The organism is Parapedobacter defluvii (genome assembly GCF_014642075.1).
In the GTDB taxonomy this organism is placed as follows: domain Bacteria; phylum Bacteroidota; class Bacteroidia; order Sphingobacteriales; family Sphingobacteriaceae; genus Parapedobacter; species Parapedobacter defluvii.
In genome coordinates this window covers 57672-105421 of sequence record NZ_BMIK01000018.1, presented here as the reverse complement: position 1 = coordinate 105421, position 47750 = coordinate 57672, and the positions used below count along the sequence as shown (strand labels likewise).

Genomic DNA, 47750 nt, shown 5'->3' with positions numbered 1-47750 from the left:
GATTTGCAGTAAGCACAAGGGGTGTTTCCCAGCCCCGCGGGGCTGGGAAACACCCCTTGACACAGTTCATTTTACAGACCCTTAGAAGGTATAAGCAATCTTGCGGTTTGTGTTCTATGGGTTTTCGTTCGTTGTTTCAAATCACTATTTGAAAGGTATATACAACTCATCGGTTCGGCTTTCTTCACAAAAAGGCGGGTATCACAGACCTCGATGACGGTATATGCAACGAGTATGCATCGTTTTCATACATCAATAAGCTTTCGTTCTTCATCCAGGGTGTAAAACACCAGATAAGGAAATTTTTTCATTAGCCGAGCTCTGAAATTCAAATAAAATACCTGAAAGTATCGTACTTTCACAATCTCAGAAATGGCTCGCCGATAATCTTTGAGAAAATCTAATGCAACTTTTTTTGAGACATGTTCACTGTAATACTCAACCGCCTGTTCAACCTGTTTGCCGGCTTCAGGAGTGATGAGGACACTATAGCCCATATTTCCCTTTTAGGCTTTCGTATAAATCCATTGCTGGGAGGCAATCCTCAATAGGAACATCGTTTTGTCGTAAAAGAAAGTTCTTTTGTTCTTCGGTTAGTTGAAATTCACGCTCTTTAGCTTCATAGGTGGCACCTATAAGTTCCAGCACCTCAAGAAAAAAAGAGGTTTTATCTTCGGGAACCGATAGGTTGAACGTTGTCATAATTCAAAGATAATAAAATTCGCTCAGATTTGGCAAGTATCCAATGTACTCTTTGAAATCTTAGAGGCTGTATACAGCCGCAGGGTGAGGTCAGGTTGGCATCACTGAATACTTTTTATACAACAGAGCCTCGATTGGAAAAATCAAGGGTTTGTTCTGTGCTTTAAGATGCTACAATGCGGTCGGTTCTGAAAAAACTTTTTCGCTGTTACAGACCTATACAACCGATGGATGCTTTTTCTAAATCTTCATCAGAGTGTTACAAACTCCAATTTGAAAGGTGTATGCAACCTCTGAACCCAAGAAACTCGAAAGTAAACGGGTGTTAAAAACCCCAATTTGAAAGGTATATACAACATTTATTCAATTATCAAATCTACAGAATATGGTGTTACAAACTCCAATTTGAAAGGTATTTTGAAAAGAGATATTCATCGGTATCTTTGTTTTAAACGTGACTCGCATGACACAGGTGACCCTACATATTGACAGCAAAAAAAAGTGGGCAGCCATAAAGACCATTTTGGAAGCTATGGATATTGCTTACGATGCACAGGAGCCTGTGAAGGAAGTCAGTGAAAAAGAACAGATGTTGCTACAGCGGGCGGAAGCAGACGTTGCTGAGGGGCGACTGCACAAGTTTAAATCCCATCGTGAAATATTAGGTAGTTAGTACCGGTTCTTGATTAAGAAAACCGAATATACCGAAACCTACAAAGAAACCTTATCAGCCGTAGTTTCGATAATCGAACGCGATTGGGGCGACCGATATGTGGATCGATTTCTGAATCAACTTGACGATGTGGTTGAAAAAATCCAGACTTACCCTTATCTGTTTCAGGCTATACCTATAAACTCGAGATACAAAAGGTGCGTTATTTCCAAATAAACGTCCTTAGTTTACGATGTTACCGACTCGAAAATTATACTCCTGTATTTATTTGATAGTCGCCAAGAACCATTATGGGATTAGGTGTCGTTAAGCTTTCGTATTCGAAATTTTAGAGGCTGCTTGTACAGCCGTAGGGTGAGGTCACGTTGACACTCACTGAATACTTTTTTATTTGCACCAAGAGTCTTGACTGCGAAAACAATAAGGTACATGTAATGTAAATTGGTTTTCTTCCTTGGATAAAATATCGTTGCCGATTCCAATTTGAAAGGTATATACAACTGTTCTAGGTGCTACCTTCGGTAGTAGCTGGGTGTTAGTAACCCCAATTTGAAGGGAGTGGAATATCGGGGTTACAGCAACACATTTTGTAAGCTGGCCCTTCGGAATTAACCAACTAGCTTACGGGCGCATCTCAATGATGCTGTCCACAACGAACACACTGAAGCCACGCCAGGGAATCGCATGTTTGTATTCCCGGTAATGCAGGTCAAATGTCTTGCCGCTATTGAGCATCAACACATTGGCGATACTGTCATTTTCTACGGAGAATTCGAATTCATTGGATTGGATAGTACCGATAGAAGCTGATCTTAGCCCCACCTGTATCAGTTTTCCTTCATAAGTCTTGAAGATGTTGCCTTTTTTGACCACATAATTCAGCTGGCCGGATTTGACCCCTTCGCCGAATACATAGTAGTAATTCCACCAAATCATCCCTGCGGCGATAACAAGCAGGGCGATTCCGGCGATCGTAAGGTAATTTCGAAAGGACTTCCATCTTGGGGCGATTTGTTCACGTGCCATGGTGTTCGAATGATTATGATGAACCTGATAGGCAAATGTAGGGAAAAATGTACCAGTTTGTTTATCTTTGGGTGTGGACCGGAAACTTTTCAAAAGCCGTAAAGATTTGCTGTTGGGGATCGTGATTTGGGTGCCACTGCTCGCATTGCTGGTTACGGTTGTCACAGAGTTATTCAACACGAATCAGGCTTGGAATGGTCGGGTTTTTGGCTTGTTGGTGATGTCGGTGACCATTGGTTTTATCGGTTGGATGTGGTTTGGTACACATTATACGATTGATCATTCTTTTGTTTACTACCGGAGTGGTCCTTTTCGTGGAAAGATCGCCGTGTCGTCTATCCGGGAGGTGGTCATCGGTGAAACGATGTGGTCGGGGTTTAGACCCGCAACCGCCCGCAGAGGATTGATTTTGAAATATAATCGGTATGATGAGATTTATTTCTCGCCGGATAGCAACGTTGCGTTCGTCGGAGCCTTGCAAAAAGTGAATCCGGAAATACGGATTACCGAAGTAAAATAATAAGCCGTTACCCTTATAAATTGAACGTCAGCTTCAATACCGCCATCCGGCCGCGCAGGTCATACACACTATATCCCGCTTGATTGGCCGAAAGGCTGTAGGTTTCGTATTCCGTAATGTTTGCCAGATTCGTCAGATCGAGTTCAATATCCGCATTCCACTTATCCAATTTATACCGCACATTGGCATCGACAAAAAAGTAGCGGATGTCTGCTAGCTGTGCCTGGCTGGTGTGTTGATGGCGGCCGCTGAGCCGCAGGAATGTGTGGGCAAAGGGTGAATACAGAAGACTCATGGATTGGTCATATCGCCGGATCTGCCTATCAGGTATGTTGCCAACCCCACCGTCGGCCAGCTTGCTGGTTGTCCAAGTGCCTGTGGCTTTGTAATTCAGGCTGATGCGATCCCACAACCGGGCCTCGAAATCGGGCGTGATGCTGAACGATACATTGTCATACGGCAGGAGTTTGCCATTCACAAGTTGGTTGAAGCGCGTGGTGCCCCATGTCGTTTTTAAACCAGCCGTTGCGCCCAAGGCAAACAGGTATTTGCTGATGCCTGCGCTGGCATTGAAACTGCTTACCTCGTTTTCGAAAGGAAGCAGCACGATGCTCGAAAGATCATCGGTGAGCACGCGGGAGGCAATCGTATTGGCGTTGGCATGGGTATAGCTGATGCCTGCATTGACGAATAACATGGAAATATTGCGCTGCAGGTTGTAGTTCAACGATAGGTTGTGTGACCGTTGTTCCGGCAAAACCGTGCCGTTTGTTTGCAAGCTACGGTAGTTGGTAAGGATGGCACCTTGGTAAAGGTCGCTTATATCGCCCAAATGGTTGTTGAAGCTGTAGTTGAAAGATAGGTAATCCTCCGGGGTAGTCAGGTATTTTGCGCGGAACATAGGTGTGAACAACAACCATTTGTTAGTTTCGTCAAGCTGGAAACCGGGATCTTCGTAGGTGATGTGCTGCCATGTGAACGGAAGTGAAAGCAGGGTTTCCCAGTTGCCTTCCTGAAGTTCATAGGTAGCAGTAAACTGGGCATGGTGCCGCTGCCAATCCAGGTAGTTGTCTGTACTGCCTGAATAAGCAAGCTGTTCGCCCGAAGGTTGTGTCAGGCGAAGCTGCGAGCGAAGTTGTTGCCACTCATTGAGCATGCTGAGTCGATACCCTTGCATGATCCGCCCGTTGGGAATCCGGTAGCCGACGGCCAGCGTGTTGAACCACGATGGAATGGCAGTATACTGATATATTCCCTCGTAAGGCTGTCCGTCATTGAGGGCATCGGCGTTGATGCCCGGCAGGATGTCCAGTGTTTGCGGACGGTTGAAATGGCCCACGTACCAATTGGTGCTTAGGATGTTTCCATTGCGAAGGGACGGTACGTACTCCAGCTGGTTGGAAAAGTCGCGCACGCGACTGCTGAGCTGCTGATCCATATCACGGGCGTTGCTGGTCAGTGCGGCATTGCCTGTTTCGCCCGAGTAACCGATTTTAAGCGCATTGTTGAGGTAATAGGTACCTTTATTGACCTGTGCGTTGAGCGACACATCGATCAGGAATGGACTCCGGTCAATTTGTTGGATCTCGCTGTACCGAATCGTATCGCCAGTGAGATAGCTATCATTGGCGCTGTAATAATTCAGGTTGTTGTTGTCCAGCAACAGTCCGACGTTGGCTTTCAGTTGCAGCCCATTATCCAGGTTTACGAGGTTGTTGGCGTTCAACGAACCTGAACGGTTCTGATAATACCGGCTAGTAGGCAGCGGGGGGGTGCCTACGGTACCGGACGAGAGCAATTCAGCCGGTTTCGCATATCCCATATCGGCCAACCGACCGGTGCGGTTGAAAGCGGTAAAATCGGGCGCGAGGTCGGTGCCAACGTTGTTGGCTTTGCCAACATTCAGCATTTTATAGGCTTTGTTGAATAAAATCGTGTTCAGTTCGCCGTCATACTGTCCGGGAAGTCCCCCGCCGAGTTTCGCCTGGCCCGTAAGGGCCAACCTAGCCTCATCCTTGATGGTAAGGTTGAGCGCGACGTTTTCACTGAGGGTTTTCCCCTGGAGGACTTTTAGTGGCTGGTGGTTTTGCATAATCTCCACATCCTTAACCATGGCATGGGGAATGGTTTTCGTGCCAATGGCATATTTGTCGTCCAGTAAGTCATCTCCGTCTACATAAAAGTTGGAGATCGCTTTGCCATTGTATTTGATCTGGCCGTTTTCTTCGACTTCTACACCGGGCATCCGTTTCAGCACGTCGCCGATGGTACGATCTTCGGGTTTGGTGAACGAAGAGACATCATAACTTAACGTGTCGCCCCGCGAACTGACCTTTGGACGGCTCTTGACCACTACTTCGGCAAGGTCGATGGCCTCCGCTTCCATGGGTATTTCATAGCGTTCCCGGTCGGCGATCAGCGGTATGGATACCTTCTTATAACCCAGGTGGTTAATTTCTACGCGGAGCCCGGTGGCATCCGTCGTGTCAGGCCATGTCAGCAAAAACGAGCCTTGGCTGTCGCTAGCGTTAAACGCCAGCACCCGCTGCTGTTGGTTTTTGATCATTACGCTGGCATGGGCCACCGGTTTGCCGTCTGCGGTTTTTAATGTGCCCCGGATCTCGCGGTTCTGTGCTAAAACGGCAACGGACGAAAATGACAGGAATAGGAGTAAGAATACGTTCCTGATGTTACTGGATTTCATCGTGTTCCGCGATCGTTGTCCACCAGTTCCAGTGGGTTGTTCGGTTTTTTGATTTTTCCTTCCCGCATAGCCATTTCGCGCATCGCAGTGAATTCTTCGGGCGACAGTTCCCGCCCGCTTTGGTCTTTCAGGACGATCTTTCGCTGTACATTTGCACCTGCCGGTGCATTGTGGCCACGCAGTGCATTTCCCATCGGGTTCTTATCAAATGCAGCTTTCGCTTTCGCGTATTCTTTGGCCGTAGCGGGTATTGCGTCTTGTGGAAGCGCAAGAACGGTAGCCGTTGGGGGTTCCTTGTCGAAACCGGCATAATGGAACGCTACTTCTTTTTTACCGTCTTCCGCTTCGAGGATGAGTCCCGGTAATCCATGTAGTTTCCACGGACCGTAGGGAAACGGCAGTTCAGTGGTGAACCAAGCGATATAATCGCGGCCACCGAAGCTACCGGTTGCCTGTTGACACTGGTAACCACCGATCTCCTTAACTTCTGTGCCGATTTGCCAGTCGATCTGCGGGTATGTCTGTTCAATGATATACGTGGTCATACCCAACCTGTTTACCGTAGCAAGCCTGTTTTCTTTGGGAAATAGGTAAAGAATTTCATGGGAAATGTTGGGCGCATTGACGAAAAGCCGGGGTTGATTGCGGCCGTTCGGGGCGCCTGCTTTTTTAGCATCGCCCGGTTGCTTTTCCGCCATGTCCTTTTTCATTTTCGCCAAGGTAGTGGCAAGTGAGAAGCTGTTGTACAGGGTGATGTCTTTGCCGATATAGAGCATCATATCCTCCCGGTGGGGATTGTCGCGGAAATTGGTATCGTCAATATGTACGAACTGGTACTTGACGTGGGCCAGGGCGACATCGCTCTCCTGCGCTGTCGAGGAGAACGAATGGCAGAAGATCGAGCTTCCTGCCAGGATCGCAGCCACTGAAATTTTTCTTATAGCCATAATGTTAACTTTTTAATGGAACTTTCGAAGACAAAAGTAGGCGGGCCGGAGAGCTAAACGTCGTTTTTAGTGTTAAGCAATGTTAAGGAAGGGATCGAGTGTTAAATACTGTTAACGTTTGTTAAGCGGTGTTATATTTGGGAATCTGCTAGGTGCAAAACCTGTCAGGTTTTATAGCTTTGTATAATGATAGCTCGACGTATTCGGCTTATTGCAATCATGGTATCCTGTTCATTGGCGGGTATCCTGCTATTGCAAGGGTATTGGCTGTATAATTCCTACCGGCTTTCCACGCAGCAGTTCGAAAAAGAAGTGCTCGACGTGTTGAAGCGGCTTGAACATGGTCACGCGTTAGCAGAGATCGAAAGCATGGGATTTTTTGTCGACAGCACGGGTAAGAACGATACCGCAAGGCTGGCGAGGATGGTGGACTTTCTGTTGACAGGGCCACACTTGCCGCCAATCAAACCAACTCACGAGCTTCCCAAAGACCGACGAATCATTACCGAATCGAAAATGATGGTTGCCATGCTGGCGGATTCTTTGAATATCACCCAGCACGGTAAAGCGGATAGCTTGATGAAAATCAGAAAGCGGGTAGGCGATACGAAGTTTATGGATGTGGGAGCCGGCAAACAGGTGTTTACGGTTAATACCAACTATGATTATACGGAAAGTGAGTTTGCGGAATTCAGCACCCCCCTTGTGCAAGAGATCGATTCGTTGCTGCAAGAGGCAGGAATCGGTTCTACCTATGCTTTTAAGCTGAGCAACTTCAACGGCGGTGGCGATACTTATGTCTCTGACCGAAAGGTTTTTAACGGGCAATTACGGAAAGCCGATAGAAACGCAAAGATCGGCGTGGCGAAACCCTATCGATTAACCCTGGCCATCGCAAATGATATGGGCTATATCCTGAAAAACATGCTTTGGGTGCTTATGGCTTCATTGGCAATCGTTGGAATTACCGCTTGGGCTTACGTAGTCATGTTGCGTACCATTTTTCAGCAGAAAAGGCTATCCGATATCAAAACGGATTTTATCAACAACATGACACATGAATTCAAAACACCCATCGCCACGGTGTCATTGGCTGTGGAGGCGCTTCAGCATTTCGACGTGATGAAAAAGCCGGAACAGACAAGGGAATACCTCGACATTTGCCGAAATGAATTGAACCGTATCTCAGTGATGGTGGAAAAAGTATTGAAGATGGCTGCATTTGAGCGGCTTGATATTAAATTGTCATTACAGAAGACAGACATCGGTAAAATGGTAGCAGATGTGGTGGAAAACATGCGGCCACAATGGGAAAAAAGGGAGGCCAAAGTAAACATTAACACCGAGGGTGGTGTGGAGGCTAACGTAGACCGCACCCACATGGCCAACGTAGTGTATAACTTGATTGATAACAGCTTGAAATATACCGATAAAATACCGGAAATCGAAATTTTCTGTGGAATTACGGATAGCCGTCAGGTACGATTGACGGTCAGGGATAACGGAGTAGGTATCCCATCCACCTACCTGGCACGGATATTTGAGAATTTTTTTCGCGTGCCTACGGGCAATATTCATAATGCCAAGGGTTTTGGTTTGGGCTTGGGGTATGTGGCAACCATCGTCAAAAAGCATCGCGGCAATATAGATGTAAAAAGCACCGTTGGGACGGGAAGCACATTTACCATTGTTTTGCCAACGGATGGGTTTTTACAGGGAACCAATTGATTAATCATGCAGCAGGTGGGGAAGCTTAAAGTATTATTGGCAGAAGATGAGCCCTTTTTGGGAAAGATCGTAAAAGAAAGTCTCGAATCGCGTAATTTTGACGTACTGTGGGTGCAGGATGGGCTTAAGGCCTATTCGGCGTTCCGGACTTTTGATCCGGCAATCTGCATTTTGGATGTCATGATGCCCGTCAAGGATGGGTATGCACTTACAGAAGATATCCGCAAGCTCAATGATCGCGTTCCCATTATTTTTCTTACTGCCAAATCGCTGACCGAAGACGTGGTGAAAGGTTTTGAACTTGGTGGCAATGACTACCTGAAAAAGCCATTTAGCATGGAGGAGTTGATTGCGCGGATGAACGCATTACTGAATCGAACCGCAAAATCGAAGGCCTCCACCAAGGAGCAATTTGTGATCGGCAACTATCTATTCAATAACGCCTTGCAGGAACTTGCTCTTGGGGACGACGTGGTTAAGCTTTCCTTCCGGGAATCGGCTTTGCTCAAAATGCTGATGGAGCACAAAAACCAGGTGCTCGACCGGAAGACGGCGTTGGATTTCCTTTGGGGGGGCGATAGTTTCTTTAATGCCCGGAGCATGGATGTGTTCATTACCAAACTCCGCAAGCATCTAAAAAAGGACGATGCTATTGAAATTGTGAATATCCGGGGGATTGGTTATAAATTGATCGTGGACGAAGGGTTTGAGGAATAAAAAAAGGTACCTAGTGAGGTACCCTTTTTTTAAAAATTTTTCAATTTGGCTTTTTAAGCACTAATCGTAATGATTATTGAGCCAACGAATCCAATGAATCGATTGCACGGGAACCGATGGAATCGATCGAATCCGTAACTGAGTCAACTTGTGATTCGATTTCGTTTGTCAAAGAATCAGCAGTTTCTTCGCTTTGAGAAGCAGTGTTGTTACAAGCTGCAATCGCTACCGAAAGAACTAAGCCTAAAAAACCGAATTTAAATACGTTTTTCATCGTTAATTTCCTTTTTTGGTTAAAACAAATTTGTTTATTTTACTCATTAATACGCGGGCTTTGGAAAGGTAACCCAAAAAAATAAAAAAAGTTAAAATTTTGATTCATGACAGGTTCGCAAATCAATTCATATAAGTTCGATATCCAACGGTACGTTATTTCATCAAGCTTGCAAGAAACCAAGGAATGCCGTATCTTGTGAACCATGGCAGACCTCGAATTCAATCAAAATGAGGACCTAAACAAGCGGGCCGTTTCCGAATTAAGGAAGCAGTTGAAGAAGGTTTATAGCGGAGGTGGGGGAGAAGCTGCGGAAAAGCAACATGCCAAAGGCAAACTGTTAGCCCGTGAGCGAATTGCTTATTTGTTGGATGAAAATAGGCCTTGGTTGGAGATTGGTGCCTTGGCGGCCGAAGGTATGTATGCTGAATACGGTGGATGCCCATCGGCGGGCGTGATTACGGGTATTGGATATGTGGCGGGTAGACAGTGTGTAGTAGTAGCGAATGACGCGACGGTGAAAGCGGGAGCCTGGTTTCCGATGACGGCAAAAAAAAGCCTTCGCGCTCAGGAAATCGCCATGGAAAACCGATTGCCGATTATTTATTTAGTGGATTCAGCAGGCGTGTTTCTGCCTATGCAGGATGAAATTTTCCCAGACAAAGAGCATTTCGGACGTGTCTTTCGCAACAATGCACGGATGAGCAGTGAAGGTATTGTGCAGATAGCCGCCATTATGGGAGCATGCGTAGCAGGGGGAGCTTATCTGCCCATCATGAGTGATGAAGCCATGATTGTGGAAGGTACCGGATCGGTCTTTCTGGCAGGTTCATACCTGGTTAAATCGGCCATCGGCGAAACCGTAGATAACGAGACACTCGGAGGAGCTGGCACCCATTGCGAAATTTCGGGTGTTACTGACTATAAGCAGCCGGATGATAAAACATGTCTGGACTCCATCCGGAATATTATGGGGATGTTGGGAAAACCTAAAGACGCGGGTTTTGACCGTATAAAGCCGGCAGCACCCAAGTTGGACGAGCGGCAAATCTATGGGATTTTGCCATCGTCAAGAGAGAAACCGTATGACATGAAGGAAATTATCCACCGGTTGCTGGATGATTCGGAATTTGAGGAATATAAAGCCCTGTACGGACAGAGTATTGTCTGTGGCTTAGGGCGGGTGGATGGTTGGGCGGTAGGAATTGTAGCCAACCAACGTAACCTAGTGAAGAATGGGAAAGGGGAGATGCAACTTGGCGGAGTAATCTATTCGGACGCAGCGGATAAAGCGGCAAGGTTTATCATGAACTGCAACCAAAAGAAAATCCCGCTGGTGTTTCTGCACGACGTGACAGGCTTTATGGTAGGCAGCCGTGCCGAACAGGGGGGCATCATTAAAGACGGGGCAAAGATGGTGAATGCGGTGGCTAACTCTATAGTACCCAAAATCACCGTGATAATAGGTAATTCTTATGGAGCGGGTAACTACGCGATGTGTGGTAAGGCGTATGACCCCAGACTGATCTTCGCATGGCCTTCTGCCAAGATTGCCGTAATGGGGGGTGCGCAGGCTGCGAAAACACTGATGCAAATCCAAACGGCGTCGCTGCGGGCAAAAGGCCAAGAAGTTAGCGGTAAAGAGGAGGAACTGCTTAAAGAGATCGCAACACGTTACAACGAGCAGACTACTCCCTACTATGCAGCAGCTAGGCTTTGGGTGGATGGCATCATTGACCCACTGGAAACACGGAAAGTGATTTCCATGGGTATAGAAGCCGCTAATCAATCGCCCATTGAAAAACCGTTCAATGTAGGAATAATACAGACGTAGTTTGGTTAGGTAGTTCAAAGACCGGAATATATGTGGCCACGCAGCACGTAAATACCTCAGCGATCTTTGCGAAAAATAAAAAACAGAAATCGAAAAGAACATGTTTTCAAAAATCAAAAAAGCGTATCAATTGTTCAAAACAATTGATTTCGAACAGCTGGACAAATTGTCGCGAAAAGTAGACCTGCCCAAGGTGATGGAATCGTTTTCGAAACTGGATGAAAAACAGCTCAATGGACTGATGAAGATGCTGGATGGAGGTAAACCCAAAAGAGAACTTCCACCGATCAATGGAGATTTTTATGAGCTGCATCTCCGGCTGAGCGAAGAAGACCGGGCGCTTCAATTGAAGGTGCGAGATTTCATGGAGCGTGAAATAAGACCCTTGGTTAACCATTATTGGCTCCGGGATGAGTTCCCGTTTGAAATCATCCCGATGCTTGCAAAGCTGGATATCTGTGGACTGACCTATAATGGATACGGTTGTGCAGGTAGGTCATCCCTCATGGAAGGAATTATTGCGATGGAAATTGCACGGATCGACGCGTCAGTAGCTACATTCTTTGGCGTACAAAGCGGATTGGCTATGGGCTCAATTTACCTCTGTGGGTCGGATGCGCAGAAACAGGAGTGGTTGCCCGCAATGCAACAGATGAAGCTGATCGGCGCTTTTGGCCTTACCGAGCCTGAAGTTGGCTCGGGAGCAGCCGGAGGATTGACCGTAACGGCGAAAAGGACGGAAACCGGCTGGGTATTGAATGGACAAAAAAAATGGATCGGTAACGCACCTTTTGCTGACGTAACGGTAATCTGGGCCAAGGATTTGACGGATGGAGAGGTAAAGGGATTTCTGGTGCGGAAAGGTACACCAGGTTTTGAAGTGGAAAAGATCAAAGGTAAAATGGCTCTGCGCATTGTCCAGAACGGGCTCATTACGTTGACGGACTGCGTTGTGGGAGAAAGTGACCGCTTGCAAAACGCCAATTCATTCAAAGATACGGCCAAGGTCTTGCAATTAACCCGGGCAGGAGTGGCATGGATGGCTGTGGGTTGTGCGCGGGGCGCATATGAGAATGCACTGGACTATACACGAAAACGTAAGCAATTCGGCAAACCGATTTCGTCTTTTCAGCTGATTCAAAACCATCTCGTTGAAATGCTCTCTAACCTTACGGCCATGCAGACGCTGGTATATCGGCTTTCAGAGCTGCAGGATGCGGGCATGCTGCGTGACGAACATGCTTCATTGGCCAAGGTGTTTTGTACCCTCCGTACGCGCGATATCGTAAGCCGGGCGCGGGAAGTAATGGGAGGCAACGGCATCCTCCTTGAATACGATGTAGCTCGTTTCCTGGCCGATGCCGAAGCCATTTATTCTTACGAAGGGACTAAAGAGATCAATTCGCTGATTGTCGGCCGGTCAATTACCGGATTCAGCGCGTTTGTATAACTTATTTTTTCCCTTTTCCCTGTGCTTGTTGCTGGCGCATGTATTCTTCCATGCGTTGTTGGAATTTTGATTTTTTCTTCTCTGATCCGGGCTTTTTCTTGTTTGCCTCGATGATAGCCAAGATCTTGTCGTCGTTGATCATATTGCGGATAACCACCTGCTGGCCGAATGTAATGACAGTGGAGAGGAAATAATAATAGTTTAGCCCCGCTGGAAAGCTGTTCAGCACGAAAAGAAATATAAGCGGCATAAAATAACCGATATACTTCATCTGCGCGTTTGCAGCCCCTGAAATACTGTTGTTATACCAGGTGGACAACAGGGTTGCTACCGTCATGAGAATACACATTAAACTGATGTGATCCATGCCAATAAGCGGCAGGGGAGAGAACGTAATGGGCGAGTCGTATGTCGAAAGGTCTTTTACCCAAAGGAAACTTTCTCCGCGTAATTCAAAAAGATTCGGGAAAAAGAAAAAGAAAGCAATGGTAAAAGGCATTTGAAGAAGAAGGGGAATACATCCACCCAACGGGTTCACACCCGCTTGTTTGTATAGTTTAAGATATTCCTGCTGTAGCAACGTCGGATTGTCCTGTCCCACTTTTTCTTTGATCTGATCCATCTCCGGTTTGAGTACCCGCATTTTGGCCATGGATACATAGGAGCGATAGGTAAGCGGAGACAATACCAATTTCAGCATAACGGTCAGGATCAGGATAACCAATCCATAGCTCCAATTGAAGCTGTCTAAAAAGTTGAATACCGGAATAGTGATGAAGCGGTTGATCCATTTCATGGGACCCCAGCCCATGTCGATCTGTTTCTCTAAACCGTATCCGTGTGCTTTGAGCACCTTGTATTGATTGGGGCCAAAGAAAAAATGCATAGGGTAGGTGTTGATATCCTGCCGATTGAAATCAAGGTGCAGATTTGCCGAAAACAGCTTGACAATGCGATCGTCGGTGCTGGTATATACGTCAATCTTGCCTCCGTTGAAACCCTGGTCTGATATCAATACATTGGAGAAGAAATGCTGTTTGAAAGATATCCATTCTATTTTGTCCTTCACTTCTTCCTCGTCATCCTTCGCAGTGTTCAAATGGTCTACCTCTCCATCGGTGAGTGCATAATACAGGGTCGAACGTTGGCGTTCGCTTTTCATATCCTTTTCTTTTTGGAAAAGAGAGGCCTCCCAATTGAGCACCAGTTGGTTTTCTGTGGGGGCCACCACATCCTGCATACCTTTAGTAACGATGGTGAAGCCAAGGTTGTGATCTCCTCCTTTTATAGAGTAAATGTAATCAATGTACTTATCAGGCGCATAAGTTAACCGGAATGTAACGGAAGCCGAATCTTGACCTGCCACCTGCACATCATAGCCTTCCGTAGAAAAAAACAGATCGTTGGTGATGATGTTTTTTCCTGCGGCCGAGAAAAACAACCCAAATTTGTTGTGATCACCTTCGAAAAGCATCAGCGGCTGGCCATCGTACGTTTTCTGATCCTTGAGTTCAACGGACTTCACGCGTCCGCCTTTCGTGCTGATGCTGGCGCGGATATGCTCGTTTTCAAGGGTAAGTATCTTTTCTTCGCCAACGGTAGCCCGGCCGAACGGACTGCTTAATAGTGCGGAGTCAAGCACCGGGGTAACTTCCGTGACGGTGTCGGTTTTTAGGGTTTCAACGCCTGCCCTTGCCTTGGCAAGCGAATCCTGCAATTGACGCTCGCGTTTAATTTCTTCGTCTGAGGGCTTCATTAAATAAAAGGAGCCCGCAATGATGACGAATATTAAAACGAGGCCGGTGATTGAGTTTCTATCCATTTCTTAATTTGCGCTATTTCTGCTTTGCTGCTTTGCTATAGGCCAAAGAAGCGGCTACAAAGCTAACAAAAAGTGGGTGAGGATTTGCAACTGTTGACTTTAATTCGGGGTGGAATTGTCCAGCGATGAAAAAAGGGTGATTTTTGAGCTCAACGATTTCCACCAGATTATTGTCTGGATTAATGCCCGAGGCAATCATGCCGGCGGCCTCATATTGTGCCATGTAATCGTTATTGAACTCATATCGATGACGGTGGCGTTCTGATATTTTTTGTTTTCCGTAGATGGAGGCCGCTTTTGTGCCTTTTTTGATTTCACAGTCATATGCACCCAACCGCATGGTTCCGCCCATGTTTTTTACTTTTTTCTGTTCCTCCATAAGATGGATGACTGGATGCTTCGTTTTTGTGTCCATCTCGTAACTGTTTGCATCTTTCAATTTCAATACATTCCGTCCGAACTCGATAACAGCACACTGCATGCCCAGGCAAATACCAAAAAACGGAATGTTATTTTCCCGTACGTGCCGGATGGCAGCCAATTTGCCTTCCAATCCACGTTCGCCGAAACCGGGTGCAACCAATACACCGCAAACCCGGCCCAATTTTTCAGCAACGTTATGTTCGTTTATGCTTTCAGCAGCAATGTATTTTACTTTCACCTTGCATTCGTTCATCGCGCCAGCGTGGATAAATGCCTCATTGATCGATTTGTAAGCATCGGGTAACTCCACATATTTCCCAACCAATGCAATCGTTACTTCGGCAGTAGGATTTTTTAGCTTGCCGAGGAAAATCTTCCAGCTTTCTAGGTCAGGATCGCTTTTAGTTGATAGCTTGAGTTTGGTCAACACCGTCTTATCCAACTGCTCTTTCAGCATAAGTAAAGGTACGTCGTATATAGATGGGGCATCGATGGACTCAATGACAGCGTTGATGTGAACGTTGCAAAACAATGCGAGCTTTTTTCGGATATCAGAATTGAGGTGATGTTCGGTCCGGCAAACCAATACATCGGGTTGTATTCCGTATTCCAGTAACGTTTTTACAGAATGTTGGGTTGGCTTGGTTTTCAATTCGCCCGCTGCTGCGAGAAACGGCACAAGGGTCAAATGGATCACCAGTGAACTGTTGCTCCCTAACTCCCAGCGTAGCTGGCGTACCGCTTCGATAAAAGGAAGCGATTCAATATCGCCAACCGTGCCCCCAAGTTCGGTGATAATGATGTCGTAATGACCATCTTTACCCAGTAAGCACATTCTTCGTTTTATTTCATCGGTAATGTGCGGTACCACCTGCACCGTTTTGCCGAGATAAGCACCCTCGCGCTCTTTATCGATTACATGTTGGTAAATCCGTCCGGTAGTTACATTATTAGCCTGCGACGTGGGGGTATTCAGAAAACGCTCGTAATGTCCGAGGTCTAAATCGGTTTCTGCTCCGTCTTCCGTGACATAGCATTCGCCGTGCTCATAAGGATTCAGTGTGCCGGGGTCGATGTTGATGTAAGGATCAAATTTCTGAATGGTAACCTTATAGCCCCGCGCCTGAAGAAGCTTGGCCAAGGATGCCGAAATAATACCTTTTCCTAACGACGAGGTAACGCCGCCCGTAACAAAAATGTATTTAGTCATGACAAATTTTGGGTGTATTTTATACGCTGTCTAAGCTAAAAAAGCTGTAACCATCACGTTTGTGTACGGGATGCGAAGGTACGGATTTTTTTCCGACAAATGCGGACAACTTTTTATTCCGTTTCTCAGAACCATATATTTTCAGTTAATTGTTTAGATTCGTTATAAATAATTACAGAATGCGGTATATTTGTTGCATGAAAACAATATATCTTTATCGGGTTGCGATCTGTGTGCTCGCGCTCGTACTCTCTACTCAGCTTTATGCACAGGAAATTAAAACGATCAATAATTTGGATGCTTCATCCAAAACAGCTTATTTCAATTTAACCACTGGAAAAGAGGTTGCCGATGCTTCAGCAGATTGGGATATTGCCTTCAATCGTACCACGGTATTGATTAACGGTGGCAGCAGTGGTACAGGCAAAGTTACAGCGGCGCTATTGAAAGATACTTCTTTCGAAAAAGTAACCAAACGGCCAGATGTAGATTTCAGAACAGATTCTGAGGCTGAAAAGGCAATCCCAACAGGTAGCGGTAATGGTTGGTATGAGTACAATATGGCCGATCATAGTATAAATCCGATCCCTGGCCGCATTTTGATTATTAAAACCTCCGAAGGTAAGTACGTTAAGTTAGAAATATTGGGGTACTATAACAAATCTAACTACGATTCGGCCAATTATTCGTTTAAATACAGTTTTTTGTAGCTTTAAGACTGGTCGTATATATTGCAATGAACATAGGCCAATCATGTTGCTTTCGATTCTTCTAGTAGCGCAATGGAGCCGAAATCATCAACCGCTTTTTCTCCATATAGCTTCAAATAGGGATAACTAATGAAAGTGATTTAAAGAGAGGGGCAGTACTTGAGGATATTAAAAAATGGAATGCCTTCGCTAAACTAAACGAAGGCATTCCATTTTTTTAAGTCGGGGTGGCGGGATTGCGCTACCCTTCTCTAAATGACTATTTATCAATTATTTACCATCAAACTCTCTTAACAGGGTTAAGAATAGGGTAAAAATGATACTGTATCAGAATATACCAAAACGTTTCAAACACACGGCTTAATCCAATTTTCAGGGATATAAATAAGCCTGTTTTGAACTATAAAGGTATGTATAAAAACTCATAATTTCATCCAAAATGCTCTAAAAATTACTTGAAACGTACTTTTTATATTTAACACGGCGATTATCAAAGGCTTTCATCCTTCCTTCTAAAATATCTACTATATGACCATTCATTATTGGGTTTTCAATTCCTCCTGAATCACATGAAACCACATAGTTATTTTCCTTATCAATATTCATATATACAATCTGTTCGGCATCAGCGACGATAGCCAAGTTAGGATTATGAGTAACCATTATAATCTGCCTGAGTTTTTTGGCTCGTTTGATATATGGTACTAATATTTCCGCTACACTTTGATTGTCAAGGATATCTTCCGGCTGGTCAATGATTAACGGCTTGTTATCTTTATCAAGTACTAAATAAAACACTAACAACAAGCCTCCTTTCTCACCGGGAGACAATTGATTTAGACTCTTATCGTTCAATCTTAAGTCATATTCTGGACGTAAATAGGTCAAAGAACATAGGTAATTATAAAAATCCACTTTTCTATTGTCTTTAAATCGAATATCGAGGTTGGAAATGTCATCAATAAAATCTTTAACTCGCTCACTGCTGTCAAAGTTGTATTTCGCTGTTAGTTTCCTCAATTCCTCATCACCTCCCTGATAAAAGTGTCCATACCGATTTACATAATCGAAGAACTGTGTGTAAAATTGCTTGTCAACTTTAAAGGAACTCTCAATAGTAATGTTTTGCTCGGCGGAATATTCTTCAAGGACTTCCGAAATTGCTTCCTTCATCTTATCATAAATCTCTTGAATTTGTTTTTTTTGCTCATAAATATTAATTACAATTGACTTTCGTAATTCAATTTGTGCGGTCAATTCGCTTGGGAGTTCGTTTTCTACATAATTCAATTCCTTTTCATAAAATTTAATTGTATCATCAGTGACATCATTTCCAACAATAGCCTTTTGCTTTGCCTCCCATTCTTTTATCTTAACTAAATAATCTTGGTAATCCTTAAAGGGCTTCTCCAAGTCCTTTTCTAACTGTGTTTTTTCATGCCTTAATCTATTAAGTTTAACTACTAAACTGTTCTGCGCTCCTAATGCATTGGCATCTGCCAACAGTAAATCTGAAGTGCTCTTAATTGACCCATTGGCTTGCTGAATTAGTTCCTGCAATTTGCTTACATCAACATTGAGATTGATAATTGAGTTAATGTCCAAGCCATACTGTGAAAACAAAGCTGTTTTTGAAGCCTTCCATTCTTCGATGTTTTGTTGTTGTCTTAATACATCTGAAGACAGAATCACCAAATCAGATTGGCGAATTTTCAAATTCGACAATTCCAAAGTAGTACTTTCAATCAAGGCTTCTTGGGCTGTAATTTGTTGCTCAAGTAGAGACACCTGTTCAGCTTTTTTCCGCTGTTCGGCTGAAAGTGTAGTATCGTTCTCAGGGTTTGTTACAACCACTATATTCTCTTTCTCTTTTTCATGAGCGGCCAATTCTTGTGTTTTAATATTTCTTTTGTTTTCGATACCCTTTTTATAATCACTTGATGATTTTTTCTCCAATAAATCTATGGTTCTATTAGCCGAATTAAGCTTTAAAGTCAGATCATCAATTTGCTGAGCAATTAATTCTGTTTTAAAACTCTCAAGTTCATCAAAACTCTTTTTGCCAAGTTTATCTGAATCATCCAGCCTTAAAAAAACAACCTTATTGATTTCTTCTTTGAATCCACTATCTTCATTATTGCATAATTTTTCCAGATAAGATTGTGGTATGTACTTTACTCGTTCAACGGTCGTCAAATCAACATTTTCATTTAAATTCTTTTCATAGAGCGTTTTGTCGTACCATTTCATGCTGCCGACAAAATTTTCTGCATATCCTTTCTGGCGAAACTTGTCACTGTTCAAAAATGAAAAATCCTTATTATTTACGTGCGAGTTTCCTAAAAGGCCGATTATGTCAGCAATAGCGCTTTTACCTTTACCTTTATTACCGATAATCGCAATCAATTCAAATCCAAGTTGCAGCTCAAAATTTTTAAACCATATACCCTTTCTTTCGTCATAGCCATTTATCTGATTGACACTGATACTGTTGATATAATTACCCCTTGCGCTTTTAATTCTTGAAAAAAGTGCTGGATATTCACCAATAAACACCCGGTCCCGAGGTTCAAATAATATTTGCCTTATGCCTTCAAAAGTAGCGTCTGCTTTAATCCAACAATATCGCTGCTCATCTGGTTCAAATAATTTGTCAAAATCATGGGCATCTGAACCCCAAATACAAGGTTTTATAGTCTTAAATTCCTTGACAAACTGTTCCTCACTACCTGATTTATCCCCCAATCCAAATGCGATCGTGTTGGCATTGGAACTAAAAAATGCATTTGCGCGTTGTAGTATAGTTTTACGAGTCAATCCATCCTGGCTTTTCCATTGAATATCTGATAAGTCTTCATCGGAAGGAACGACAACTAAATACTTTCCCTTAAAATCATTGTTTTCACTTAATATGGCTCCTATCTTTCCATCGTCAACCACGGCATGGGTCATCCCGACCTGTAAATCAGGCCCCGTTATGTCCGGCTGCTCGCTTTTCAATCTCCGACCAAGTTGGCTTAGGTTGCCTGTTTTGAGTTTTTTCCTTTTATCGCTTTCATCGGGATCAGATTCATATACAAAGTCAAGGTCATGCAGAAAACTCTCCTCAATTAAATTCGTTGATAATTCATCGGAGAATATCACATGCAGGTTAATTCTCCCGCTTTCGGTTTTAACTTTTCCATCGCGATTAATCTTATTTATTTGTACAATCTTATTTAGCCTAAATTCAACATTTGGAAGAAGAAGGATATTCTTGATTTCGGCAACTTCTTCATCGGAAAACAGTTGCTTCAACTTTTGGGGATTGTTTAAATAGTCTTTTTTGATTTTTTTGTAACCGTCAATGGTAAAATAGTCTGTAATGCCAATGATTTTTATTTTCTTCTCGATTGCCTTTTTAAACAGGGTTTTAACATATTTGTCGAAGTCGTCTCCAAAATTATTTGCCAAAGCTGAAAAGGGGGTATGGACATGAAAGTCACATTTTTTCCAAATGGAGCCTCTTAAATTGTTCATTAATTGGATTTTATTTAAATGGTTGAAACAATCTGTTTATAAAAGTCAAGATTATTTCTCAATAACCCTAAAAAAATATAACATTAAACGTTTTTGAAAACCTTAGTTAGGGATATAAAAGCGCATTTTGCAAGTCTACAATGCTCATAAATCGCTCCTAAAACGCTCTTAGCGCGCGAAAAAAAGGCCGTTTTTAGGCTGTTTTAAGCCTTTCGGGCGGCTTTTTTGCCTCGGAAAAGGAATTTGTTTGCTTAGAAAAACATCCCCTCAAAACGGCTTAAAATGCTTTTGAGGGGATGTTGGATTTTCGGCATTATTCGGCATTCAATCCCTGCACAATCTCTTTTGCAACGTGCAATGCCCAATTTGATATATGCCGCTGCCACGCCCCCTCCGTTGGCGACCAACGGAAACCGTTCGATTTTAATTGCTTCCTAAAATCTGCATTCGGTTTGCCATCGAATACCATTTGCAAGCGGTTGGCTTCTATATTTTCAACTATCCGAACGCCATTGATGACCTTATCAAACGGCTGTTTCTGCTCTCGCTTGCGTAACTGTTCTATGCGCTGTTTAATCCGTCTGATGTTTGCATTGTTGTTGGACAGTTTATAGTGGGCAAAGCCAATATCTCCCATGACGTTGGGGGTTGTCACTTCCTCCCACAATTTTTCAGTAGCATAGGGCAACGCTAAAAAACCTGCCTTGTCTTTTTTCTTGATAAACCTATTGGTGGCTTTCATAAAATCCTGATTGTCCTGCAATTCTTTTAGCTTTGCTTCCAACTTCTGCAATGCTTGGGGGTCATCCGAAAAAATGGCGGTATTGCTTTCTATGGTTTCCGCTTTTTCCTCGTAATACGTTGCTTTATCCTGTTTTTCAAAGGATTTGCCATAGGTATTATATATTTTCTCCCGATAATTGCGGTCCCTTTTTTCCGAATGGTGGCCAACTAAAATGGGTTGCCCGAATGGGATAACGCCCGCCATTTCTTCGGCACGTTTATACAGGCTTTCAGCTTCCTGTTCGTTTTTCTTCGCTCGGTTCTTCGCATTCATGATGCGTTTTTGCCTACGTTCTTCAAAATCGTGTTTCATGATAAAAAAATGCGCCCTTTGTGCGGTTGCGCCTCCGCTTTGGTTAATGATTCCGTTAGTTGAACCGCAATGCACGGCTTCCGCTCTTGGCGAAGTCCAAGCATAGGTTAAAAGCCGTTTGGGAGCGGTCGTAACCCGTACCGTGCATGATGCTTTTAAACTTGCTTTCGTCATCCTTGAAATTGCGCACGTTTTGGAAATACCCGGTAACGGCATTGTAAGCACCGAACAATGTTCCCTTAGTGGTGTTTACCTGTTGGCTGTCGCTCGTCATGGCATAATCGAAAACGCTGCTCACCATGTTATTGTATTGGCTGCTCAATTCCTCGTACTTGCCCGTCCGGAGTTTCTCATAGGTTTCCCTATTCGGTACCATTGCCAGTTGTACCAAGCGTTTTACCTGCGGATCGGTAATACGTACCCTTGCCCAGCGGTTGAAGATGCTTTGTAATTCCCCTGCTAATTGGTCGGATATACCCAACATTTTATGTGCGCTTTTCAACTTCTCGGCTGCGCTTGCCGTGTGGCGTATCTTGATGCAATTGCTGCAATTTGCCAAAGCTGCGTTAAGCGTGTTGGCGCACCAAATACGTACGGGAGTAAATGCGATTGTTATGCAGCCCGTACCGTTGTGGGTGGTTGTCAAAAACAGGTATTGCTCAATAAGGTCATCCCTGCCCACTTTTATATGTTCGGGCAATTTGGCGGTGATAAAAATCGTCTCACCGTAGCCCAATGCCCCTGCTGTCTCATACCGGATGCCTCCCCTGCCCCCCACAATGCTATCGAAAAATGAAAAAGCATCGGTATTTTGCAGTACTTCGTAACTGCTGCCAACCTTGTCGCCTAAAATTGCCTCCGTGTCCGTCCTGAAAGTGAAAAACGAACTATCGGAATCCTTGCTATCGCCACTCGGCAAATTATGCGTGTTGCCTTTTTTTACGACTTCATAATCCAATCCCGCCTGTGTCATCGCTTCCATACTTGTGGCGTTTTTTTCGATGTCCGTACCGATAAGCCGCCAAACCTTTTCTTTAATCTGAGTTGCCATTTCTGTAAATTTTAATATTCCTGACTCTTGTTAGTAAAATCTCCGTTTCCAAAACCCTGACCTTTCCCGTGTCACTGATTGAACAAATCCCCTGTTCCACTTCGGTTTGGGTTTCGCTTACGTTTTCGTGTTCGGACTGCACCAGCACCCGTACCATCAGATAAAGGGTTGCATACTTCATTATCAAGTGCTTTATATGTTTTCATAAACTTTATTAATTGCTCCAAATATGCTTTAGGGTTCATATCCCTGAATTTCTGGCCGTAACCCTCCCAATACAATTGGTCAAGGTGTTCGATAAATGCCTCTTCCATATCCGTGATGTTTGATAAATGGAAAGAATGCCCCTGCACGGTTCATGCAGGGGGCAAACCATCTTATTAGTGTGGGATTCGGATTTCTCCCTCGATTTCTGCAAGTTTTCCAACGCAAAGCGTTTTAACATGCTGCGCAACGGCATTGATGATAAATGGATTTTTGGTGGAAAAATCATTGCCATTATCGTCGGTAATGGTCAATTCACAACCTTGGAACTGGTCAAGCCCGACTTCCTTGGCATCGTCCAACTGTTCAACTTCAAACGCTTCCAATTCATCGATGGTAGCAATGAGCTTTTCCCGTTGCAACTTTTTGCGGTGCAACGTCTCGACCCATTTTATGGTTTCATCCAACCCCATTGCAGGGGGTTCATTGACCAGTTTTTGTCTAAGCTCCGCTTTGGTCGGCTCGGCTTTTTCAGCTACCAACACCTTTTCCGTGTTTTGCGGATTGCTGACGGCTGCAACGGCTTTACCGTTTACTTCCCCGGCTTTCGCTTTACTGTCGTCCGTGGCTGTGCCTACCTTTGCCTGCACTTCATTTTTAGCCGTATCTTTTGCGGCTGCACCGTTGTTTTGGGTGTTTCCTTTGTTGCTTCCGATTACTGTCGTTTTCATGATAATTTTGTCTTTAATGAAAAAAAATCCTGTTAAATCTTGGTCTCGGTCGTAGCCCGAAAAAAAGGGGAAACCAAGACGGGGGCGCTTTGTTAAGTGTGTCCATCTGCCTGAATTTTTAAAGAACATTCGCAAAAAACCGTCTCGGCAGGAGCCTCGCCGGCTTTTGATAAACAGCCCACCTAAAACACGGCCCCCTCAAAGGCAAGGCTTTTCGGGAAAAAATACCTCGTGAGCGGAGCGAACAGGGAAGATTTTTTCCCGAAAACAAGCGGAACGAAGTGGAGCCGCCTTGACGTGAGGGGGGTGTTTCAGAAATTTGTTTAACAAAGGCCGATGAGGCAGAAAAGATGGGATAGCGGTTGGTATCTTGGCAGATGGGTTGCTGTTAAAAGCAAAAAGCTGGCACCGACCAGCTTTTGATTTTCCCTAATCCAATGTTAAGGGATGTTGGTATTTTGGTTTCCCAATGCCTATGGGTTGATTTTGACAAAGATTTCTTCCGTTCCGTCCTGATGGGGCCAACTGAGGCTGCCGTTTTCCAAATCAACGGGAACAATGGTGACGCTTTCATCCATCGGGGCTGCGATGCGGAGTGTTGTATCGCTTGCCTGCAAGTCGGCTATAAGTGTTTTTCCTTTGCCGTGGTTATTCCAGACACCCGCTACTTTGTTCACGGGGCGCTGTGGGTCATCTTTTTTTGCGCTTGACCAACGTGCGAGGAACATGATGTCCATTCGGCCATCATCCGTTGCTTTTATTTCCAACGTATCCTTGAAATAATCAAATTCGTTTTCGCTCTCCGAGGCGTAAACCCCCGCAACCTTTTGAGTAAGGTCTGACTTATCGGGATTTGATGTACAGGCGGTGGCCAATAAACCCACCGTGGAAATCGAGGCGATAATAGCTGCTATCGGTTTCATAGTTATTGTTTCATTGGTGACTTACACAAAGTTAGCGATTTTAAATACGAACAGAAAAGGCCCGTCATGCGTCCATAACGGGCCTCTTTCGGAATCTGAGAAAACGGTTACTTGGTGTTTTTCTTTGCCGTAACGTCGTTGCGGATGTCCTGAGCAAGCGTTTTGGCTTGCTGCAACGCTTTTCTTACACGTGTACCCGCTGCGGCATTGCCTTTCTCGAAGAATTTGACCGCATCGTCCTCCACTGAAGCGATGAGGTCTTTCAATTGATTGAATGTGTCCATCTGTCTGTTTTTTTGATTAATGAGTTTTGTTATTATTAACGCGGATGGCGGCTGTATAGTCTATCTAACGGAGACGCATACCCTCCCTTTTCGTTAAATCCCATTCCCGTTTCATGACGACGGGGTTTTTCAATTCCTGGTTTTTGCGGTTGAAAAATTCCCGTCCGAGGGATTCGCCTTTCCTGTCGAAGAAGTTGACGTTTTTGTAGCGGGGTGCCAATTCTATTGCCACTTTGTATTGCTTGCCATTCTTTTCCGCCGTCACGTTCACCCGTTCCCCGTCTTTTAGTTTTGCCATGAGTTCGGGGAATTTTTGGGCATCTTTTGCTTCGATGATGTCATAGTCCTGTTTGATTATCCTTTCCGGGTCGAATCCGTATTCCGGATCGCGCAATGGGCGGTAACGGTAGCCCGTACCGTTGGAAAGCGGTTCCTCCCTGTTAATTATAATGTACGCTTTGTATTGCTGGCCGCTTGCATCGAGCAGGTTATCCTTGTAAACGCCCCTGCCCTGAATGAGATGCAAGGCTTGCCGAAGCGTAAAGCCCTGTCCCTCCTGGATGGAGAATGACTGCCTGATCGGTTTTGAATGGTATGCTTGCTTAAAATCCGGCTTTACGTATAAAAGCTCGTCCCCGTCTTTCCTGACAAGCGTTTCGCTTTTGTCTGGGGTGGGCCCGGTACCCCTGACAAGCTGGCGTTCGCCATCTTTGCTGTTGAAGTACTCGATGGCTTTTACCGGACTGGTGAATTGCCTGTGCAGATTTTTGCCCTCTTCCTGCGATACGATATAGTACGCATGTTTTTCGGGCAGGGGGTCGGCTTTTGAGAACGCAAGTTCAAACCTGTCCATATAATAATTTTCCGACTGGCCGGATTTGCGGACGGGTAGCTCAAAGTCTATCACCCCCTTTGTTCCGATTTCGGGCAGGTGTTGGTCGGTAACGTTGAAATTGGGCACGCCTTTTTCAATGCCCTCCCTTACGGTTTTGATGATTGCGGGGTCGATCTTGACATCTTCAAGATAGCCCAATTGTTCTTCCAATTTGTTGGTGTTCATGGTATTCTCCTTTTCAATTGTTTGTTGGAATTTGATTATTTCTTCAAGTCTCCTTAGTGTGCTGCCGATGGTGTCCACATCGAGGTAGAGGGGGTTTGCGAACCCCGCATCTACGAAGGCATGTGCATCCCGCTGCCTTTTGAAACAGGTGACATCAAGTGTGCTTCTGATGTCCAATTCCCTGTCATAAACTAGCCATGACATGCCTTTTTCCTGTTGCCCTTGCAGGTATTCGACGAGTTTCGGTGCTATTTCCGGCTTTGCCAGTTGCATGGTACGTTCAGTTTAAGAGCTTTGCGTTTTCGATGTGCCGGTTGCGCACTTTCAGGAAAAGGTGCCGTCCTCCGTCTTTTTCATATATTTCAATGGTGAACAGCTTCCCATCGGCCACCGTGAATTTATCCAGCGCGGCCACGATGGTCTTTCCGCATTTGCCGTCAACGGCCGGCCTTTCGAGTCCGTCGATGTCAACGGGCATGACTTCATGTTCCTGCGTAACGGTGCGTTTGGCCAATTTCCTGTCGCGGATATAGAAGCGGATAAAATCAATGTCGAACCGGATGTGGGAGCCGTTGCGCACCCCGATCCGGAAATACAGCACATCATCGAGAATGTGGATGTCATGCAGTACCGCACGCATCTTGCTGTTACGGTCTTTCGTGACCGTACCCTTTATGGGCAGTTTGCTCACCCGCGTTGTGGGGTAGGCAGTTTCCTGTGACATGCCCGGCAGGTTGGCGAGGCAGCATAGGGAAATGATTAGGATTATCGTTTTCATCTTGTTTTTAGTTGGTTTCAATTATCGTTGGTTGTCATCCCTGAGCAATAGCGTATATCCGGCTTTCGCTTTGACCTTGATTTGCTTGATCCGGCGGCTGAAAAGCCCCTTTGCGGCATTGACACCTGCCGTGGCCGCTTGGGCGGCAAGGCTTGGGTCGAGTGACATGAGTTGCATGCCCTGTATGGCATCGTTTCCTCCCTGTGCCGCAGCATCGCGAGTGAGCGCCCCGGGGGCGTAAAGCCCCTGCATCCCATCCATATCATAGGCGGTGAGCGATACGGGGAGTATGGAGTTTCCGTGGCGCAAGGTGCGCACCGTTATGGTGAGCCGTTCGCCGCCCACGGCGCATGTTCCATGTACGAAGCTGTTGGCGGGGATAAGCCTGCCGTTTACGTAGATGCTGTCGAGTAGCCGGAGTTGTATGGACGAGCCGTTCACCGCTTCTTGGTCGCGATGGATGACTGCGCGGATACCGTTGTTCGCCAGGGTATCCCCTGCGAGGTTTACGGGATATGCACTTTCCTTGTTAGCAAGTGACTGTTCCATCAGCTTCTCATGCACTCTACCGGGGTGCTGGATGTCAAGGATGCGTTCGAGCATTCCGTTTAGCTGGTCCAGTTCGGCATCTTCGGCGGGATCTTCCCGGTACAGGTTGTCCATCATGCGCTCCAGCCGTTCGATGTCGGCCTCGGTGTCGGGCATCGTCGCGGATTGCCTTTCGGGGATTGGCGCGGCGTTTGCGGTCTGCGGTGTCCCGTCCAATGGTTTGTTGAGTTCATCTTCGAGTAGGGCAAGTTTTTCCATGACGCGTTGTTCCTGCGTATCGGTGAACCCATCGGAAATCGAGTTGGCAATTGCGGCGCGGCTTTCCCGGTCCCTTGCCCGCTTGATTGAATCCTGCCTTGCCTGTTCGTACAGATCGAGTTTGCTCTGCGGCTTTTCCCTGCTGAAATCCGCGCTTGGCAGATTGGTATTGATACCCGGAGCCTGCGCTTCGGTGGCCTCGATTGTCCCTTTGCCGCCTCCAAGGGCGTGGAAAGCCAATGCGGTGAACGGCAGTACCAGCAAGGGCAGCGCAAGAAGGAACCTGCGCTGCTTTTCGTTCAGAGATTTGGTGTTTGTTTCCATTTTGTTTGATTTATGTGCGTGGTATATTCCTTTCAGGAAAAAATGCTATCGAGTATTAGGTATATGCAGTATACGCCCAGTGCAATGGTGAATGTGGCAAGGAAAACGATTTGCTGTTTCCTTGTCGTTCCGGCGGTTTTCCGGTTGAGGTAATTGGCAAGGCGGGTCTGGGTACGGTATACCTTGCCCGCAATGTTCTCCGCAAGCCTTTTCCCCTGCTGATCGTTGTCTCGCTTATTTTTTTTCCCGAACATGGCTTATTGTGTTTTATCTCGGTTTTCCAGCGTTTCCCAACGGCGTATGATGAATCCGTGGGGATTGTTATCCGTCCGGGCGACATTATGGAGCGTTCCCGTGGTGGTGAGTATCCGGATAAGCGTTCCGCTCGAACGGATGAGTTGCTGCGTGGCATAGCACCTGAACGCATAGGGTTCGCTGCGCATATCGAGCCGGATGCTGTCTATGGTGATGCGCTGGCTGATGTTCCCGGAGATAAGGCCGGAATAGTAGCCGCTTTCACGCAGGTTGTCGTATTGCCTTTTGGCGTTTTCGTCCGCAAGGTAGAGTGCCTTTGTAATGGTGCTGGTGATTGCTTTTTCATCCGGGTCGAGCGTAAAAAAGAGCCGATGGAACTCCGTGACGTGCCGCCTTGCTTCCACTTCAAGGTTGTCTTTGCGGGCAGCGATTTTCGCTTGGATGGGTCTGTTGTCCACGATTACCCATATGCTTGAAAGTATCCGTTCGACGGTTTCGTGGCTTTTGTATATGACAAATCCGCATAATAACGTTGTCGCACCCAAAAAAACGATGCTGAAGGTCTTGATATGCCTGAATGCCGTGTCGATATTTTTGAATTGTTTGAACATTTTCGGTCGCTTTTGATTTTTTCGTTAATTCCCCTGTATCCGGTCCCCCTGGTGGCTGCTTCCGGAATTGAAGTAGTCGCTTCTTCCGGCCCCTGCCATGTGGTTGCGCATGGTGCGGGCATCGTCACCGAATACGTCTTTTGCCATGTCACCGCCATCCGTGAGCTTCTGGGTGACGGCATCGCCGGGATTCACTATCAATGAGTTGACGCGTTGCATAAGGGCATTTGCACCCGATGCGTGTACGATGTAGTTGGCCACGCTTGGCACCGTGAAGTACCCCAGTATGCCGATGATGAGGTAGATGAGATAGGCTGTATCGGTTGGACTGAATAGGGTATCGCCCTCCTGTCCGATTTCCGAAATGTCCAGTTGCAGCATTTTTTCCTGGATTTTGCCGATGATGCTGCCGAAGATGTTGCAGACGGGCAACCATAGGTACACATTGATGTAGCGTGCAATCCATACGGTGAGTGTATGCTGTAACCCATCGAATACGGATAGTCCAAAAACCAGTGGCCCAAGGATGCCCAATACGATGAGGAAGAAAGTCCGGATGGCGTTGATGCAGAGTGCGGCGGCTGCGAACAGCACTTGCAGCACTTCGCTCAACCACTGTTTCACGTTGTTCCTGAAATTATAGGATTGCTTGTCCATCCAGAATTTGATGTCATTTCCGATTACCTTGTCCATCCAGCTTTCACCCTCCCGCTTGGGGTCATCGGGATAGGTATACTTATACCATTTGTCCATATCGCCTTTTCCGCTTTCCCCCACGTACATTTGCCAATGGGCAGAGTTTCTCACGGCTTCCTCCTTTTGCTTCAACAGGGTGGCGATGGCACGGTCGGAATCCTCCACCATGCCCGATGTCGCATCGGTGATGGGCTTGAGTACGCCATTCATCACGTCCAGCACCACGGGGAAGAAAAGGATGGCAAGGCCAATCCCGAAAGGGCGGAGCAAAGGATAGAAGTCTATGGCTTCGGCGGCGGCGATTTGCCGCCAAACACGGCTTGCTATAAACCAGAGGGCGGCGAAACCCGCAAGGCCACGGCCCGCCCCGATGAGGCGACCGCAAAGGGGAAGCATGTCGGAGTAAACTGTATCGAGCACGCTTTGCAGCCCGCCAATCTCGGCGGCGCTCTGGGCACGGCAAAGGGCAGCGGGGGCGGCCACGAGCAACAACGCTCCCATTATTTTCAGGTAATTTGGGGTTCGATTATTCATTGTCTGTATCGTATAATTCTTGCAATGCTTGGGTTTCCCGTTTTTCACGTTCGCGTTGCAGGGCAAGGACACCGCCCTCGCGGTTGAAATGCCGAAGGAATTGCAGCTTGTCTTCCACATCATGGAATATCCGGTCTATGGCGTTCAGGCGTTCATCGTCCGACATCCTGAGTTGCGAGGCGGTCGTGACCATGATGAGTTCATCGAGGTTGGCAAGGCTCTGGTCAAAAAGCCGTTTGTAGACATTCGCGAAATAGGCCAGTTCGCTTTCCGTGAAATTGCCCGATGCCCTGAATCGGTCGAAAGTGGCCCTGTATTCGGTCACGATGTCCTTTTGGTACCGGATGATGTCGGCGATGCGGTGGTATTTCCTGATTTCGGGGTTGACGGCCATCAAACCATCGAGGAAGACGTTATGCAGGTTGAAGTTGCCCCGTGAGACATCCCTGACGGCATTGTATCCCCCGCTGATGATTTCATAGCCGCGCTTCATGTCCGAAAGGATGCCTTTCAGTTGGCTGAGTTTCTCCACATTCAGGAGCAATTGCACCACCTCGTCGGTCTGCGCTTTTGCTGGGGCGTACAGGGATGTGCCAAGCACAAGGATGAGGCATATCTTTTTAATCATCTTCATGGCTGAACCAGGTTTTCAGGTTATTAATCTGTATCTCTTCTCGGTTTTGCATCAGGGCGAGCAACCGCACATCACCTGTGAATTTCTGCGTGAATGCGGCCTTGTCACGCATCGAGGCGGCTACTTTTTCAAGCCGCCTGATCCGTTCGTCGTCTTCCAGTTCGAGCTTGCCGGAAAGCACGATGCTGGACAGTTCGCTTAGGTCAACCGCGCATTCATCCAGTACTTTGCTTTTTACGTCCCGGATATATTGCCCGTGGTTTCCGTCGTTGTCGGCACCGTTGAATGCGGCGATGATGGCGATTTGCAGGGCAATTGTTTCAGCGATTTTCACATCGTCGCGGATGGCGGGATTGACGGCTGCAAGCGACGAGAAAAATGTGGAGTGGAGATTGAACTCATCGTCTCGGAAACCCCTGATGATGCCAAGGCCCGACGAGGCTACGTGATAGCCTTTTTTCAGCACCGTTCCGTAGGCTTTCAGCGCAATGATTTGCTCTGCGAGGTACTGCTTCTGTGTTTTTTTCTGCCGAAACCATTCGGAAAACGTCTGTGCCCCTGCACTGGTGGTGAAGGATGAGGCGATGGCCGTGAGGCTAGCAATGGCAAGCAACGTGCGTACTTTTCTCCGCACCATGTTGGCTGCGGCGGCTATATTATTCGTCGATTCCATATATTTTCCTTAATCGTTGTGTTTCATCGGTTGACTTGGCCCGCTGGATGCTGAGCATGGCATTCTGCCTGTTGAATTGCCGTAGATCGGCATGGTTTTCCTCCATGCGGTTGCTGGCTTCCATGATGATTTCGAGCCTTGCGGCATCGGACATCTGCATTTTGAAGCTGTTGACCACGAGGATGATCTGGTCTACATTTTTGACGCTTGCTTCCAGTATGCCCGTGTAGACTTTCCCGATATAGGCAAGTTCGTCCGGTGAGAAATTAGTGTCCTGTTGGAAAAGCTGCCAGGCCGACCTGTATTCCTCCAGTATGGCCCCCTGTTTTTCGGTTAGCTCTTTCACGCGGTTGTAATAGGAAAGAATCGACTTGACTTTCCAGAGTTCCTCGTAGTAATTCTTGTACAGTTCGCGCTGCCTGTCCGTCCAGTCGGCGATTTCGCCCAATTTGAGTTTGGATAGTTGGTTCTCAAGGGCTTTTTGGGCATTCTGCAACCAGATGGTCTTGTTTTGCAGGCGTTGGATCTTGAGGTCAACGGCCTTGACCACTTTTTTGATTCCCGCTTTGATGACTTCCGCTATAGCAAGCTGTGCATCGGCCCCGTTGGGTAGTGCTACGAAAAGCGTCACTGCGCTGATAGGAAGGATGAGCATGTATGTCTTCAGTGTTTTCATGATATTGTATGGTTTTGCGTTATGGATTTTTGCTCCGCAGGTCTTTCGCGAGTTCGGCTATGCCCCGGCTGATGCTTCCATGCCTTGCGGCATATTCCAGCACCTTTACTTTTTCGCTTTCCTCCGTGGTGTAGGTGAGGTATTCCTCCAGTGAAACCTCGGTGCGGTACACTTTGCCGGGGGGATATATGTAGACTTCTTTGTATTTCCGCTTGGGGTCATTGGCCCTGTTCATGGAGAGTATCAATGCCTTTTGCTTGTCATTGAGGCCAAGCATTTCCTGCAATTGGTCAAACTTGTTTTCGTACTTGGATTGGTCGAGTAGGATTTTGCAGTCGGAATTGTTGATGATCGCCTGTTTCACGATGGGTGATGAGATGATGTCTTCGACTTCCTGTGTCACCACAATGGCTTCCCCGAAGAATTTCCTCACGGTCTTGAACAGGTATTTGATGTACTCGGCCATTGATGCCTTGGCGATGGCTTTCCAGCATTCCTCGATGAGTATGGCCTTGCGTACACCCTTGAGTTTGCGCATCTTGGAAATGAACACGTCCATGATGATGAGCGTTACTGCGGGGAAGAGGATGGGATGGTCCTTGATGGCATCCAGCTCAAATACGATGAAGCGTTGGTGCAGCAGGTCGAGGTTTTCGGTGGCATTCAATAAATAATCGAACTCGCCCCCTTTGTAGTAAGGGTTGAGTACATAGAGGAAATTGGATACGTCGAAATCCTTTTCCTTGACCTTGCCATTGTCGAGTACCTGCATGTACTCGTTCATTAGGTACTCATAGAATGTATTGAAGCATGGGAAGATGTCGCTGTGCGATTCGAGGTGCTTATAGTAGCCTGTCAACGCGTTGGAAAGGGCGACGTATTCGGAACGGGTGAAACGTTCATCCTCTTTTTTCCAGAGTGCGAGCAACAACGTCTTGAGGCTTTCTTTTTTCTCTGTGTCCAGCACATCCCCATCCGTCAGGTAGAATGGATTGAACCTGATGGGGTCGGCTTCCGAATAGGTGAAATAGTAGCCGTCAACGAGGTCGCACAATCCTTTGTAGCTGTGGCCTACGTCGAGCAATACAACGTGCGCACCCTGCTCGTAATAGCTGCGCACCATGTGGTTGGTGAAGAACGATTTACCGCTACCGCTGGGGCCCAATATGAATTTGTTCCGGTTGGTTGACCACCCCCGTTTTATGGGTTCGTCGCTTATATCGACGTGCATGGGCTTGCCGTCCAGCCTTTCGCCAAGCCGCACTCCGAAAGGGGAAATCGATGAGCGGTATCCGGTTTCTTTGACAAGGAAACAGGTGGCTTGCTCAAGGAAAGTGTCGAAGGTGTCATTCATGGGGAAATCACTGCCGTTTCCGGGGATTCCGGCAAACCATATCTGCGGTGCGCCATCCGTTTCCTGTTTTGGAATGGCATCCATCTGTGCCATTGCGCTGGACACTTTGTTGCGGAGTTCGTTTGCATCCGTGGCTCCGTCGCCCCATGCCAGCACGTTGAAATGCGCCTTGACAGGCAGCCGCCCGTCGGATATGGCTTCGTTGAGGAAATCGTTGGTGGCATCCCTTGCTATCGCATTTTCGCGGGAGTATGCGGATAGGGATTGCAACCGGAGCCGCTTGGCTTCCATTTTTTTCAGTGTCTTGTGGGCATCCCCGATGAAGATATATTGGTTGAGGATGTGGTCGCAGTCCAGTAGCAACCCAAGCGGGCTTGCGAATCCGATGGAGAATTTCGTCCGGTCGGTTGAGTACCGGTCGTAGTTGATGCGTGGGCCGCAGAGTGCTGGGAGTTCTTCCGCGTCCGAAAGCGTGAAAAGCTGGCATTGTTTATCGCCTACGGCTAACCTGCCATTGAGATGGATGTCGCGGATGGTGGGCTGCTCCCCCTCATCGAGAAGGAAAACGTAGCGTTCGATTATTCCCGCCCTGTTTGCCGTACCCGCAAGGGCCTCGTCATCCAGCCGTTTGAGCGATACGAAACCGCTGTCTGAAAGGATGCGCTCGAATTGCCCCACGCTGTCCATGAAATCCATGAACGGCTTTTCGGCGATGGTCTGCTGCGGCACGATGGATTTGCGCAGGATATTGGAAATTGCGGAGTTGGCGGGTTTCCGGCCCGTGGCACGCTTGGTGAGGAAGATGTGGCAGGAGTGTCCGCGGTATGGCCGTTCATTGAAGAACCGCTCGCTGCTGAGTGACAGGAACGCTTCCCCCGCCCTGTCGAAATCCGCGCGGTACCGCCTGTCTGCGTACCAATCCTGTTTGTGGAAGATGCTGTGGGCCGGAAGCACCTTGATGGCCCTTATCCATGCTTGGTGGAAGGATTCATAGTCCCGTTCGCCCAACGTGAAAATCTCCGGCAATGTGGCCTCGAAGGCCACGGTGATGTCGCCCTGGACGGATAGTACCGCTCCGTTTTCGACTTTGTAAATGGGGAATATCTTTTCGATTTCTCTCACGTTATGTTATTTTTTTGCTTGTTTGAGTGTGGTGTAAATCCGTCTTGACCTGGATTTCAGGTACTGCGGCATTCCCTTTCTGGCGAAGTATTTCATCAGTCCGTGCTGGCCGAAACGGTGGCTGAGACGGTTGACACCGATGAACAGTGCCGTACCCAGCACCGCGACGACCGGAAGGCAGATGTACAGGTCGGTGCCTATCAGGTACATTCCCGCGAATAGCAACAACAGGCCCACAAGTCCACCTGCCAGATAGCCGATGTACTGGCCTTTGAGTCCCCTGAACTCTATGGGTTTGTTGATTCCTTTGTTGATGCGGTAAATCGTAGCCATTGTTTTTATGGTTTCAAGGATGCTTGTTTCCGGATTTGGTGTTTTGCTGTTTGCCTGCGGCTGCCGATCCGTTCGAGCATCCTGTTCACGATATTGGGGTCGAGCTTGTAGGGATGCGGCATCCTGACGGCCACTACGCTTTCGGGTTTACTGGCAGGGTTTCCCTTGAATACGTTTTTCGTGCTTTTGTCAAACAGGAACTCGTAATGCCCGTTGCGGAATGTCATTTCGTCGAACGGTATCCTGTTTGCGGGGTTTGATACCTGCCGCAATCCGCCATCTGCGATGTCCACATGGAACCGCGTTCCCCCTACGTTGTAATCCGGTAATTCGCTTTTCATTTCCCTGTGCTTTCAGATACCGAAGAATGACCGTAACACGGTGGCGACGATGACGAGGAAGATGCAGCTTCCGAACCATGCTGCTGCGACTTTTGAGGTGTCCGGCTCCCCGGCGTTCCACTTGTTGAAGACTTTTACCGCTCCCACGAGGCCGACTACGGCTCCCACCGCATACATGAGGTCGATGCCTGTGTCGAAGTAGCCCCTGACCCTGTCCGTGGCCTGCCTGATCCCTGCGTCACCGTCACCGGCATCGGTTTGCGCAATGGCGATGGAGATGCTGCATAGGATTTGGTAGGCAAGGCAGGTGGTTGCCATCAGCCAATGGCTGGCTATGATTTTCTGTTTCAATGATGGTTTGGTGTTCATATCGTATTGTCTTTTCGCTTTTTGTTCTTGGTAATCGGTTAATCCCATAGGTGCTGCATTTCCTCGTCGGTCAATGTGAAGGGCAGGTGGTCTTCGAGGTAGCTGGCAAGGGTTTCAAGCCGGCCGCTTTCGCGGATGGCGGGGTACTTTTGCTTGAGTGCATCGAATAGCTTGTGGAAGTCCTCCTTGTTGCCCTTTTCGCGTTCGATGGTGTCTATCAGTTCCTTTATCTCCTGAAGGAAATCGGAAACAAGCCCCAATTTTCTGGTTTTGCCGTCGGTGTCGCTTTTGGGTGAAAAGGTCAGCTCGTCGGGCGCGATGTCCAATACGCCCTCTGACATGGCTGTGCTGCCCATCAGGTCAAACACTTCCCCGTCTTCCGGTTCCCCGGGATCGGATGGCCGTGCGTTGGTTTTATTTTCTGGTGTGAAAAGTCCGCGTATCTCTTTCCTGAAAAAGAGCAGGAGTACTGAGATGTACCAGACTGCGGCGAGGGTTGCGGCTACCCATAGAAATTGCTCCCAGGTGAATTGCTGTAACATGGCGTTTCGCTTTTTCCCGCACCCCATTGTGACGGGATTACGGAAGCAAAATTCCCATGGTTTGTCCGCCTCTTTTGGGTACTCTTGGGTAGTACCCAAAGATTTTCTGTAGGCCGCCGGCGCGTCGGTGGTTCAGGTTAGGTGTTAGATTTAGGTTGATGGATTATATCCCGTCAATTCCGTTGTCCGGGGCGGTACTCGTCGTTGCGCACTATTTTATTCTGTATGGCATCTTTTATTTCGTCGGTGTACTTGGTCTGGCTTAGGCGTTTTCTTGCCGTGATTTCCGCGAAGCGTTTGGCGGGTTTGCCGATGGTGACGTGCAGGTTTTCCTCAAGCCATTGGAAGATTTCATTCAATGACGCCGTTCCGTTGTTGAGTTTGCGTGTGAGGTAAATCCCGTATCCGAGTTCCGCAAGGTCTATCGTGTCTCCTGTCCAGCGCATTTCGCCCTTGTGTTTTCCCGCGATGGACCCGCGTTGCCGGACGGTGCCTTTCTTCAGCGTGGATAGCTCCTCGACGATCCGTTCTTTCAGCATTTCGTGTGCCATGAATTTGGCAAACAGGTAGTCGCCGCTCGTGGAGAAGGCTGGGTCCACTTCCGGTATCTCCGGCAGTAGGATGCTCTGCACATCCGCGCCGCGCACGAAATAAAGCCCGTCCAGTTCGGTTGCTCCAAGCCGGTAGTATTGGTAGAGGAACTCGTGCTGCCGGAAAAACTGCTTGAGGTACACCAGTTGTTCGCTGTAATAGCGTTGCAGGCTTCTGCCCTCCAGCGGTGGGAGCCCACTTTCGATGTGGAAACGTTCCAGATGGTAGATGTGCCATCGGTAGAACCGGGGTTTGGTGTACTTGAAAAAGCGGATTTCCTCTGCCTGTGTCGCAAAGGGTTGTTTTTCTACATGGTCTTTCAGCGTCTTGAGTGCCCTGCGGACTGTACGGAGGTAACGGGGCAACAGTACGGCGGTATCCTGCCCGGATGCGTTAAGCTCACCGAGTTCCCGTTCCATCTGTCCGTACAGCCGGTTGCTGTATTCTTCTGTCATCATCGGAACTGATTTTTATGATTTTCCCGCTGCCAGCCGGTTATCCGGCAACATCAGCCATGCGGGAAATTGGGTAGATAGTCTTCCATGCAGTGACTCCTTATTGGAGAGGCCAAAGCTAAGCCCGTGAGGAAAACCTGTAAATACGCCGTCCGGCGGTTTTCCGTAGGCCATCTGCCGTATATCCCGCAGCAAATGGGGGCGGTTCAATGGATGGGCGGTTTGGAGAGGATGTGGATGAGCGATGCACGGCTGCCCGCCCCGGTCTTGCGGTAGATGTTTTCCACGTGTTTTTTGACCGTCAACGGGGAAATGAACAGTTCGGCGGCTATCTCCTTATTCCGCAGCCCCCGGCACAGAAAGCGTGATACCCCGACCTCCGTTTTGGTGAGGCCATAATACCGGCAGTTTTCCTCGAAGATGGCGATGCCCACGCCATCCGTTGGTAGGTTGATGAGTAATTCGTAGTCTTTCCTTGCCCTGCGGACGGATTTGAGGATGAACAGTGCGGTGATGGCCAGGAAACCTAGATTGGTGAACAGTGCCTCGGTTAGCTGCCCCAGGTCGAAATACGCGATAAGCGTCATCGCCGACCATGGTGCCACCGCAATATACACCATGATTTCCTCGGTGTAGCGTTTCCCGTTCCGGTTTTCCCGGTAGGCTGCGCGGATAGCCCGCAGGATGGCCCAAAGCAGTACGAGGGAATAGAAAAACGGTACCACCACGCCGTACCGGATGGCGTATTCCAGATCCTGGTGCATGGCGTACCCGATGACGAAGAATAGCAGGTAGGGCAATAACAGGAACAGCGGCACACCGTAAAGCGCATGGAAGCGCAGTAGCTTCAGCCCGAACGCACGGTAGAAATAATACGGGAAATAGGCTGCCGTGAGGAATCCTGTTCCATAAGCAATGATGTTCTGGACATGGACGGGCAGGTTGATGTCCGGGTCGGGGAACAGCCCCCCGGTGGTGTTGTACAGGATGAGCAGGAAAAGCAAGATCAGGTACCACCTACGGTGTCTGTCCGATGGACGGATCAGGTACAGCGCCAGTTGCAGGAAGAACATGGCGGATTCCAGCAGGATGAAGGTAAAGGTTACGATGTGCATCTCCGTACCCGGCACCGTCATCTACCCTCCCGCACCTTGCGGCATCCGCCGCATGAAATGCAGCACATATCCCAGATCCAGTGTTGCATATTCGTCAAAACCGAAACGCCCGTACCATGGCAGGTTGCGCTCCGTTGAGGTTTCCAGGTACACGGGTAGCCCCATCCTGTCCGCTTCCGCTAGCATTTCTTGCAGCAGGCTGCTTCCCGTACCAGCCCCCTGCCGGTCGGGGGGCACCCCGATGAACCAGAGGTAGGCCATTTTTTGCATAGGCCGTGTCCGGTTGATACGGCTCTCCCGCCTTAGCACTCGGCCGATACCGGTAATACCGATGGCGCACATCACCAATTGTATATTCAGCCGGATGGAGCCGAAAGTTGTCCGTTTCCGGTGCGGGTACAATACCAGTGCGCAGGCCGTGCGCTCACTGTTCAGTAGTACTTTTCCGGAACGTAAACAGACTTCGATAGAATAATCCATCAGTGCGCGGATGCGCCTTGTGCGCCCGCGTCCCTGCCTGATGACGTAATCCACACTCCCATTGTCCGCGAAAGAACGGGATAGGATGTCGATTAGCAGGTGTTTGTCATGTCTCGTCGCAGCTATCATCATTCATTTATTTGGTTGGTCAGCTATATCTGTCATGGACCCCATCTTTTTGTCCATAGAATATATCTTTCTATTTTATTTGTAGCAGATGTAACGCTTCAATGGCAGAAAAACAGGAACGTCTTTACCACCAAGTCCCGTGGAACATGGTTGTGTTGCCACCCCCCAGCGCGGGTATCCACCGGAGCATATACTTCTGCACGGTATGTTAACGCAGGATAGTCGTTAATTGTCCATTCTGTACTGCCTGCATAGCATCGTGTCCAAAATCTCCATTGCCCTCGTGTTTTTCCATTTCCTAGAATATTAACAGCGAAGCGATGAAGCATAAAGCCAGCATCAGCGTCCCTAATGGGCTGTGAACTTGTTTCACGGAGGTGCCCCGGGATTGGCAATTTGCTTGTCGAGGTACTGCGAATAGTACATCATCAGCACATCTTGCAGAGCTATCGTTATCAAAAGTAAAGCTGTGTTCATCTGTTTGTAGACATTCTACTAAATGGCAATTATTCGTCTTTTTGATTCCATGGTATATGTTCAACAACTACTCACTAATTAAACACAACATCATCAGGGCATTGATCACCCATCCAAGGATTTGCATCATTCATTATCCACGCCGGTACGAATCGCGTAGCCCGCAACATCAACACAGCAGTTCAAAAAAAAATGTGCTTCCCAGCCCCGGTTCGCTTTCTACGCCGATTCTGCCGCCCTGATTCTCGATAAAATCCTTACTGATGGCCAAACCAAGCCCCGTTCCAGACTTGTTGCTTCCCGGAACTTGGAAGTAACGGTCGAAGATGCGTTCGCGATACCGTCGTTCGATACCCTTACCAAAATCCTTGACGGAAAATCGAACGGCTCGTTCACCTTTCCGAATAGAAATAACAACGCGGCCGTTATCCGGTGAGTAACGGATGGCATTTGTCATGAAATTGGTGAGTACCCATGCGGTCTTCTCCGCATCCATGTCGATCATCGGCAGTTCCGCATCTACTTCAGTGACGAGTTCAATACCCCGTTGCATAGCTTGGTTACCGACAGCACCCAAAGTATAATTGAGTATTACCACAGGGTCGCTCGGCTGCTTGTTAAGCTGGATATGGCCGCTCTCGAGACGCGACATATCGACCAGTTCGCCGGTGATACGGAGCAAACGTTCGCTGTCATCCCGAATACTTTCAACCAGGTGTCGTTGATCTTCATTGAGCCCCCCGGTTGTCTGGTGCTCCAGCAGGTCAAGGCTCATCTTTATCGAAGATATCGGTGTCTTCAGCTCATGGGACACAGTTGCTATAAAATTGGTCTTTGCCGAATCGAGTTCTTTGAACGGGGTGATATTCCGTAGCAGGATGACCGAACCGATTCGCCGGATTTCCTGTTCTCCGGTAGGGGCAATGTCGATATCGATGGTTTCCCTTTCGAAATAACTTTCTTTCCCATTGGCAAAGACTTTGATGGGCTTGGCATCTTCCCGGTTATCAGGTCCCGCCGGTTTTCTGGCCAATATCCGTAGGAGGTCATTCTCAATGGCCAGTTCCGTTATCGTGTTTCCAACCAATCCTTGCTTATCCAATCCGGTTACGGCCACGGATTCGCTGTTGGCAAACAGTATCTTACCGTGCTCGTCTATTCCGATCACGGGGTCGTGCATGTTTTCAATCAACGTATCGATGCGTTTCTTTTCCATCAGCAGCTTATCCAACTTGCTATTAGTATATTCTTCCAGTTTCTGCGCCATGGTATTGAATGACCGGGCGAGTTCCCCGAATTCGCTGTGCCCCTCAAAATGTACGCGCTCGCCATAGCGCTGCGCGGCAATCTGCTTGATACTTTCCGTGAGTTCCCTTATCGGATTGGCGATGTTTCCCGGAAGGTTCACCAGCAGGATGAACGCGATGAGGAAACATCCCGCGCCGGTGACCGATATCCATATTGTTGCGGAATCCGCCGTTTCTCGTGCGGTTTCGCTTTTGCGCACGATGGCATCCATGTTGAGCCGCATCAGTTCAGCTATATCTGCACGTACATCGGCATATGCGGCATTATTGCCCGGATTCCCCCTAAGCCGTTCGAAATGGTCTGCGATGCGCTGCGTGACTTCCCGTTCGCCCATTTCCGTGACATTGGCAAGCTGCTGCCTTAGATTGGCTTCAAACCGGGAAAAAGCGGTTTTGTCTGTATTAACCTCGTCTAATGCCATCAGCATATTCCGGGAATATTCCAATGTGTTGTAGTTGGCCATAAGGATATTATTGGTGTCGTCTTTCAGGCTGTTCACCGAATAGGTGCTGACAGCAGCCAGCAGGATGATTAGGGCGAAAAGCGCCCCTACGCCTATTGTGAGTTTTGTCTTTGTCTTCATGACAGGATGATTAAATCGATGTCAGTTTCTCCCATTTTTTTTAACAGATGGTTGAAAATGCTTGTAGAGAGGATGATTCGTAGCAGGCTCATCCGGGGATTGCCGATGCACACCGTCGTGATATCCATTTTTATGGCCTGTTCGGTGATGGCTGTCGGTACGCTTTTGTGCCGCACTTGTATGACTTCGCCTCCCAATTGGGTGGCCAGCTTGAAGTTATTGATGAGCATCCGCTGTTTATCCAAGGCGATTTTATCCATGCGTTCCCGCGGTGTCTGTACATACAGCACATACCATTGCCCGCTATAGTATCCGGCCAGCCGTGCTGTTTTGCGGATGACGGCCTTTGCCCGCCCGGCGTCGCTGCCGATGCAGGCCATGAACCGTTCATGCTTCAATGCGGTGCCTTTATGCACCTGCGTGTCTACTTTCCGCACGACATGGCCCGCCACTTCCTTGAGGGCCAGTTCCCGAAGCTGGAGAATATGGTCGCTTTGGAAAAAATTAGCCAGCGCCGCCTGGATTTTGTCGGCACGATAGATTTTCCCTTCCTTCAGACGGGTAATGAGGTCATCGGCCGCGAGGTCAATATTCACCAGCTCGTCGGCCATGGCAATGACCCGATCGGGCACACGTTCCCTGACTTCGATGCCGGTGATCTCTTTCACTTCTTCATTCAGGCTTTCGATGTGCTGGATATTGACCGCGCTGATGACATTGATGCCCGCCTCCAGGATTTCCACCACGTCCTGCCAGCGTTTTTCGTTTTTGCTGCCTTCGATGTTGGTGTGGGCCAATTCGTCCACGATAACCACCTCCGGACGGAGGTTAAGGACTGCCTGGACATCAAGTTCCTCCAACTGACGGCCCTTATAAAACAGCTGGCGCCGCGGAATAACGGGCAGCCCTTCCACCAATGCCGACGTTTCCGCCCGGTTGTGCGTCTCAACGTAGGCGATTTTTACATCGATACCGTTACGCATCAGGGTATGAGCTTCCTGCAGCATGCGGTAGGTCTTGCCCACGCCGGCGCTCATACCGATGTAGATCTTGAATTTCCCTTGCCTTGATTTCTTGATGAGGTTGAGGAAATGCGCTGCGGATTTACGTTCGTCCATCACTTTCTATAATTTCCGCGGCATTGGTTAATCCATCCTCGCTCGATAATTGTGAGGCGAATAATTCCGCATGGGTATAAAGTGTTTCATTTCCGACAAGTTCTTCGATGCTTTTTATGAACTTATCTGCCGACAGCTTTTTGAGCGGCAGCGGATATAAGGCTATCCCTTTTTCGTAGGCAATCTTGCCCCAGAAGAACTGGTCGCCGAGCGGATACAGAACCGGACACGTTAAGAAGGGTTTTCCGGCGCGTAGGCAGGCTGCCACCGTTCCGATACCGCCGTGATGCACCACTGCTTTAACCAACGGGAATAATTTATCGTAAGGGGCCGAATCGACCACCTTTATGCCAGGGTCACCCTCAAGAGCTGATACATCCGAAAGTCCCCAGCCTTTTACCACCACAATCCGGACACGCAGCCGAAGGTGCAGTGCCTTGATGAGTCCGACAATGTCCAGCCGGCTGTCAAAAGGCATGCTTCCGAAAGTGACCAGCAACGGGGGCTCACCGGCGGAAATAAAATCAATGAGTTCCTGGCTTAGTTCCGAGTGGGGACCATCCATCCAAAAACCGGTAAAATGGTTGTTCTCCGGAAAATCGACGGGCTTCTTCAACAGGTATTCACTGATTCCGTAAATAGCCGGCAGCGCGGGTTTGCTGAACCGCTCCGGTAATCCCGCACGTTGCCGGAACTCCCGGACGGGCTTTGCCCACATTTTTAAACCTAGGTCGGTCAGCCTGTACGTGAATCTGTTCAAAAAACCGGCTAATGGCAATGCGCTGAAAACCGGGTTGGGAAATGCCGCGGTGGGCTGACTTGCCGGAACGACATCCGCCCGGATCATCTTGCCGGGGAATTGGTCGGCAAAATTATCTGCCATCGTTTTGACATGGAACAATACTTTGTCGGATTGCTGTGCTAATCCGTAAAACTTGACCAGCGAATCCCGTAACATCGGATACACGAACCTTTTCAGGTGTTTGCGGGCAAGAAAGGGATTTTTCCGGATTTTCCTGCCTTCTTCCGAATCGAGCAGCGCCTGGAAATCGGCTTCAACGGGAGTAAAATCCAGTCCGTAAGACAAGATCAGGGACCTGAAATTCTTCGCGGTGGCCAATACCACCTCATGGCCGCGTGCTTTCAGGGACTTGCCAAGTACGGCATAAGGTTGTACATCGCCCCGTGTTCCCAATGTCAGAATGGCTATTTTCATCTTTTCCGATTTACTAAACACAAATATAGATATAAGAAAATCTCCTCCGGCACGATGCCGGGGGAGATTGACCCCAGGTCAGAAGCTGATGCTCAGCGAGGTTCCCAGAAAGTAATTATCCGTTACCGCCTGGCCATCTCTGTTTGTAAATATCCGGTCCTCGCGGCTGTTGAATGTCCGGCCTTCCAGCCGCCAAAGCACGTTGTCCAGCACCTTGACGTCCATGTTCAACGAATAGCCGAACGTCTGGAAGCCGTTAGGTGTGTCCGTGGCAATGATGACCTGGTTTTTATCCATATAATATTCGGCACGTGCCGCGAAAGCAAGCGATCCGGTGGGTGCATAGCGGGCAATCAGCACGGGCGAATACCAGGTATCGTAATCACTGCTGCCTTTTGCCTGTTGCTGCATGCCCATATCGAATCCGGCGGTCAATCCCCATTGATCGTTGAATTGGAATTGTCCGTACAGGTTGTGGAAGTACCGCATCCGGCGTGTGCTGTCCGGATCGTCGCTCCCGATGAACGAACTGCTGTTCAGGGTTAACTTTTCGTCGGGCGTCCAGGTGAGCTGATGGCCAAAACCGGGCATATTGTTCCCGTCCACCCGATGGATGCGTTGCCAGCCGTTTGTGACCAGCCCGCTGAGGAACCACTCGCCGTTGTCGCTCGTGTAGGAAATCTTGGCACCCGTAAGGAAATAAGGCGAATTCTCTGCCAGGATACTCCGGGTCATGTTCCAGCAGTTAGCGCCGATAGCGCTTTCGAAACCAATGTGCGAGGCGAAGATGCCGGCATCGACCCACAGGTTTTTGCTTTTCGAGATCTTCACTCCGGCATTGGCTTCGTAGACATTTTTGAGCACGCCCGGCTCGGCGGCAAGGTTGGCATTGGCATAGGTACCTACCATGAGCGCAAGTTTGCCCCGCACCGCGCCGTTATCGTAAGCGGCCTGGACAAAGCCGAAATTGAGATTCACCTCGTTGTGCTTGTTGAATGAATACAGGAATCCCGGCCGGTTGTGGTCACCGGGGTTACCAAAGTCATAGACATAATAGGTTTCTACGTATCCGCTGATGGTGAGCGGATCGCTTTCATCGGTTTGTGCATTTACGAATGTCATTGCCGATAGGCCAAGGCAAGTAGCCAATAGTGTTCTGTTCATTTTTATATGTCGTTATTCTGATAAGTTTCTAAGTTTTATCTAAGTTCATCCAAAGCCAGGTTGAGTTTCAGCACATTGATACGCGCCGGGCCAAAAATACCGAGCAGCGGCTTTTCGGCTTGTGACGCCACCAATTCCGAAACGGTATCTTCGGGCAGGTTGCGCTTACGGGCCACCCGGGCTACCTGCACTTCCGCTGCCTGTATGGAAATATGCGGATCAAGCCCGCTGCCACTGGCAGTGATAAGGTCAACAGGAACCTGTGACTTGTCCATACCCGGGTTGTGCGACAGAAATGTGTCGATGCGCGCTTGGACCGAGGCCAGATATTCTTCGTTTGACGGTCCTTTATTGCTGCCCCCGGATCCGCCGGCGTTGTAATCAACGGCGGATGGCCGTGACCAGAAATAATCGTCGCGGATGAACGACTGGCCGATATTGGCATAATGGTGACGCCCTTCGTGCTCGATGATTTCGCCCTTGCCCGAATTGGGCGAGAATTGTGCAATCCCCCAAACTGCCACGGGGTAGATGACGGTAAAAAACACCAGCATGACGAGCGTCAGCACTGCAGCTGGGATTAAATGCTTTTTCATATACTATTCGTTTACTATTAAATGAATACTGAAACCAGGATATCGATGAGCTTGATGCCGATAAACGGAATCACGATGCCACCCAACCCATAGATAAACAGGTTCCTGCGCAACAGCGCACTGGCTCCTATGGGCTTGTAGGCCACTCCTTTCAATGCCAGTGGGATCAGCAAGGGAATGATAATCGCGTTGAAGATCACTGCCGATAGGATGGCGCTTTCCGGACTGCCCAAGCCCATGATGTTCAAGCCCTGAAGAGCTGGAATCGCGCCGATGAACAGCGCCGGGATGATCGCAAAGTATTTGGCCACGTCATTGGCAATGGAAAACGTGGTCAGTGTACCGCGTGTCATCAGCAATTGCTTGCCGATTTCGACCACCTCGATCAGCTTCGTGGGGTCGTTGTCCAGATCTACCATATTGCCCGCTTCCTTGGCAGCTTGCGTGCCGCTGTTCATGGCTACGCCCACGTCTGCCTGCGCCAGTGCCGGGGCATCATTCGTGCCGTCACCCATCATGGCTACCAGTCTTCCCGACGCCTGCTCTTTCTTGATGTAGTTCATCTTGTCTTCAGGCTTCGCCTCGGCGATGAAATCGTCCACACCTGCTTTTTCTGCAATGTACTTGGCGGTCAATGGGTTGTCTCCGGTTACCATCACCGTTTTGATGCCCATTTTGCGGAGGCGCTCGAAGCGCTCCTGAATGCCGGGCTTGATGATGTCCTGCAATTCGATTACACCGATGGCTTTATCGTCCTCTGCGACGACAAGCGGTGTTCCGCCGTTGCTGGAAATAACCCGGACGGTTTCCTTGGTTTGCTGCGGAAACTCGTTTCCGGCCTTTTCAACCAGTTGCCGGATCGCGTCGGTTGCGCCTTTGCGGATGCGGATACCGTCGGCGTCGATCCCTGAACTGCGGGTTTCCGCCGTGAATGGGATGAAACGCGGGTTGGCCACGTTATAAGCCTCTGGATTTACGCCTGCCAGTTCGATGACCGATTTACCCTCGGGTGTCTCGTCGGCCATGGAGGCCAACACTGCGGCACGCACGAGGACTTCTTTCGCGATCCCGGGTGCGGGGTGAAAAGCCGTGGCTTTCCGGTTACCGATGGTAATGGTTCCTGTCTTATCGAGCAGCAGCACATCAATGTCACCGGCGGTTTCCACAGCCTTGCCCGATTTGGTAATCACATTGGCCCGCAGTGCCCGGTCCATCCCGGCAATCCCGATCGCGGAAAGCAGTCCGCCAATGGTCGTGGGAATCAGGCATACGAACAGCGAGATGAATGCGGCGATCGTAATCGGCGCATTGGCGTAATCTGCAAATGGTTTCAGTGTCACGCATACGATGATGAAGACCAGTGTGAAACCGGCGAGCAAAATCGTCAATGCTATTTCATTTGGAGTTTTCTGCCGGCTCGCCCCCTCCACCAACGCAATCATCTTGTCGAGGAAACTTTCACCCGGTTGGGCCGTAACGCGAACCTTGATCCGATCCGAAAGAACTTTCGTGCCGCCCGTCACCGAACTTTTGTCACCTCCTGCTTCGCGTATGACCGGGGCAGACTCACCGGTGATCGCACTTTCGTCAATCGTAGCCAACCCCTCCACGATTTCGCCGTCTGCCGGGATGATGTCGCCCGCCTTGCAGATGAAGACGTCTCCCTTTCTTAGGTAAGATGAAGAAACCACCCGCCCGTCTACCAGATAGGCAGCGGTTTCCTCACGGGTGCGGCGTAGGCTTTCTGCCTGTGCCTTACCACGTGCCTCGGCAATGGCTTCGGCGAAATTAGCGAATAGCAGCGTCAGTAACAGGACAACGAAAACAAAAAAGTTGTAGGCCGGACTTCCCTGTGATGTTTCTCCGAAAAGCGTCCAGCACGTGACGACAAGCATTACGGCGGTTCCGATCTCGACGGTGAACATCACCGGATTCCGGAACATCAGTTTCGGATTAAGTTTTATAAATGATTGTTTCAGGGCATCCAGAACGACGCCTTTCTGAAACAACGATTGGTTATTGTTCATAATATACTTCTCCTTACTCAAAGATTACATGGAAAAAAACTCGGCAATAGGACCTAGTGCCAGGGCTGGAAAGAATGCCAGGGCCGCCACAATGAAAATAACGGCGAAAACCATCAGGCCAAAGGTGGAGGTATCTGTTTTGAGTGTACCTTCACCCTCCGGTATGAAACGTTTCTCGGCCAACAGGCCTGCAATGGCTACCGGCCCTACGATCGGAAGGAAACGCGATAAGATCAATACGAATCCGGTACTGATGTTCCACCACAGCGTATTGTCCCCCAATCCCTCGAAACCACTGCCATTGTTTGCCGATGCGGAGGTGTATTCATAGAGGATCTCACTGAAGCCGTGGAAGCCGGGGTTATTCAGCGTGGAAGCCCCAAGCTCCGGGAATGCGGTGGCCAAACCGGCTCCGACCAAAATCATGAACGGATGGATCAGCGCGACGATCATGGCAATCTTCATTTCGCGGGCTTCTACTTTCTTTCCTAGGAATTCCGGGGTACGGCCTACCATCAGGCCGCTTACAAACACGGCGAGGATAATAAAGATAAAGAAATTGAGTATCCCTACTCCAACACCGCCGTAAAAGCAGTTGATCATCATGGCAAGCAACTCGTTCATTCCGGAAAGTGCCATGGAGCTATCGTGCATGGAATTGACGGAACCGGTTGATATGACCGTTGTCACTATACTCCAGAATCCGGAGGCTGCTGCCCCCAAACGCACTTCTTTTCCCTCCATCGCGCCGAGCGTATTATCGATCCCCATTTTTTCGATGGCGGGGTTGCCGTTCATTTCCATCAGGATATTCGGGATGGCAAGCATCAGGAA

Annotated in this window: 47 protein-coding genes (1 of these 47 only partly in view); 7 read left to right on the top strand and 40 right to left on the bottom strand. The window is 48.2% G+C overall.

What is annotated here, in order from left to right; genetic code table 11:
- Window positions 1-245: 245 nt before the first annotated feature.
- A complete protein-coding gene (locus tag IEX60_RS19740) occupies window positions 246-497 on the bottom strand; it encodes a hypothetical protein (protein ID WP_188753128.1) in 252 nt (83 codons plus the stop codon).
- Window positions 487-702, bottom strand: a complete 216-nt coding sequence (locus IEX60_RS19735) for a hypothetical protein (protein ID WP_090631973.1) — start codon at window positions 700-702, stop codon at window positions 487-489. The genes IEX60_RS19740 and IEX60_RS19735 overlap by 11 nt, the downstream gene beginning before the upstream one ends.
- Before the next feature lie 463 nt (window positions 703-1165).
- Here IEX60_RS19735 and IEX60_RS19730 point away from each other — a divergent pair, with 463 nt between their 5' ends.
- Complete coding sequence (locus tag IEX60_RS19730; RefSeq protein WP_090631975.1) at window positions 1166-1375, top strand: hypothetical protein; 210 nt, start codon at window positions 1166-1168, stop codon at window positions 1373-1375.
- Window positions 1376-1996: 621 nt separating this feature from the next.
- Here IEX60_RS19730 and IEX60_RS19725 read toward each other — a convergent pair.
- On the bottom strand, window positions 1997-2401 hold the full coding sequence (locus IEX60_RS19725) for a hypothetical protein (protein ID WP_229717662.1): 405 nt from the start codon (window positions 2399-2401) through the stop codon (window positions 1997-1999).
- A 73-nt stretch (window positions 2402-2474) separates the two neighbouring features.
- Here IEX60_RS19725 and IEX60_RS19720 point away from each other — a divergent pair, with 73 nt between their 5' ends.
- Window positions 2475-2921 carry a PH domain-containing protein gene (locus IEX60_RS19720; protein WP_143073012.1) on the top strand — a complete coding sequence of 149 codons (447 nt, stop codon included), beginning with the start codon at window positions 2475-2477 and terminating at the stop codon, window positions 2919-2921.
- Between the two features lie 13 nt (window positions 2922-2934).
- Here IEX60_RS19720 and IEX60_RS19715 read toward each other — a convergent pair whose 3' ends face one another.
- Window positions 2935-5625: a TonB-dependent receptor gene (locus tag IEX60_RS19715; RefSeq protein ID WP_188753127.1), complete on the bottom strand. Its 2691-nt coding sequence runs from the start codon at window positions 5623-5625 to the stop codon at window positions 2935-2937.
- The gene (locus tag IEX60_RS19710; protein WP_188753126.1) at window positions 5622-6572 is read right to left on the bottom strand and encodes a GLPGLI family protein; all 951 of its coding nucleotides are present in this window, start codon (window positions 6570-6572) and stop codon (window positions 5622-5624) included. The genes IEX60_RS19715 and IEX60_RS19710 overlap by 4 nt, the downstream gene beginning before the upstream one ends.
- A 186-nt stretch (window positions 6573-6758) precedes the next feature.
- Between IEX60_RS19710 and IEX60_RS19705 the strand changes: the two genes are divergently transcribed.
- Complete coding sequence (locus IEX60_RS19705) at window positions 6759-8300, top strand: sensor histidine kinase (protein ID WP_188753125.1); 1542 nt, start codon at window positions 6759-6761, stop codon at window positions 8298-8300.
- Between the two features lie 15 nt (window positions 8301-8315).
- Window positions 8316-9017 carry a response regulator transcription factor gene (locus IEX60_RS19700; protein ID WP_188753124.1) on the top strand — a complete coding sequence of 234 codons (702 nt, stop codon included), beginning with the start codon at window positions 8316-8318 and terminating at the stop codon, window positions 9015-9017.
- Between the two features lie 73 nt (window positions 9018-9090).
- Here IEX60_RS19700 and IEX60_RS19695 read toward each other — a convergent pair whose 3' ends face one another.
- On the bottom strand, window positions 9091-9291 hold the full coding sequence (locus IEX60_RS19695; RefSeq protein ID WP_188753123.1) for a hypothetical protein: 201 nt from the start codon (window positions 9289-9291) through the stop codon (window positions 9091-9093).
- Window positions 9292-9496: 205 nt separating this feature from the next.
- Here IEX60_RS19695 and IEX60_RS19690 point away from each other — a divergent pair, with 205 nt between their 5' ends.
- Both IEX60_RS19690 and IEX60_RS19685 read left to right on the top strand, forming a co-directional pair.
- A complete protein-coding gene (locus IEX60_RS19690) occupies window positions 9497-11125 on the top strand; it encodes an acyl-CoA carboxylase subunit beta (protein WP_188753122.1) in 1629 nt (542 codons plus the stop codon).
- Window positions 11126-11225: 100 nt separating this feature from the next.
- Window positions 11226-12575, top strand: coding sequence for an acyl-CoA dehydrogenase family protein (locus tag IEX60_RS19685; protein ID WP_188753121.1), 1350 nt, complete (start codon window positions 11226-11228; stop codon window positions 12573-12575).
- A gap of 1 nt (window position 12576) precedes the next feature.
- Here the strand turns inward: IEX60_RS19685 and yidC are convergent, their stop codons facing one another.
- Window positions 12577-14397, bottom strand: a complete 1821-nt coding sequence (gene yidC, locus IEX60_RS19680) for a membrane protein insertase YidC (protein ID WP_188753120.1) — start codon at window positions 14395-14397, stop codon at window positions 12577-12579.
- 13 nt (window positions 14398-14410) lie between these two features.
- Window positions 14411-16030, bottom strand: a complete 1620-nt coding sequence (pyrG, locus tag IEX60_RS19675) for a CTP synthase (RefSeq protein ID WP_188753119.1) — start codon at window positions 16028-16030, stop codon at window positions 14411-14413.
- Window positions 16031-16227: 197 nt separating this feature from the next.
- Here pyrG and IEX60_RS19670 point away from each other — a divergent pair, with 197 nt between their 5' ends.
- On the top strand, window positions 16228-16740 hold the full coding sequence (locus tag IEX60_RS19670) for an HmuY family protein (protein ID WP_188753118.1): 513 nt from the start codon (window positions 16228-16230) through the stop codon (window positions 16738-16740).
- Window positions 16741-17184: 444 nt separating this feature from the next.
- On the opposite strand, the gene IEX60_RS19665 is transcribed toward IEX60_RS19670, so the two are convergent.
- The 32 genes from IEX60_RS19665 to kdpA all read right to left on the bottom strand — a co-directional run.
- Window positions 17185-20259, bottom strand: a complete 3075-nt coding sequence (locus IEX60_RS19665) for a TrlF family AAA-like ATPase (RefSeq protein WP_188753117.1) — start codon at window positions 20257-20259, stop codon at window positions 17185-17187.
- 313 nt (window positions 20260-20572) lie between these two features.
- Window positions 20573-21355, bottom strand: coding sequence for a DUF3560 domain-containing protein (locus IEX60_RS19660; protein ID WP_188753116.1), 783 nt, complete (start codon window positions 21353-21355; stop codon window positions 20573-20575).
- Between the two features lie 55 nt (window positions 21356-21410).
- Window positions 21411-22406, bottom strand: coding sequence for a DUF932 domain-containing protein (locus tag IEX60_RS19655; protein ID WP_188753115.1), 996 nt, complete (start codon window positions 22404-22406; stop codon window positions 21411-21413).
- A complete protein-coding gene (locus tag IEX60_RS19650; RefSeq protein ID WP_188753114.1) occupies window positions 22390-22587 on the bottom strand; it encodes a hypothetical protein in 198 nt (65 codons plus the stop codon). The genes IEX60_RS19655 and IEX60_RS19650 overlap by 17 nt, the downstream gene beginning before the upstream one ends.
- A 199-nt stretch (window positions 22588-22786) precedes the next feature.
- A complete protein-coding gene (locus IEX60_RS19645; protein WP_188753113.1) occupies window positions 22787-23341 on the bottom strand; it encodes a hypothetical protein in 555 nt (184 codons plus the stop codon).
- Window positions 23342-23814: 473 nt separating this feature from the next.
- A complete protein-coding gene (locus tag IEX60_RS19640) occupies window positions 23815-24264 on the bottom strand; it encodes a hypothetical protein (protein ID WP_188753112.1) in 450 nt (149 codons plus the stop codon).
- Between the two features lie 107 nt (window positions 24265-24371).
- Window positions 24372-24548, bottom strand: a complete 177-nt coding sequence (locus IEX60_RS19635; protein WP_188753111.1) for a BF3379 family histone-like protein — start codon at window positions 24546-24548, stop codon at window positions 24372-24374.
- 64 nt (window positions 24549-24612) lie between these two features.
- Window positions 24613-25881 carry a hypothetical protein gene (locus IEX60_RS19630; RefSeq protein WP_188753110.1) on the bottom strand — a complete coding sequence of 423 codons (1269 nt, stop codon included), beginning with the start codon at window positions 25879-25881 and terminating at the stop codon, window positions 24613-24615.
- A gap of 7 nt (window positions 25882-25888) precedes the next feature.
- Window positions 25889-26386: a DUF4138 domain-containing protein gene (locus IEX60_RS19625; protein WP_188753109.1), complete on the bottom strand. Its 498-nt coding sequence runs from the start codon at window positions 26384-26386 to the stop codon at window positions 25889-25891.
- Between the two features lie 21 nt (window positions 26387-26407).
- A complete protein-coding gene (gene traM, locus IEX60_RS19620) occupies window positions 26408-27517 on the bottom strand; it encodes a conjugative transposon protein TraM (RefSeq protein ID WP_188753108.1) in 1110 nt (369 codons plus the stop codon).
- A gap of 32 nt (window positions 27518-27549) precedes the next feature.
- Window positions 27550-27771, bottom strand: coding sequence for a hypothetical protein (locus IEX60_RS19615; RefSeq protein WP_188753107.1), 222 nt, complete (start codon window positions 27769-27771; stop codon window positions 27550-27552).
- 3 nt (window positions 27772-27774) lie between these two features.
- Complete coding sequence (gene traK, locus IEX60_RS19610; protein ID WP_188753106.1) at window positions 27775-28383, bottom strand: conjugative transposon protein TraK; 609 nt, start codon at window positions 28381-28383, stop codon at window positions 27775-27777.
- Between the two features lie 24 nt (window positions 28384-28407).
- The gene (gene traJ / locus IEX60_RS19605; protein ID WP_229717661.1) at window positions 28408-29613 is read right to left on the bottom strand and encodes a conjugative transposon protein TraJ; all 1206 of its coding nucleotides are present in this window, start codon (window positions 29611-29613) and stop codon (window positions 28408-28410) included.
- Entirely contained in the window at window positions 29606-30247 is a 642-nt protein-coding gene (locus IEX60_RS19600; RefSeq protein WP_188753105.1) for a TerB family tellurite resistance protein, read from the bottom strand. Before IEX60_RS19600 ends, traJ begins: the two co-directional genes overlap by 8 nt.
- Window positions 30234-30920 carry a hypothetical protein gene (locus tag IEX60_RS19595; RefSeq protein WP_188753104.1) on the bottom strand — a complete coding sequence of 229 codons (687 nt, stop codon included), beginning with the start codon at window positions 30918-30920 and terminating at the stop codon, window positions 30234-30236. The genes IEX60_RS19600 and IEX60_RS19595 overlap by 14 nt, the downstream gene beginning before the upstream one ends.
- Entirely contained in the window at window positions 30904-31596 is a 693-nt protein-coding gene (locus IEX60_RS19590; RefSeq protein WP_188753103.1) for a conjugal transfer protein TraI, read from the bottom strand. The genes IEX60_RS19595 and IEX60_RS19590 overlap by 17 nt, the downstream gene beginning before the upstream one ends.
- Window positions 31597-31615: 19 nt before the next feature.
- Window positions 31616-34072, bottom strand: a complete 2457-nt coding sequence (locus tag IEX60_RS19585; protein ID WP_188753102.1) for a TraG family conjugative transposon ATPase — start codon at window positions 34070-34072, stop codon at window positions 31616-31618.
- 6 nt (window positions 34073-34078) lie between these two features.
- The gene (locus tag IEX60_RS19580; RefSeq protein WP_188753101.1) at window positions 34079-34405 is read right to left on the bottom strand and encodes a DUF4133 domain-containing protein; all 327 of its coding nucleotides are present in this window, start codon (window positions 34403-34405) and stop codon (window positions 34079-34081) included.
- A gap of 5 nt (window positions 34406-34410) precedes the next feature.
- Entirely contained in the window at window positions 34411-34746 is a 336-nt protein-coding gene (locus IEX60_RS19575; protein WP_188753100.1) for a hypothetical protein, read from the bottom strand.
- Between the two features lie 12 nt (window positions 34747-34758).
- Window positions 34759-35115: a DUF4134 domain-containing protein gene (locus tag IEX60_RS19570; RefSeq protein WP_229717660.1), complete on the bottom strand. Its 357-nt coding sequence runs from the start codon at window positions 35113-35115 to the stop codon at window positions 34759-34761.
- A gap of 38 nt (window positions 35116-35153) precedes the next feature.
- Window positions 35154-35657: a hypothetical protein gene (locus IEX60_RS19565; RefSeq protein ID WP_188753099.1), complete on the bottom strand. Its 504-nt coding sequence runs from the start codon at window positions 35655-35657 to the stop codon at window positions 35154-35156.
- A 173-nt stretch (window positions 35658-35830) separates the two neighbouring features.
- Window positions 35831-36706 (bottom strand): RteC domain-containing protein, encoded by an 876-nt coding sequence (locus IEX60_RS19560; RefSeq protein WP_188753098.1) that lies wholly within the window; start codon window positions 36704-36706, stop codon window positions 35831-35833.
- A gap of 12 nt (window positions 36707-36718) precedes the next feature.
- Window positions 36719-36913: a hypothetical protein gene (locus IEX60_RS19555; RefSeq protein ID WP_188753097.1), complete on the bottom strand. Its 195-nt coding sequence runs from the start codon at window positions 36911-36913 to the stop codon at window positions 36719-36721.
- Window positions 36910-37818, bottom strand: coding sequence for a helix-turn-helix transcriptional regulator (locus IEX60_RS19550; RefSeq protein WP_229717659.1), 909 nt, complete (start codon window positions 37816-37818; stop codon window positions 36910-36912). Before IEX60_RS19550 ends, IEX60_RS19555 begins: the two co-directional genes overlap by 4 nt.
- 21 nt (window positions 37819-37839) lie before the next feature.
- Complete coding sequence (locus IEX60_RS19545; protein WP_229717658.1) at window positions 37840-38430, bottom strand: GNAT family N-acetyltransferase; 591 nt, start codon at window positions 38428-38430, stop codon at window positions 37840-37842.
- Between the two features lie 643 nt (window positions 38431-39073).
- The gene (locus tag IEX60_RS19540) at window positions 39074-40795 is read right to left on the bottom strand and encodes an ATP-binding protein (protein ID WP_188753095.1); all 1722 of its coding nucleotides are present in this window, start codon (window positions 40793-40795) and stop codon (window positions 39074-39076) included.
- On the bottom strand, window positions 40792-41913 hold the full coding sequence (locus IEX60_RS19535) for a sensor protein KdpD (RefSeq protein ID WP_373285067.1): 1122 nt from the start codon (window positions 41911-41913) through the stop codon (window positions 40792-40794). The genes IEX60_RS19540 and IEX60_RS19535 overlap by 4 nt, the downstream gene beginning before the upstream one ends.
- A complete protein-coding gene (locus IEX60_RS19530) occupies window positions 41900-43129 on the bottom strand; it encodes a glycosyltransferase (RefSeq protein ID WP_188753093.1) in 1230 nt (409 codons plus the stop codon). The genes IEX60_RS19535 and IEX60_RS19530 overlap by 14 nt, the downstream gene beginning before the upstream one ends.
- 78 nt (window positions 43130-43207) lie before the next feature.
- Window positions 43208-44293, bottom strand: coding sequence for a porin (locus IEX60_RS19525; protein ID WP_188753092.1), 1086 nt, complete (start codon window positions 44291-44293; stop codon window positions 43208-43210).
- 35 nt (window positions 44294-44328) lie between these two features.
- Window positions 44329-44889, bottom strand: a complete 561-nt coding sequence (locus IEX60_RS19520; protein ID WP_188753091.1) for a K(+)-transporting ATPase subunit C — start codon at window positions 44887-44889, stop codon at window positions 44329-44331.
- Window positions 44890-44906: 17 nt separating this feature from the next.
- Window positions 44907-46916, bottom strand: a complete 2010-nt coding sequence (kdpB, locus tag IEX60_RS19515; RefSeq protein ID WP_188753090.1) for a potassium-transporting ATPase subunit KdpB — start codon at window positions 46914-46916, stop codon at window positions 44907-44909.
- A 24-nt stretch (window positions 46917-46940) separates the two neighbouring features.
- A protein-coding gene (gene kdpA / locus IEX60_RS19510) for a potassium-transporting ATPase subunit KdpA (protein WP_188753089.1) crosses the window boundary here: on the bottom strand, window positions 46941-47750 show its 3' portion. Its footprint extends 876 nt past the window's final position; only the last 810 of its 1686 coding nucleotides appear in the window; its start codon lies off the right edge, out of view; the stop codon is at window positions 46941-46943.

Excerpts from the sequence above, each read along its gene's own strand:
- IEX60_RS19740 (WP_188753128.1), bottom strand. The coding sequence starts at position 497 with ATGGGCTATAGTGTCCTCATCACTCCTGAAGCCGGCAAACAGGTTGAA.
- IEX60_RS19735 (WP_090631973.1), bottom strand. The coding sequence starts at position 702 with ATGACAACGTTCAACCTATCGGTTCCCGAAGATAAAACCTCTTTTTTT.
- IEX60_RS19730 (WP_090631975.1), top strand. The coding sequence starts at position 1,166 with ATGACACAGGTGACCCTACATATTGACAGCAAAAAAAAGTGGGCAGCC.
- IEX60_RS19725 (WP_229717662.1), bottom strand. The coding sequence starts at position 2,401 with ATGGCACGTGAACAAATCGCCCCAAGATGGAAGTCCTTTCGAAATTAC.
- IEX60_RS19715 (WP_188753127.1), bottom strand. The coding sequence starts at position 5,625 with ATGAAATCCAGTAACATCAGGAACGTATTCTTACTCCTATTCCTGTCA.
- IEX60_RS19710 (WP_188753126.1), bottom strand. The coding sequence starts at position 6,572 with ATGGCTATAAGAAAAATTTCAGTGGCTGCGATCCTGGCAGGAAGCTCG.
- IEX60_RS19705 (WP_188753125.1), top strand. The coding sequence starts at position 6,759 with ATGATAGCTCGACGTATTCGGCTTATTGCAATCATGGTATCCTGTTCA.
- IEX60_RS19695 (WP_188753123.1), bottom strand. The coding sequence starts at position 9,291 with ATGAAAAACGTATTTAAATTCGGTTTTTTAGGCTTAGTTCTTTCGGTA.
- IEX60_RS19690 (WP_188753122.1), top strand. The coding sequence starts at position 9,497 with ATGGCAGACCTCGAATTCAATCAAAATGAGGACCTAAACAAGCGGGCC.
- IEX60_RS19685 (WP_188753121.1), top strand. The coding sequence starts at position 11,226 with ATGTTTTCAAAAATCAAAAAAGCGTATCAATTGTTCAAAACAATTGAT.
- yidC (WP_188753120.1), bottom strand. The coding sequence starts at position 14,397 with ATGGATAGAAACTCAATCACCGGCCTCGTTTTAATATTCGTCATCATT.
- pyrG (WP_188753119.1), bottom strand. The coding sequence starts at position 16,030 with ATGACTAAATACATTTTTGTTACGGGCGGCGTTACCTCGTCGTTAGGA.
- IEX60_RS19670 (WP_188753118.1), top strand. The coding sequence starts at position 16,228 with ATGAAAACAATATATCTTTATCGGGTTGCGATCTGTGTGCTCGCGCTC.
- IEX60_RS19665 (WP_188753117.1), bottom strand. The coding sequence starts at position 20,259 with ATGAACAATTTAAGAGGCTCCATTTGGAAAAAATGTGACTTTCATGTC.
- IEX60_RS19660 (WP_188753116.1), bottom strand. The coding sequence starts at position 21,355 with ATGAAACACGATTTTGAAGAACGTAGGCAAAAACGCATCATGAATGCG.
- IEX60_RS19655 (WP_188753115.1), bottom strand. The coding sequence starts at position 22,406 with ATGGCAACTCAGATTAAAGAAAAGGTTTGGCGGCTTATCGGTACGGAC.
- IEX60_RS19650 (WP_188753114.1), bottom strand. The coding sequence starts at position 22,587 with ATGAAGTATGCAACCCTTTATCTGATGGTACGGGTGCTGGTGCAGTCC.
- IEX60_RS19645 (WP_188753113.1), bottom strand. The coding sequence starts at position 23,341 with ATGAAAACGACAGTAATCGGAAGCAACAAAGGAAACACCCAAAACAAC.
- IEX60_RS19640 (WP_188753112.1), bottom strand. The coding sequence starts at position 24,264 with ATGAAACCGATAGCAGCTATTATCGCCTCGATTTCCACGGTGGGTTTA.
- IEX60_RS19635 (WP_188753111.1), bottom strand. The coding sequence starts at position 24,548 with ATGGACACATTCAATCAATTGAAAGACCTCATCGCTTCAGTGGAGGAC.
- IEX60_RS19630 (WP_188753110.1), bottom strand. The coding sequence starts at position 25,881 with ATGCAACTGGCAAAGCCGGAAATAGCACCGAAACTCGTCGAATACCTG.
- IEX60_RS19625 (WP_188753109.1), bottom strand. The coding sequence starts at position 26,386 with ATGAAAACGATAATCCTAATCATTTCCCTATGCTGCCTCGCCAACCTG.
- traM (WP_188753108.1), bottom strand. The coding sequence starts at position 27,517 with ATGGAAACAAACACCAAATCTCTGAACGAAAAGCAGCGCAGGTTCCTT.
- IEX60_RS19615 (WP_188753107.1), bottom strand. The coding sequence starts at position 27,771 with ATGTTCGGGAAAAAAAATAAGCGAGACAACGATCAGCAGGGGAAAAGG.
- traK (WP_188753106.1), bottom strand. The coding sequence starts at position 28,383 with ATGTTCAAACAATTCAAAAATATCGACACGGCATTCAGGCATATCAAG.
- traJ (WP_229717661.1), bottom strand. The coding sequence starts at position 29,613 with ATGAATAATCGAACCCCAAATTACCTGAAAATAATGGGAGCGTTGTTG.
- IEX60_RS19600 (WP_188753105.1), bottom strand. The coding sequence starts at position 30,247 with ATGAAGATGATTAAAAAGATATGCCTCATCCTTGTGCTTGGCACATCC.
- IEX60_RS19595 (WP_188753104.1), bottom strand. The coding sequence starts at position 30,920 with ATGGAATCGACGAATAATATAGCCGCCGCAGCCAACATGGTGCGGAGA.
- IEX60_RS19590 (WP_188753103.1), bottom strand. The coding sequence starts at position 31,596 with ATGAAAACACTGAAGACATACATGCTCATCCTTCCTATCAGCGCAGTG.
- IEX60_RS19580 (WP_188753101.1), bottom strand. The coding sequence starts at position 34,405 with ATGGCTACGATTTACCGCATCAACAAAGGAATCAACAAACCCATAGAG.
- IEX60_RS19575 (WP_188753100.1), bottom strand. The coding sequence starts at position 34,746 with ATGAAAAGCGAATTACCGGATTACAACGTAGGGGGAACGCGGTTCCAT.
- IEX60_RS19570 (WP_229717660.1), bottom strand. The coding sequence starts at position 35,115 with ATGAACACCAAACCATCATTGAAACAGAAAATCATAGCCAGCCATTGG.
- IEX60_RS19565 (WP_188753099.1), bottom strand. The coding sequence starts at position 35,657 with ATGTTACAGCAATTCACCTGGGAGCAATTTCTATGGGTAGCCGCAACC.
- IEX60_RS19560 (WP_188753098.1), bottom strand. The coding sequence starts at position 36,706 with ATGATGACAGAAGAATACAGCAACCGGCTGTACGGACAGATGGAACGG.
- IEX60_RS19550 (WP_229717659.1), bottom strand. The coding sequence starts at position 37,818 with ATGCACATCGTAACCTTTACCTTCATCCTGCTGGAATCCGCCATGTTC.
- IEX60_RS19545 (WP_229717658.1), bottom strand. The coding sequence starts at position 38,430 with ATGATGATAGCTGCGACGAGACATGACAAACACCTGCTAATCGACATC.
- IEX60_RS19540 (WP_188753095.1), bottom strand. The coding sequence starts at position 40,795 with ATGAAGACAAAGACAAAACTCACAATAGGCGTAGGGGCGCTTTTCGCC.
- IEX60_RS19535 (WP_373285067.1), bottom strand. The coding sequence starts at position 41,913 with ATGGACGAACGTAAATCCGCAGCGCATTTCCTCAACCTCATCAAGAAA.
- IEX60_RS19530 (WP_188753093.1), bottom strand. The coding sequence starts at position 43,129 with ATGAAAATAGCCATTCTGACATTGGGAACACGGGGCGATGTACAACCT.
- IEX60_RS19525 (WP_188753092.1), bottom strand. The coding sequence starts at position 44,293 with ATGAACAGAACACTATTGGCTACTTGCCTTGGCCTATCGGCAATGACA.
- IEX60_RS19520 (WP_188753091.1), bottom strand. The coding sequence starts at position 44,889 with ATGAAAAAGCATTTAATCCCAGCTGCAGTGCTGACGCTCGTCATGCTG.
- kdpB (WP_188753090.1), bottom strand. The coding sequence starts at position 46,916 with ATGAACAATAACCAATCGTTGTTTCAGAAAGGCGTCGTTCTGGATGCC.